At 38.3% G+C, this 47,861-nt stretch carries 44 protein-coding genes and 2 tRNA genes (1 of these 46 only partly in view); 29 read left to right on the top strand and 17 right to left on the bottom strand.

Annotated elements, in window-relative coordinates; translation table 11 throughout:
* From idi to E6C50_RS17845, 9 genes are all read left to right on the top strand, one after another.
* On the top strand, positions 1-157 hold the 3' portion of the coding sequence (gene idi, locus E6C50_RS10250) for an isopentenyl-diphosphate Delta-isomerase (RefSeq protein WP_136403139.1). The gene continues 371 nt to the left of window position 1, outside the view; 157 of the gene's 528 nt are visible here — the last part of the coding sequence; its start codon lies off the left edge, out of view; the stop codon is at positions 155-157.
* A gap of 9 nt (positions 158-166) precedes the next feature.
* A complete protein-coding gene (locus E6C50_RS10255; RefSeq protein ID WP_136403140.1) occupies positions 167-577 on the top strand; it encodes a 6-pyruvoyl trahydropterin synthase family protein in 411 nt (136 codons plus the stop codon).
* A gap of 1 nt (position 578) precedes the next feature.
* Entirely contained in the window at positions 579-1,034 is a 456-nt protein-coding gene (locus E6C50_RS10260) for a peroxiredoxin (protein WP_136403141.1), read from the top strand.
* A 92-nt stretch (positions 1,035-1,126) separates the two neighbouring features.
* Positions 1,127-2,095 carry a type I phosphomannose isomerase catalytic subunit gene (locus E6C50_RS10265; RefSeq protein ID WP_136403142.1) on the top strand — a complete coding sequence of 323 codons (969 nt, stop codon included), beginning with the start codon at positions 1,127-1,129 and terminating at the stop codon, positions 2,093-2,095.
* Between the two features lie 56 nt (positions 2,096-2,151).
* Positions 2,152-2,418, top strand: coding sequence for a hypothetical protein (locus tag E6C50_RS10270; RefSeq protein WP_136403143.1), 267 nt, complete (start codon positions 2,152-2,154; stop codon positions 2,416-2,418).
* An 80-nt stretch (positions 2,419-2,498) separates the two neighbouring features.
* Positions 2,499-2,572, top strand: a tRNA-Thr gene (locus E6C50_RS10275).
* An 86-nt stretch (positions 2,573-2,658) separates the two neighbouring features.
* Positions 2,659-2,732 (top strand) — tRNA-Thr (locus E6C50_RS10280).
* A gap of 652 nt (positions 2,733-3,384) precedes the next feature.
* Complete coding sequence (locus E6C50_RS10285) at positions 3,385-4,662, top strand: hypothetical protein (RefSeq protein WP_136403144.1); 1,278 nt, start codon at positions 3,385-3,387, stop codon at positions 4,660-4,662.
* Between the two features lie 4 nt (positions 4,663-4,666).
* On the top strand, positions 4,667-7,150 hold the full coding sequence (locus E6C50_RS17845; RefSeq protein WP_211089534.1) for a M43 family zinc metalloprotease: 2,484 nt from the start codon (positions 4,667-4,669) through the stop codon (positions 7,148-7,150).
* Between the two features lie 116 nt (positions 7,151-7,266).
* Here the strand turns inward: E6C50_RS17845 and E6C50_RS10295 are convergent, their stop codons facing one another.
* The 7 genes from E6C50_RS10295 to E6C50_RS10325 form a co-directional block, all read right to left on the bottom strand.
* Positions 7,267-8,001, bottom strand: a complete 735-nt coding sequence (locus tag E6C50_RS10295; protein ID WP_136403145.1) for a DUF4369 domain-containing protein — start codon at positions 7,999-8,001, stop codon at positions 7,267-7,269.
* Positions 8,002-8,157: 156 nt separating this feature from the next.
* Positions 8,158-10,002: a M61 family metallopeptidase gene (locus E6C50_RS10300; RefSeq protein WP_136403146.1), complete on the bottom strand. Its 1,845-nt coding sequence runs from the start codon at positions 10,000-10,002 to the stop codon at positions 8,158-8,160.
* Between the two features lie 45 nt (positions 10,003-10,047).
* Positions 10,048-10,995, bottom strand: coding sequence for an alpha/beta hydrolase (locus E6C50_RS10305; protein WP_136403147.1), 948 nt, complete (start codon positions 10,993-10,995; stop codon positions 10,048-10,050).
* 58 nt (positions 10,996-11,053) lie between these two features.
* A complete protein-coding gene (locus tag E6C50_RS10310; RefSeq protein ID WP_136403148.1) occupies positions 11,054-11,335 on the bottom strand; it encodes a TIGR03643 family protein in 282 nt (93 codons plus the stop codon).
* Positions 11,336-11,767: 432 nt separating this feature from the next.
* Entirely contained in the window at positions 11,768-12,448 is a 681-nt protein-coding gene (gene aqpZ / locus E6C50_RS10315) for an aquaporin Z (RefSeq protein ID WP_136403149.1), read from the bottom strand.
* A gap of 382 nt (positions 12,449-12,830) precedes the next feature.
* On the bottom strand, positions 12,831-13,727 hold the full coding sequence (locus tag E6C50_RS10320) for an EamA family transporter (protein WP_136403150.1): 897 nt from the start codon (positions 13,725-13,727) through the stop codon (positions 12,831-12,833).
* A gap of 173 nt (positions 13,728-13,900) precedes the next feature.
* On the bottom strand, positions 13,901-14,689 hold the full coding sequence (locus tag E6C50_RS10325; protein ID WP_136403151.1) for a hypothetical protein: 789 nt from the start codon (positions 14,687-14,689) through the stop codon (positions 13,901-13,903).
* Between the two features lie 301 nt (positions 14,690-14,990).
* On the opposite strand from E6C50_RS10325, the gene E6C50_RS17635 reads away from it, so the two are divergent.
* The gene (locus E6C50_RS17635) at positions 14,991-15,152 is read left to right on the top strand and encodes a hypothetical protein (protein WP_168732783.1); all 162 of its coding nucleotides are present in this window, start codon (positions 14,991-14,993) and stop codon (positions 15,150-15,152) included.
* Positions 15,153-15,156: 4 nt separating this feature from the next.
* The gene (locus E6C50_RS10330; RefSeq protein ID WP_136403152.1) at positions 15,157-15,942 is read left to right on the top strand and encodes a hypothetical protein; all 786 of its coding nucleotides are present in this window, start codon (positions 15,157-15,159) and stop codon (positions 15,940-15,942) included.
* Between the two features lie 68 nt (positions 15,943-16,010).
* On the opposite strand, the gene htpG is transcribed toward E6C50_RS10330, so the two are convergent.
* Positions 16,011-17,891 carry a molecular chaperone HtpG gene (gene htpG, locus E6C50_RS10335; RefSeq protein ID WP_136403153.1) on the bottom strand — a complete coding sequence of 627 codons (1,881 nt, stop codon included), beginning with the start codon at positions 17,889-17,891 and terminating at the stop codon, positions 16,011-16,013.
* Between the two features lie 177 nt (positions 17,892-18,068).
* Here htpG and E6C50_RS10340 point away from each other — a divergent pair, with 177 nt between their 5' ends.
* Together E6C50_RS10340 and E6C50_RS10345 are read left to right on the top strand one after the other, a co-directional pair.
* A complete protein-coding gene (locus tag E6C50_RS10340) occupies positions 18,069-18,545 on the top strand; it encodes a lipocalin family protein (protein ID WP_136403154.1) in 477 nt (158 codons plus the stop codon).
* Between the two features lie 21 nt (positions 18,546-18,566).
* On the top strand, positions 18,567-19,262 hold the full coding sequence (locus E6C50_RS10345; protein ID WP_136403155.1) for an OmpA family protein: 696 nt from the start codon (positions 18,567-18,569) through the stop codon (positions 19,260-19,262).
* 66 nt (positions 19,263-19,328) lie between these two features.
* On the opposite strand, the gene E6C50_RS10350 is transcribed toward E6C50_RS10345, so the two are convergent.
* On the bottom strand, positions 19,329-20,108 hold the full coding sequence (locus E6C50_RS10350) for an alpha/beta fold hydrolase (protein ID WP_136403156.1): 780 nt from the start codon (positions 20,106-20,108) through the stop codon (positions 19,329-19,331).
* Between the two features lie 26 nt (positions 20,109-20,134).
* Positions 20,135-20,494, bottom strand: coding sequence for a winged helix-turn-helix transcriptional regulator (locus E6C50_RS10355; protein WP_136403157.1), 360 nt, complete (start codon positions 20,492-20,494; stop codon positions 20,135-20,137).
* Positions 20,495-20,575: 81 nt separating this feature from the next.
* Here E6C50_RS10355 and E6C50_RS10360 point away from each other — a divergent pair, with 81 nt between their 5' ends.
* From E6C50_RS10360 to E6C50_RS10385, 6 genes are all read left to right on the top strand, one after another.
* Positions 20,576-21,454, top strand: a complete 879-nt coding sequence (locus tag E6C50_RS10360; protein ID WP_136403158.1) for an NmrA family NAD(P)-binding protein — start codon at positions 20,576-20,578, stop codon at positions 21,452-21,454.
* A 174-nt stretch (positions 21,455-21,628) separates the two neighbouring features.
* Positions 21,629-22,300 (top strand): TetR family transcriptional regulator C-terminal domain-containing protein, encoded by a 672-nt coding sequence (locus E6C50_RS10365; RefSeq protein WP_136403159.1) that lies wholly within the window; start codon positions 21,629-21,631, stop codon positions 22,298-22,300.
* 27 nt (positions 22,301-22,327) lie between these two features.
* Positions 22,328-23,650, top strand: a complete 1,323-nt coding sequence (locus E6C50_RS10370) for an ABC1 kinase family protein (protein ID WP_136403160.1) — start codon at positions 22,328-22,330, stop codon at positions 23,648-23,650.
* Between the two features lie 60 nt (positions 23,651-23,710).
* The gene (locus E6C50_RS10375) at positions 23,711-24,655 is read left to right on the top strand and encodes an ABC transporter ATP-binding protein (protein WP_136403161.1); all 945 of its coding nucleotides are present in this window, start codon (positions 23,711-23,713) and stop codon (positions 24,653-24,655) included.
* A gap of 5 nt (positions 24,656-24,660) precedes the next feature.
* Positions 24,661-25,062, top strand: coding sequence for a hypothetical protein (locus tag E6C50_RS10380; protein ID WP_136403162.1), 402 nt, complete (start codon positions 24,661-24,663; stop codon positions 25,060-25,062).
* A gap of 153 nt (positions 25,063-25,215) precedes the next feature.
* Positions 25,216-25,422: a hypothetical protein gene (locus E6C50_RS10385; protein ID WP_136403163.1), complete on the top strand. Its 207-nt coding sequence runs from the start codon at positions 25,216-25,218 to the stop codon at positions 25,420-25,422.
* Positions 25,423-25,959: 537 nt separating this feature from the next.
* Here E6C50_RS10385 and E6C50_RS10390 read toward each other — a convergent pair.
* A complete protein-coding gene (locus tag E6C50_RS10390; RefSeq protein WP_136403164.1) occupies positions 25,960-28,377 on the bottom strand; it encodes an alpha/beta hydrolase family protein in 2,418 nt (805 codons plus the stop codon).
* 222 nt (positions 28,378-28,599) lie between these two features.
* Between E6C50_RS10390 and E6C50_RS10395 the strand changes: the two genes are divergently transcribed.
* Entirely contained in the window at positions 28,600-29,607 is a 1,008-nt protein-coding gene (locus E6C50_RS10395; protein WP_136403165.1) for a 3-oxoacyl-ACP synthase III family protein, read from the top strand.
* Between the two features lie 220 nt (positions 29,608-29,827).
* Here E6C50_RS10395 and E6C50_RS10400 read toward each other — a convergent pair whose 3' ends face one another.
* Positions 29,828-30,034: a hypothetical protein gene (locus tag E6C50_RS10400; RefSeq protein WP_136403166.1), complete on the bottom strand. Its 207-nt coding sequence runs from the start codon at positions 30,032-30,034 to the stop codon at positions 29,828-29,830.
* 235 nt (positions 30,035-30,269) lie between these two features.
* On the opposite strand from E6C50_RS10400, the gene E6C50_RS10405 reads away from it, so the two are divergent.
* Positions 30,270-30,938, top strand: a complete 669-nt coding sequence (locus E6C50_RS10405) for a sterol desaturase family protein (RefSeq protein WP_136403167.1) — start codon at positions 30,270-30,272, stop codon at positions 30,936-30,938.
* Between the two features lie 72 nt (positions 30,939-31,010).
* Here E6C50_RS10405 and E6C50_RS10410 read toward each other — a convergent pair whose 3' ends face one another.
* Entirely contained in the window at positions 31,011-33,401 is a 2,391-nt protein-coding gene (locus E6C50_RS10410) for a TonB-dependent receptor domain-containing protein (RefSeq protein ID WP_136403168.1), read from the bottom strand.
* Between the two features lie 300 nt (positions 33,402-33,701).
* Here E6C50_RS10410 and argS point away from each other — a divergent pair, with 300 nt between their 5' ends.
* The 5 genes from argS to E6C50_RS10435 all read left to right on the top strand — a co-directional run bounded on the left by argS (position 33,702) and on the right by E6C50_RS10435 (position 40,411).
* Positions 33,702-35,477 carry an arginine--tRNA ligase gene (gene argS, locus E6C50_RS10415; protein ID WP_136403169.1) on the top strand — a complete coding sequence of 592 codons (1,776 nt, stop codon included), beginning with the start codon at positions 33,702-33,704 and terminating at the stop codon, positions 35,475-35,477.
* Between the two features lie 29 nt (positions 35,478-35,506).
* Positions 35,507-36,970 carry an SGNH/GDSL hydrolase family protein gene (locus E6C50_RS10420; RefSeq protein ID WP_136403170.1) on the top strand — a complete coding sequence of 488 codons (1,464 nt, stop codon included), beginning with the start codon at positions 35,507-35,509 and terminating at the stop codon, positions 36,968-36,970.
* Positions 36,960-38,381, top strand: coding sequence for a GDSL-type esterase/lipase family protein (locus E6C50_RS10425; RefSeq protein ID WP_136403171.1), 1,422 nt, complete (start codon positions 36,960-36,962; stop codon positions 38,379-38,381). Before E6C50_RS10420 ends, E6C50_RS10425 begins: the two co-directional genes overlap by 11 nt.
* A 14-nt stretch (positions 38,382-38,395) precedes the next feature.
* Positions 38,396-40,081, top strand: coding sequence for an MBOAT family O-acyltransferase (locus E6C50_RS10430; RefSeq protein ID WP_136403186.1), 1,686 nt, complete (start codon positions 38,396-38,398; stop codon positions 40,079-40,081).
* Positions 40,082-40,204: 123 nt separating this feature from the next.
* Positions 40,205-40,411 carry a hypothetical protein gene (locus tag E6C50_RS10435; protein ID WP_136403172.1) on the top strand — a complete coding sequence of 69 codons (207 nt, stop codon included), beginning with the start codon at positions 40,205-40,207 and terminating at the stop codon, positions 40,409-40,411.
* Between the two features lie 103 nt (positions 40,412-40,514).
* Here E6C50_RS10435 and E6C50_RS10440 read toward each other — a convergent pair whose 3' ends face one another.
* The 4 genes from E6C50_RS10440 to E6C50_RS10455 form a co-directional block, all read right to left on the bottom strand.
* Positions 40,515-41,387: a DUF7687 domain-containing protein gene (locus tag E6C50_RS10440; RefSeq protein WP_211089535.1), complete on the bottom strand. Its 873-nt coding sequence runs from the start codon at positions 41,385-41,387 to the stop codon at positions 40,515-40,517.
* A complete protein-coding gene (locus E6C50_RS10445) occupies positions 41,365-41,631 on the bottom strand; it encodes a helix-turn-helix domain-containing protein (protein ID WP_136403173.1) in 267 nt (88 codons plus the stop codon). Before E6C50_RS10445 ends, E6C50_RS10440 begins: the two co-directional genes overlap by 23 nt.
* Positions 41,632-42,096: 465 nt before the next feature.
* The gene (locus E6C50_RS17980) at positions 42,097-42,303 is read right to left on the bottom strand and encodes a GNAT family N-acetyltransferase (RefSeq protein ID WP_262712820.1); all 207 of its coding nucleotides are present in this window, start codon (positions 42,301-42,303) and stop codon (positions 42,097-42,099) included.
* 346 nt (positions 42,304-42,649) lie between these two features.
* Positions 42,650-43,921 carry an NAD(P)/FAD-dependent oxidoreductase gene (locus tag E6C50_RS10455; protein ID WP_136403174.1) on the bottom strand — a complete coding sequence of 424 codons (1,272 nt, stop codon included), beginning with the start codon at positions 43,919-43,921 and terminating at the stop codon, positions 42,650-42,652.
* Positions 43,922-44,317: 396 nt separating this feature from the next.
* Here E6C50_RS10455 and ffh point away from each other — a divergent pair, with 396 nt between their 5' ends.
* The 3 genes from ffh (at position 44,318) to E6C50_RS10470 (ending at position 47,101) form a co-directional block, all read left to right on the top strand.
* A complete protein-coding gene (gene ffh, locus E6C50_RS10460; protein ID WP_136403175.1) occupies positions 44,318-45,655 on the top strand; it encodes a signal recognition particle protein in 1,338 nt (445 codons plus the stop codon).
* A gap of 62 nt (positions 45,656-45,717) precedes the next feature.
* A complete protein-coding gene (locus tag E6C50_RS10465) occupies positions 45,718-46,605 on the top strand; it encodes a bifunctional 5,10-methylenetetrahydrofolate dehydrogenase/5,10-methenyltetrahydrofolate cyclohydrolase (protein WP_136403176.1) in 888 nt (295 codons plus the stop codon).
* A gap of 1 nt (position 46,606) precedes the next feature.
* A complete protein-coding gene (locus tag E6C50_RS10470) occupies positions 46,607-47,101 on the top strand; it encodes a GNAT family N-acetyltransferase (protein ID WP_136403177.1) in 495 nt (164 codons plus the stop codon).
* Positions 47,102-47,861 lie beyond the last annotated feature (760 nt).

The following is a 47,861-nucleotide window of genomic DNA, read 5'->3' on the forward strand; positions in this document are numbered from 1 at the left end:
AGTACCGCAAATTAACCCGGACGAAGTAGAAAACTGGAAATGGATGACCATTGAGGCGGTTAAAGAAGATATGGAACTACATCCGGAAATCTATACGGTTTGGTTTAAAATCATCTTCGATAAGTTTTACCATTATCTGGAAGCACATAAAGTTTAAAATAAAAACATGAGAGTAACTGTTAGCCGTAAAGCCCATTTTAATGCCGCCCACCGATTGTATCGTAAAGATTGGACCTTCGAAAAAAACCAGGCCGTTTTTGGAAAATGCAACAATCCCAATTACCACGGGCATAACTATGAACTTATTGTAAGTGTTACCGGTGAAATCGATCCGGAAACCGGTTATGTTATGGATCTTGGCGAATTGGCTGCTATTATTCATCGGGAAGTGGAAGAACGATTGGATCATAAAAACCTGAATCTTGATGTGCCGGAATTTGAAAACCTGAATCCCACTGCCGAGCATATCGCTGTTGTCATATGGGATAAGCTCCGAAAAGAAATAGCAACCGATAAGGATTTAGAAGTGGTGCTTTATGAAACACCAAGAAATTTTGTAACCTATAACGGAAAATAAGATGAGCATAAAAGTGGGCGACCGTATTCCGGAATTTCAAACGACAGATGCTAATGGCGCTGTTTTTTCGATAAATACTCTTTTGGGTAAAAAACCACTGGTGCTCTATTTTTATCCCAAAGACGATACACCTGGTTGTACCAAAGAAGCCTGTGCTTTCCGGGATAGTTATGAAGACTTTTCCGATTTGGGAGCTGAAATAATCGGAATAAGCGGCGATAGTAGTACTTCGCATCAGAAATTTGCCAGTCGCTATAAACTCCCTTTTATTTTGTTGGCTGATAAAGGAAATGTAATCCGAAAACAATTTGGGGTTCCGACAAATTTGCTAGGGCTATTACCGGGACGGGTAACCTACATTGTAGACCGTGCCGGAATTGTTCGTTTGGTGTTTAATAGTAGGAATGCAAGTCAACATATGCCTAAAGCACTTGAAGCAATCCGATCGATGAAATAAGTTTTTTTAACGTAGCTAATAAAAGTTTGTATTGGTTAATTACAAAACTTTTTTGCATTTTTGCTGATCTAATAATATGAATTAATAGCTTTATGGCAATAGATTGGTATCCGTTATTATTTTCCCCCATTTTAAAAGAAAGAATTTGGGGAGGTACCAAATTATCGTCCTTGCTTTATAAAGATATCGTATCGCAAACTACTGGCGAAAGCTGGGAGATTTCTACAGTTCCCGGTGATATCAGTATCGTTAGAAACGGTCAGCTTGCGGGAAAATCACTGGAAGAGTTGCTGTATATCGATCCGAAGGCTTTGTTAGGAAACAAGGTGTATCAAAAATTCGGAACTACCTTTCCTTTATTATTTAAGTTTTTGGATGCTAAAGAGGATTTGTCGATTCAGTTGCATCCCAATGATGAACTGGCGCGTATCCGTCACAATTCCTTCGGAAAAACCGAAATGTGGTATGTCATGCAGGCCGATCCTGATTCTCGGATTATCGTAGGATTTGATAAAGAAGCGTCTCCGGAAGAATACCTGTACCATCTGGAACATAAAACGCTTACTAAAATACTGAAAGAAATAAAAGTGGCTCCCGGGGATGTTTTTTTTCTCGAAACCGGAACCATTCATGCGATAGGTGCAGGAATCGTCATCGCAGAAATACAGCAAACATCTGATATTACTTATCGTGTATATGATTGGGATCGCGTTGATGCCGAAGGAAAATCACGGGAATTGCATATTGACCTGGCATTGGATGCGATCGATTATACGGTGTCAAATGCAAAATGTGAGTATGCTAAAATTGTAAATACCTCCAATCCGATAGTCGACTGTCCGTATTTTACAACGAGATTTATTCCGTTGGATGGGGAACTTGTTTTTCAAAAAACAACTGATTCCTTTACGGTTCTGGTTTGTACAGAAGGGACTTTTTCTATTCGGGCGAATGGAACGATGATGACTTTTCAAAAGGGTGATGCCGTGTTAATTCCGGCCATAATGACCGATTTTGAGCTTAACGGAACTGCTTCATTATTAGAAATATTCATTTCTTAATATGTAATCAAAAGAATAGTTGTAATTTTGCCATCGAAATTTTAAACATTAGAAAAATGGCAAGCGTTAGAAATTTAAAAAAAGACATCAATTACGTTTTAGGTGATATTATCGAAGCAGTTTACATTTGGGAGATGACGACCACTGGTAAACCAACTGAAACTTCAGATGCTTTGGTAACGGAAGCGATCGCAACATTCGATAATTTGGTAACAAAAGTGAACCAAAAAAATGTTGAAAATAAAAAAGCGCATTTTAAGCAAATTAATAAAGAATTAGAAGAGGCTGCAAATCAGTTGGTTGATAAAGTTAACGCGCTGTAGTCTGAAAAATCAATAAAAAGTGCTCAAAAAATATTTGGAAGTTTCAAAAACAGCCTTATATTTGCATCCGAATTGAGACCGCCGGTGTAGCTCAGCTGGCTAGAGCAGCTGATTTGTAATCAGCAGGTCGTGGGTTCGAGTCCCTCCATCGGCTCAATTTTTTTGCCACTTTTTGTGGTTGTACTGAAAAATAAAATACAGGATTTTTTTAATTTTCTGTATTTAAAACTGATTTGAGACGCCGGTGTAGCTCAGCTGGCTAGAGCAGCTGATTTGTAATCAGCAGGTCGTGGGTTCGAGTCCCTCCATCGGCTCAATCATCTACTTTAAGCCACTTGAAGAGAGTGGTTTTTTTATTTATAAAGGTTTAAGGGATTACCGTAAGGTAATCCCTTTTGTTTTTTATAGCTGTTTCAAAACGAAACAGCTATAAAATTGATGATAATCCGGGCTGAATTCTGTCTTTCAATCAAGTCCCGATTTTTTGCTTGTTCTAAGTAAAAGGTACTTCAGAAATTGTTTATTAATGGTCTGTCATTGTCCTTAGATTGCTTTTTTTTTCTTTTTTTCTTTTGCTAGATTTGACTTTATCATGTATTTAAAAAAGTAAAGTCGCGATAAAATTTTAAGAGGATACGTCTTAAAGTTCTTCATTTTTTATAAAATTTTTCCTCCCTTTTAAACGGTTTACAATTCCCAAAAAGTAAAATAACAGATGATGATAAAGACAGCTATCGTTTGATTAGCCTCTTTTGTCTTAATCCTGTTTGAATATATAAATACAGTTTATGCTGCTACTGGCTGATGCAATTCTTTTGGATTTCTTTTGAATTATTTCATTTGCGAAATGTACAGACAAAAATAAGTACTGAGAGTATTGTTGAACGGTATCCAGCTGAATTGTAGCCAAAAATATTAATCCCATTCTTTGATAGCAACATAGTAATAATATTTAAAATAAGAAAAATGAAAAAACAACAACTTTTAGGAGTGACTTTTATTTTGTTATTAGTTTCCAATGTTAATGCGCAAGATACCGCTGCATCAGGTAATTCTTACGATAGTTTTGTGAACAGTGCAGGTTGGTCATGGACCATAGATGATAAGAATAATATCCCGTACAATAGAGAAAAAGGTTTTAGGTGGTGGCATAATGGGGGAAATAATTTTTCAGATTTATTGATGCGATTGAGAGAGGTTAATGACAACAACAGGTATACCAAAATGCTTGAGTTGCCAACCTCGCATCAAAATGCGATGCTTTCCCTCTCGGCAAATGATCATGGTTCAGCCTTGTCAGATGAATCTGTTTTTCCATTTATTTTTTTAAGAGCAGGAGAAGCACGAACGGCTATATTTTATGGAAAAGACAATTTTTTGAATTTTACAATTAATCCTAAGTCGCCAATATGTACTGCCACTTTTTCCTATTCAAGTGGTTTTCGTTTTATGGATTCAGAAGGAGCCGATATCTGCGGGAACCCAAATTCATACGGAAAAGAATTGATGCGAATTTCAAGAGATGGAGATGTAGGAATAAACACCACAAAACCTGCGTGTAAATTGCATGTTAGAGGTGTTTTTATGGTAGAAGACCCAGGTGTAATGGATGGAGAAAGGAATAGTCTCGTATTTAATGCGGTCCCGCAAAGAGCTACTATACTTAGTACAGGTGATGATGAAGGGATGTTTATAGAATCACAAACAGGTAATAAAATAACTATTGGAGATTATAATGATGATGTTATGTTAAAATCAAGCAGGATTATCTGTGATAACGGTACAATGACCGATGATGTATTCATGTCGGTTAACACGATGAACCATGTTAAGAATGCAGCGTTAACAGTTGCTGGAACTACTTATATTGGTCCCAAAGCAGATTTAGCAGCTGAAGGGAAATTATCAAAATTCAATGAGAACTATTTATCCAAGTATTGCCTTTGGGTCGAAAAAGGTGTTGTTTCAGAAGACTTTGCATTCGCCGGTGTGGATAGATGGCAGGATTGTGTTTTTAATTCTGACTATGATTTGCTGCCTTTAGAAGAAGTTAAGTCTTTTATCGATCAGAATAAACATTTACCTGATGTGCCTTCCGAAAAGAGTATAAAAGAAAATGGGTATACGGCTCATCAAATGAATATGATTTTTATGCAGAAAATAGAAGAACTAACACTATATACTATTAGTTTACACGAAAAAATAAAAGAAATGGAACAAGAAAGAGCCAATTATAAACAATAATTATATGAAAAAATATTTATTTTCTATAGTACTACTTCTAAAAATAACGTTGCTTTTCTCGCAAGGAGGAACTCGGACGGCATGGCTTAGAAGTGGACCTCCTAATTATAAGACCAATAAAAATTTAAATTATCCTTATTCAAACAATGAATTTTCATTATTTGAGTCTCCGGTTCCGTTGCCACTTGATAGTAAATCCTATATTGATTTAATTGATTTTTATGGGGAAGGAAGAATAGTAGATATAAGTTTAGTTTCGGGCTTTAAAGAAGCTTATAATATCAATCATCAGTATCAATTGGTAAGTAACGGGCCTGATCAAGGACATAGAATCCCGAATAGAATCCCGGTTCCTGATTACAATGGGGATTTACAGCTTGCTAGATACATTACCAATGATAAGGTGAGCAATATTACTTTAATGGGAGCGCCTATCCAGCAAAATACAGTGCAGGAAATGATCCGAATGATCCGAAAAGATGGGGGTGGAAAAATTATTATCTATGGTTTTTCCGATATTGATTCGGGGATTATTATGCTGGAAAAAGAATTGAAAAAAATAGATTTTGAATATGCTGAGCATGCTTTTTTGGAGTCTCCTTTTGATGAAATCAAAGGCTTTACACATTCTCCAAGAGTTTATAAAAGTAAAAGAATTAGTGTTGTTGGTGAGAAAATTTTCTGGTCGTTAAATCCAAAACTTGACTACGGTGTTACTCAGGAACAAATGGAATTACTTGATTTTACGAGTCTATTAAGTTTGGACGCAGACTTGTCCGGAGGTATTAAAGGAGCAATAAATAAACCAGGAGGGCGAATTTCTATTGAAGTTTATCCGTATGACAAAGATGGTGACGATGGAATTCAAAAACTGATTGCAACGGAGTCTTCAGCAAGAAATAAGTTAATATATGGTGTTTATAGCGATGTTACGAGTCTTGATGAGTATGTGGATAAAACAATTAAAGTACCCTACGGATTTATTCTTGATAAAGCTGATAATACTTTTAAAGTATTGGGAGAAACCGATTCCAATGATATAAAGTTACTGGCAGCAAATTCCCGAAGTGGATGGGAAACGGGTGCGTGTAGTTATTTTTTTTTAAGAGGCTTGATGTGGTTCGGATGGATAACCGGAAGACTTTATAATGCGGGTAACCCAAATTTTCCCAGCCTTCCGTGTAAGAAGGTTTTAACACAGTTAAGATCAGGAAAACAACCTGTAGTAATAAAGGTTACCATTAAAGATGCTACTTTACATGATTTAAAAATACCAGGAGTAACCGGTAATAATATCGTTAATTTTATCGAGGATAAGGGGATCAAGGAATATAAAGTCATAAAAAGATTAAAAATTACGATTCTTGAGTCTCCTAGAGAATTCAGAGAGCGCGCTTTTTATAAGGCAAGAATTAAGGGTTATATAAGTGAGATGAACAAGTATTACACCGCAAAAACGGGAAATGTGAAGAATCCTGCGATTAGTGCGAAAATTGGTAATTCGAGAATTCTATTTAAAAATGTTGATTTAATTATAAAAAAAGGAACTACTAGCAAATATAATTATAATGTAGCAGAACAAGAGAGACTTTTTGAATCTGAGGCAGACATAAGTTATAATGATGATGAAACAATGCAGGTAGTTTATGTACATTCTCTGGCAAAATATTATCCCCGAGCGCCAAGTGAAAGAGTAATCCGGGGAATGTCGAAGAATGGAGGCGTAACAATTTTGAATTCAGATTACACTATTTTTTCGTATAGCAGAATGTTTAATGATGACCTCAATGTATACGGAAGTCCCGGAAGTACCTTGGCACATGAATTTGGACACTATTTTTATCTGGATCATCCGTTCCTAGGCGGATGTAACAATATCGCAGGAGGTGACCAGGTTTATGATACCCCTCCGGCTGAAGGAGCTCTTTGGTATTTAAATGATCCCGGTGGTCCAAATGAAAGAGGTATCGATAATCCTTGTGAAAATCCTCCAGTGTGTAACGGGCAAAGAAGGCAAATCGAAAACATTATGGATTATGGACCTTGTAGATGGTTTTTTACCGAAGGACAGGTAGCACGAATGAAACGTAGAATAGAGACAAAAGAGAGTTTATATGAAAGTATCTGGGTTCATGACATAAGTGTGGATCCAAATGAAGTTAACATTACGGTATATGATCAAAGAGATAAGGATCTTCGCAAAAAAAGAGAAGCAATTAACGATGAATTTTCTATCAGGATGTTATATCCAAATACTCAAAATGCCTACTATAATTTAGAAGTAGTTTCTGATCAACCCGAAAAAGCTACGATTCGAATATTCGATATTCATTCAAACCTTTTGTACAAAGCCTACTATTCAATAGATGAAGGCTTGAATCATTTTCCGATTAAACCTCGGTTTTTTAAAAAAAGAGGACTTTATTTAGTAACCTATATCAGTGATGACGGTAGATATGAAAAAATAAAATTCCTGGGATCTCAATAAGAAGTAAATAGCTTATATAAAAAATCCTTAAAAAAAACGATCCGACCGTTTTGTAATTGAGGTCTAAAGTGTTATACATAAAAAGCGGCTTATTTAACAAGCCGCTTTTTTCGTTTTTATTTCGCTGGTGCCGAAACTTCCTGTTGTTTGCGTTTTGCAATAAATTCCTGGAGTAATTTTCCGTAATAAGAATGTGATACTTCCGGAGTTAACGATTTCTGAATTGTATCCAGATATTTGATATTAGCGTCGTAAATATCGGTTAACGCAATATAAGGAGCTACGTCGTATTTCGCATTGTTTACAGCAAAATTAACCGCACTCAGATAACGTCGGATTATCAATTTTTCATTGCGATCTTTAAGACTGTCCAGCATTTTGGCGTCTCGCATCTTCTCAGCAAATAGCATCATACTCAAGGCCTGATTTTCTTCGTCTGTATAACGCGATTTTATTTTTTTGTAATCTTCATACAGCTCGTTGTTTTTTGAGCCCGTAACCTTAGTTTTTGCGTAAAATTCTTTTAAGGTTGTTGTGATCGTCATATTTCCGGGTTCTGCAAAAAACATCAGTCTGTTGTCAAGCGACTTTGAAGTACCACGATCTAAAAACAGGTAGTACATTTCCGGATGATCAATTTTTAAAGTGCTTTCGAAATTAGAATTCCCTTTAATCGTAAAACTGTCGATCGTAACAAAAGAAGTGTCAACTATTTTCTTTAGATATAGTTTCCCTTGTTTGAGTCCGTCTACCGTTCCTGTAAGATGAAGGCTGTTGCCCGTTTCGGTTTCTTTTTTACAGGCTGTGGCGAGTAAAGCGACAGTACATAAGGTTATCAGTGTTTTTTTCATTGTAAAAGCGATTTTTAAAGAGTGCAAAGTAAAGAAAAAAATGATGAGTTACTAGGGATGTGATACAAATAGTGTTTTTCACTTCGGAGTATAAAAAAACCTGTTGCTTAGAACAGGTTTTTTTTTGATTCAGACCGGATATGGCTCTGTTTTGGATTATCCTTTTAACCAGGCTTCTTTTAGCTTGGTTTTCGAAGTATCGGTAAAGTGTAATCCTTCTACATCTTCCATGCTTAAGGTTACTTTTCCTTTTAAGGTTTGCTCTTTGTCTTTGCGTTTGATCTGCATGGTGATCGGGTCGTTTTCTTTCCAATCCATGCTCGACATGATCATTTCGTAAATGTTGTCAAGGTTATACGCCGTTCCGTTAATAGAAAGGATGGTGTCACCATTTTTCAATCCAATTTTTTTCATAAAAGCATTGAGTTCGATCTCCGGAAGTACAACAATCTCTTTGGTCGACGGATTTACCGTTATATATGGCATTTCGCCTTTTAAGAACGGATTGGATGGCTTTTTAACGGCTCCTTCTTTTACACCAACTTTAGCAAAATAAACATCGTATGGAATTGGTGTGTCACCAGCTACATATTTAGTCAGGAATTCGCCTACTTCAGGGTAGGTTAAGGCTGTGATTTTAGCAAACAATTCGTCGTCGTTAAACGGTCGGCTATTTCCGTATTCTTTGGATAAAGCTTGCATCAGACTCAAAATACCACGCTGACCGTTACTGCTTTCACGCATCTGAATGTCAATACACATGGCGATCAAAGCTCCTTTTTGGTATACGTTATAATACGAATCTTTATATTGTTTATCCAAAATGTTTTTACTCATTTTTGTAAATGGCATTTTGTCGTCGAAACGTTTTGAAGTTGCTATTTTTTCAGACATTCTGCCGTAAAAATCATCTTCGGAAATTAAGCCCTGGTTTACCTGGAACAGGTTAGCAAAATATTCCGTTACACCTTCATACATCCATAAGTGCTCGGACATTTTAGGCGTATTGTAATCGAAATACTGAATTTCGTTTGAGTGGATACTCAATGGCGTTACAATATGGAAAAACTCATGGGAAACCACGTCTTTTAATTGTTCTACCAACTGCGCTTTTGGCATCATTTCCGGCATAACCACGGTTGTGGAAGTCGTGTGCTCCAAAGCTCCGAATCCTTTAGCGTCCGGTTTTTTCATATCCGAAAGATATAATAGCACACTGTATTTTTTAGTGGTGTTAAACGGACCTAAGAATTTTTTCTGAGCACGCATCATCGTTTCCATTTCCGGAGTGATGTCTTTTGCGGTATATGTTCCGTTTGGCGAGTATACGCTGATCAGGATTTCCATTCCGTCTACCGTAAAAGTGGTGTAATCGGGTTTGGAATACATAATCGGATTGTCTACCAGTTCGGCATAACGGGAAGTAGTAAAAGTGTCCGATTCGTTACTCGGATCGGTATCGGTTAACGAAGTAGCACCCCATAAAGTTGCCGGATGGGATACGGTTACCGTATATGGAATTTCACCTTTCCCCTGGAAATAACCCACAAATCCGTGCGTATTCAGCATAAAGTTTTCGTTTGCGGCAATATTGGTTCCGGCCGGCGAAAAAATATCGTGTGTACTTTCCACATCATAGGTGTCGTTTACCCAATAGGTTACTTTGCTTAAGGTTTTGGCATTGGAAATCTGCCAGGAATTCGCATCGGATTTATTTACCGGAAGGAGATTTCCTTTGGCATCATACGCTTTAAAGTCATCGATAAATTTACCGTAATCGTCTTCAGAATAGGTTCCCGGAATAATTTTCGGGATATGGAAGGTTGCAGTTTCAGTAGTAAACGATGGGGCCATAATGGTAACCATTACTTTATCATCTTTTACATTTTTCAGATCGATAGCAACTTTTACATCGTTTACGGCAACTGCCTGTGGTTGTTGTGCTGTTTTACAGCTCATTACCATCGCAGCTATTGCCAATGTATAGATAAGTCTTTTCATTATAATATTTTTAGTTGTATATAGGTATTCGAAATTGTTTTTTTGTTACAATTTATGCTTTTTTAAGAAAAGATTTATCGCCTGAGCCAGCTCCGGTGTATTGCGGGTTTCCGGTTTATTATAGGAAGTCCGGTTTTCAGCATCGTCTCCGGTTATTGTTTTCAAAACGTGATTCATATTCGGAATTATTACCAGCGAAGCGTCCGGTTTTGCCTTTTTTAATAATTCGGCTTCCGATTCAGATACCTGTAAGTCTTTGGTTCCGTTAAGGAGTAATACCGGAATTTTTAATTTCTGAATTTCCTGTTGCGGCTTGTATTGTATCCATGAGGTCATATAGGGTTGAACGCTTTCCCGAAACATAGAACTCAGCAACGGACTTTCTACGGTTACTGTTTCTCCTTTTTTTATTTTTTCTAAACTACTTATTAGCTCCTCTTTTACACCAGGAGCTTGTTTGGAGATCTGATCAATTAAAATTTCGTCTATTGGTCTTCCCGGTCCGGCAATCGATATAAATCCGTCGGCCTTGGTTTGTTGCGCTGCGATCATACCGATTTGAGAACCTTCACTATGACCGGCAAATACGATTTTACTATAGTTTCCGGTTTTTTTAAAATGATCAAAAACGGTTACGGCATCGGTAATCATATCCTCAAAACGCATATCTTTTTCGTTTACTGTTCCGGCAATGATTTGTGCAATCACCCGTTTGTCATAGGTAAAAACAGCCCGATGTTCCTTAGTCAGATCTTCAGCAAGGTATTTTAGCGAATTATTTTGCATACCAATCTGATTACCGTTCCGATTGGTTGGTCCGGAACCGGCAATTAGGATGATCAATGTTGGTTTTTTAATTTCAGGAACCGGTGTATACAGATCGCCTTTTAGTAAAGAATTGATCTGTATTTCGGTTATTTTAAACGGTGTTTCCTGTGCGATCGAAGGTATGGAAATACAAAGGAAAAGCGATAATACTATTTTTTTGATCATGGTTGTTAAGAGTGTCTGAGTATATAAAAAAGGCCCGTTTTAACAGGCCTCAGTAGATTTAATCGAATTTATTTTTAAAGTAGTATTTACTGTCCAGATCATCATCTTCCAGATCGTTATAGCGTTGTGGTTTTGGTTTTGGTTTATTGGCAGTAACCTTTTTTTTCCAAAGTTCAAAATTGTCTTTTGATAACTTTTTGCGAATCATTTCGGTAACTTCACTTTCTGAAATTCCAAATTCTTCTTTTATTACTTCAAAAGGTCTTTTTTCCTCCTGAGCCATAGTGACAATTCTATCAATTGTTTCCTTGTCAAATTCTAAAACTTTGCTTTTTTTCATCAGATGAAAAATTAATCAAATAAATGTTTTTAATGGTTTATTTACACACTCAATATTACTAAAAAAATGAATTGAGCAATAAGGATGGTGTTATTTTTTTTGATTTTTCAAAAATCAGACCAAAATGTTTTTTGCTTTTGAAAAATGAGCAAAAAAATAGTGTTTCAGCGGTATTTATCTGGCGGATACCTCATTTTTTTTACAGTTTTGAATCAATGCAAAGCGAACTTTTTAATTGTTGTCCGGCTTAAAAAGTGGATGATTCCGATAATAATATGAAAATAATAGACTTATTGAGATTGTTTTGAGAAGGTTGTGATAGATGTGGGACGAAATGTAGTCTTTTATAAAGTCAAAAGGAATATAAAAAAGGGGGATAAAAAAACGACCTTATCGATAAGGTCGTTTTTCTAAAATGTATTGTTGGGTTCACTATTCTTTACTAAATATAGATTTATAGACAATACCGGCAATCAGTGCGCCAATAATCGGAGCCACGATAAACAACCATAACTGACTTAACGCTTCGCCACCTACAAAAACCGCCTGACTTATACTTCGGGCTGGATTGACAGAGGTGTTTGTAACCGGAATACTGATCAAATGAATCAGGGTTAAAGCCAATCCGATGGCCAATCCGGCAAAACCTTTTGGCGCTCTGTCGTCTGTAGCGCCGAGAATCACAATCAGGAAAATAAAGGTCATTACGACTTCGGTGAGAAACGCGGCATTCATACTGTATTTGCCAGGCGAAAGTTCGCCATAACCATTCGAAGCAAATCCGCCGATATCACTACCGTTACCTGTTGCGATTACATACAATATACCCGCAGCGGCTATACCGCCCAAAACCTGAGCCACAATATAGGGGATGAGCTCTTTGGTATCGAAACGACCGCCAACCCACAATCCGATAGAAACCGCCGGGTTAAGATGTGCGCCGGAAATATGTCCAAGCGAATAAGCAATTGTCAGTACGGTAAGTCCGAAAGCCAAAGCAACTCCAACAAAACCAATTCCTGCGTCGGGAAAGTTACAGGCCAGCACGGCGCTACCACAACCTCCTAAAACCAACCAAAATGTTCCAATGAATTCTGCGATAAGTTTTTTCATAAAATAAAGGGATTAGTTAAACAATTGTAATACATGTATTTTCAGGGAAAATGAGAGGCTTGATCAAAATATTTGGAGCATAGAAATGTAGTGCGGTCGAACAGTAAAGTATACTGTTGCCACAGACAAACCGGTAAAAAGGCGGAAAAGGAAATTAGGGATTGTAGAACCGGAATCGAAATAAAAACTTTATTCGTGTGGAAATCCGGGATCGTAAAAGAGGGGCTTTGCGTATAAAATGTACTACTTCTGTAGAAAACGGCAACCGATGTGCTGCAAAGCGAAAGGAAAAATAAGGATTGCCAGGTTAAACTCATTTTCAGGTAGTTAAATGATTATATCCGCATTACGAATATAATCATTTTTACCAGAAAATTCTATATTAATTCTTTTTTTTGAACGAAATGTTCATAATGATAATCGCGAGAATAATGAGTAAAATTCCTATCCATTGTGTTAGGACTACCGTTTCGTTAAGAATCACAAAAGCCATCATAACCGAAACGGGTAATTCCAATGAGGATACGATACTGCCTAATCCGATTCCGGTATGTGGAAATCCGGCATTCATCAACATCGGTGGAATGATGGTTCCGAATAGGGATAGTACAATTCCCCATTTCAGGAAAATTCCAAAGTTATACGGGGTCGTTTGTGTAAAAATCCCAAATCCGAATACAATCACGGCACCACCTAATAGCATGTATAAGCTTCTTTGTGCCGGCGATATTCCGGTGGCAATACTGTTGGCAGTAAACATGGTTGTCGTGAAGGAAGCGGCTGCAAGCATTCCCCACATTAATCCGCGCCAGTCCAGCTGAATTTCATTTTTAAAGATGTTGGTGGCCAGTGCGGTACCGCCTAAAACAATGATCACCGATATTACTTTTTGTAATGACGGTAGCTTTTTGTCGATAAACATTTCCAGTAAAACGCCCATCCATACGGTTTGCATCAATAAAACGATACCAATGGATACGGGGATGTATTTTACCGCTAGATAATAGAAAACACTGGTCATTCCCAAGGAAGTTCCGGCTAGCATTAACTGAGCGATATTCTTTTTGGTGGCTTTTACGACAGTACCTTTATTTTTGGATTTCTGAAAAGCATTGATGATTAAGATTCCGATGATGCCCAAAATAAATTGAGACGACGTAACCTCGGCAGTGGTATAGTTTTCCTGATAGGCTAGTTTTACAAATGTTGCCAGCATTCCATAGCTGGTAGCACCTAATCCTACTAAAAAAACTCCCTTTAAAACTTTGTTTCCTGACATTATTATTTGATTTTAAAACAGCCTGCAAAGATAAGCTATCCCGTTTAGTTAGAATAATCAATCGAAAAAAAAATGATATTTCGATAAAATAGGTGCTGATTTTGAATGAAATAGATAAAAAAAAGGATTGACACTGTGATCAATCCTTTTGATATATCGTTGTTGATCAGTGTTTATTCCGACCAGTATACTAAAGTTACTTCAATAACACCATTAGCATTTACAAGGCTATCTGATAAGGTTACAGTAGTTGCAGAAGCACCGCTAAAATAACCGTTATAAGCACGGAATGTGTATGTGCCCGGAGCTAAGTTGCTATAACAGTCACCGTAATTTTCAGGGTAGAAATATACATTTGCATCGTTATAGGCATAATAACCGTGTAAATCGTTGTAGGTAACAGGATTTCCAAGGTGATCTACCAGTTTCATACAAACGTTGTAGGTTTTGATAGCAGTAGCAACCGAATTGATTTCGTTGATAAGGCTTGTCGTTGTAGTGTACTGTTGATCCAATACGCTTTTTACATTTGGAATCAGGTTTAAAGCAGTAGTGTTATCATTAGCAGCTAACGCATCGTTGATTTGGAATGTTAATCCGATAAGGATGTCGTTTAGGTTTACCAATTCGGCAGTGATTGCGTTAATGCTGGCTGTCGAAAAAGCATTTTGAGATGCTGTACGCGCTAGGCTGGCAAAATAATCTACATCGTCAGAATTGTTTTGGATGGAGTTTACCTGAACAAACATGGCATCGTAAAATTGTTGTGCATTTGGGGCATTTAATAATACGATTTGTTTTGCCAATTGTACCGCTGCCGTTTTAGCAGCGGGTGTATCCTGTTGGATGTTTTCGGCCGACTGAACCGCGTAGTCTAAATTTTGTTGCGCAGTTTGTGCGAATACAGAACTGCCTACCAATGCTACAAACAAGGTCATAGCATAAAAAGTAATTTTCTTCATAGAAATAGATTTAAGGTTTTGTATGCCAAATGTATTAAAATGTATTAAAATTATTACGTATTGAGTGTTATTATTGTATTAATAAAATATTATTTAGGCGATTTGTGTGCTTTTTTGGTTTTGTAGGTGTTTGTTTTGTGATCTTAATAGTGTCAGATTGAGTATCGAGATTACTGGTGCGAAAAATCACTTTTTTACTGTAATAATGGCAGAAATGAACTTATATTTTTGATTGTTATCCATTTACCGGTTTTTTCAGGTAGAAATTATTTGTATATTTGTAAGAGCTAATACTTTTACAATGTTAAAGTTTATACATAAGAGCGGAAAAGCTTCAGTTACTTCTAATCCCGAAATTGGAAGTGGACTGGTTCGTATTGCGCATAAAATAAGTGCCGTTAGCGGAGAGAGCCAGCTGGTAAAAATCGGAGGACGCTATTTTAGAGTAAGGGAATTGGGATAACGGGATGAATATTGCCTTTACAACAGTATTACTGTTTATCATCCTTGCTCCGGGTTTTTTGGCCCGAATTGCGTATAATTCTTCTAAATTAAGTGTTGCAGATTCCAATAGAAATCTGGTTAACGAATTGACTTGGTCAATCATTCCGGCACTCACATTACACATCATTTTTGTCGCGATCATACAGAATGCTACCCGGTATTCCGTCGATTTTGTACAATTGGGTAATCTGGTTTTGGGAACTTCCCAAAATGCAGATGCGCGTTTCGCTCAATTAAACGATTATAAATACGCCATATTTTTTTATAATCTCATTCTTTTTAAAACCTCTTTTGTCGCGGGTTATCTGCTGCGAAAAATGGTGCGCTTTTTTAAACTAGATCGCAAGTTCCGTTATTTTCGTTTTTCAAATAAATGGCATTATATCTTTTCCGGGGAATGCCTGGATTTTCCCGATGTTCCAGATGAATACGAAGAAATTACCAATAAAATTATCAATGTACTTTGTAAGGTAAATGGTCGTACGGTATTGTACACCGGCGAATATTTTAATTATTATGTAGATGGTAAAGGCGATTTGGAAGCGGTACATTTAAAGTATCCGATTCGGAGGTATCTGGAAAATGATAAGGCCGGGGATGAAGATTATTATGTGATTTCCAGTCGTTATCTAATGATTCCAAATTCAGATATCATTAATATCAACTTTAAGTATATTAATTTCGAGGAAGTTGATGAGGCGGAATTATCGGAGGAAGAAAAGGACAATGCGATACAATTGTCGGAATAATTCAGATATAAAAAAAGCAACAGGTGTTCCTGCTGCTTTTCTTAAATAATCGAATATAATAATTGGAGTTATTTGATTAACTCGAAATTACGTTTTACAAAGGCGGTTAGCTCTTCTCCTTTTAAAAGATTCTGAGATAACTTAGCCAAATCCAAAGCCTGTTTTACAAGACTTTCCTGTACCGTTTTGTCGGCTGTGTTTAGAATGGTAGCCGCCAGATCGGAATTAGTATTGATGATCAGGTTGTACATTTCCGGGAAATTACCCATACCAAACATACCACCGCCACCGGACTGACTCATTTCTTTCATTCGGCGCATAAACTCCGGTTGTGTGATCATAAATGGAGCCGCTTTGCTGTCCATTGCTTCCAACTGAACCGTATAGGATGTTTTTGGTACGATTTCTTCCAACACCGTTTTCAGGTTGTTTTGCTCGTCTTCGGATAGTTTTGAAATCGGGTTATCTTCTTTTTTAATCAGATTGTCAATATGATCCGAATCCACTCGGGTGAACGTCAGTTTTTCATTGTCGGCTTCCAGTTTCTGAATCAGGTGCGAAACAATCGGGCTGTCCAGTAATAATACTTCGTAGCCTTTTTCTTTTGCCGATTCGATATAGCTGTGCTGTACATCTTTATTGGAAGCGTATAAAACAACCAGTTTGTCGTCTTTGTCCGTTTGTTTGTCTTTCAGGGCTTCTTTTAATTCGTCCAGCGTATAGTATTTTCCATCTACAGAAGGATATAATACGAAAGCACCTGCTTTTTCATAGAATTTCGGTTCGGATAACATTCCGTATTCCAGAACGATTTTGATATCGTTCCATTTCTGTTCGAAATCCTCGCGGTTTTCAGTAAACAACGATTTTAATTTGTCGGCTACCTTACGGGTAATATAGTTTGAAATTTTCTTTACGTTTCCATCCGCCTGTAAATACGAACGCGATACGTTTAACGGAATATCCGGAGAGTCGATAACACCTTTCAACATTGTTAAAAATTCCGGAACGATTCCTTCTACGTTATCTGTAACAAAAACCTGGTTTTGATACAACTGGATTTTGTCTTTTTGAATTTGTAAATCGGCCGACATTTTCGGGAAATACAAAATACCGGTCAGGTTAAACGGATAATCAACATTTAAATGGATGTTGAAAAGCGGTTCTTCGAATTGCATCGGATACAATTCGCGGTAGAAGTTTTTATAATCGGCATCGTTAAGATCGCTCGGCTGTTTGGTCCAGGCCGGATTTGGGTTATTGATGATGTTGTCTACGGTGATGGTTTCTTCCGTCGCATCGTCACCTTCGCCGGTGGTTACTTTTTCAGTACGTGTTCCGAATTTAATCGGAACCGGCATAAATTTATTGTACTTGATCAGTAACTCGCGGATTTTTCCTTCCTCCAGAAATTCCAGCGAATCCTCAGCAATGTGGAGGATAATTTCCGTTCCTCTGTCGGTTTTATCAGATGCTACTAATGTGAATTCCGGGCTTCCGTCGCAAGTCCAGTGTGCAGCCGGTTCGTCTTTGTGGGATTTGGTGATGATTTCCACTTTTTCGGCAACCATAAAGGCCGAGTAAAAACCAAGTCCGAAATGCCCGATGATTCCGGAGTCTTTAGCCGAATCTTTGTATTTTTCCAAAAATTCTTCCGCTCCTGAAAAGGCAACCTGATTGATGTATTTTTCAACCTCTTCGGCTGTCATACCCAATCCCTGGTCGATAATGTGTATTTTTTTAGCGTCTTTGTCGATCTTTACCTCTATAATCGGATTTCCATATTCTACTTTGGCCTCGCCAATACTGGTAAGGTGTTTTAATTTTAGTGTGGCATCCGTCGCGTTCGATACAAGTTCACGAAGGAAAATTTCGTGGTCACTGTATAAAAACTTCTTGATTAAAGGAAAGATGTTTTCTACCGATACATTAATTTTTCCTGTAGTCATATAGTAGCTGTATTTTTTTTGTTAAACTTTTTCTGATTTATACAAATTAAGTACCAAACCCAAAAAATGTGACAAAATGACGGAAATAGACCTTTTAGTGGAAAAATTCTTACTCAAAATTTAACAAATTTAGGCTGTAGGTAGTATATTTGTGTTAGTTATTTTAAAGCGCTCTATATGAAAAAATTAATTTTCTTAAGTGTACTTACCATGATGCTGTTTTCATGTAAGTCAACGTCGGTAACCAACACGAAGTTAGACCGAACTTCTCAGGTTGCAATTAAAGGTAACTGGGTTTTAAGCTCTGTTAGTTACCCGGGTTCAGAATACATTAAGGTGAATTCGTTTCAGATCGCCGATTCAAAGTGCTTTGAGGGAAGCAGCTGGAAATTTATTTCTAACAACAACAAAGGAAATATGGCTCTGGAAAAAGCCAATTGCCCGGCTTTCGCTTCTGCTTTTACCTGGTTTGTAAATAAAGAAGGTGAGTTTGTTCTAAAACTTCTGGATGCGGGCGAAAAAGCCAAAAAAGTAAAAGAAGGGTATGTGTTGAAATTAGCAAACCAGTCGGAAACATCGTTCCAGTTGATCGATAAAATCAACGTAGGAGGTAAACTGACAGACGTTGTATACCAGTTTGAAAAATTGAACTAATAAAAAAGTAAAATTAAGAATATGAAAAAGATAACAATTTATACAATAGCAGCAGTATTCATGATCGGATCCGTTTTTACAAGCTGTGACTCGGTTAAAAACGCAAATAATACTCAAAAAGGTGCCGGTATCGGTGCTGTAGCGGGTGCGGTTTTAGGAGGTGTACTTGGAAATAATATCGGTAAAGGTGGTAATGGTGCCTTAGGTGCGGTTCTTGGTGGTGTTGTTGGTGGTGTTGCCGGTGGCGTTATCGGAAACAAAATGGACAAGCAAGCCCGTGAAATCGAGCAGGCTGTGCCCGGTGCTGAAGTAGAGAGAGTTGGAGAAGGTATTAAATTGGTATTGGGCGAAAATGCTGTTCGTTTTGATACTAACAAATCGACACTGACAGCTTCTGCCAAAGCAAACCTTGATAAATTGGTTCCGGTTTTTCAAAGCTATGCCGATACGGATATTGTAATTTACGGTTATACCGATAATACCGGTAAAGTGGAATACAACCAGTCGTTGTCTGAACAAAGAGCGGCTTCCGTAAAAAGTTATTTGGCCGGAAAAGGCTTGTCTTCTAATCGTTTTAAAGTATCCGGAATGGGTATTGCCGATCCGATTGCAACCAACGATACACCGGAAGGACGTAGTAAAAACCGTCGTGTAGAGTTTGCGATTACTGCAAATGAGAAAATGGTTCAGGATGCTAAAAAACAAGGTGGAAACTAATTCCCCTGGTGATATAAAAGATAAAAAGACTGTCGTTTCGACAGTCTTTTTTATTTTGTGATCAAATCAAAGTGCGACTATAAAATGCTTTGCTGCATCTAATGTCAGTTCCGGAGCTTCTTTATGTGGAGTGTGACCAATTTCCGGAATAAGATAGTGTTCCGCCCGTCCGGAAACGGAATCGATGGTTTTGTAAACCTGTTTCAGTGTGCCGTATTCATCGGCTTCTCCCTGTATAAATAAAAGCGGACAGTTTATTCCGGGTAATAATTTTTCGATATTCCAACTTCTAAAATCGGCGCGGGTCCAGGTTAACGTCCAGGCTTTAAAAAGCATATCTACTTTATCGCCGTGGTATTTTTGCAAACGAACGGCTAAGTCAGTAGTGGTATAGGCTTCCATCGCCTCGCGGATTCCTTTTAGGGTGACTTCTTCTACAAAAATATGAGCTGCTTCACAAATCACGGCTTTGACGCGTTTTGGATAGTTACTGGCGGTAATCAGTGCAATCGAACCGCCATCGCTATGTCCGAATAAAATAGCTTGATCAATTTCCAGATGAGCGAGTAATTCGTTTAAAACAGTGGCTTCTTCTTCCAGATAAGCAACCGGTCGTTCGTAGGTGGGCATTGGATCCGATTTTCCATATCCCAGTCGGTCGTAAATTAAAAGGTTACATTGTGTGGCTTCGGCCAGTTTTTCCGGAAAATCCCGCCAAAGTTGTACGCATCCTAATGAATCGTGTAAAAAGACCAATGTTGGTTTGTCTGGATACTTGTTTTGAAAATAAATATAAAGTGTTTTTCCGTTTATGGAAAGTTGTGTTTCGATCGTATTCTGATGCATAAAAAGTAAGCTGAAAATTGAATAATCTAGAATTTCCCTTCCATATCCTGAAAAGCCCATTGCGCCATCGCTTCAATCACCGGTAATAAACCAATTCCGGCATTGCTAAGTCGGTAGGTGACAAAAGGAGGAACAACCGGTTTGGCCTCGCGGATTACCAGATTGTCGGCTTCCAGTTGTTTTAAATGCTGGATGAGCATTTTTTCGGTAATGGCTGGAATAGCCCTTTTCAATTCACTATAGCGTTTGTCACCTTTGGAAAGATGATACAATATAATTGGTTTCCAGTAACCGCCAATGCGTTCCATCACATAACTCACCGGGCATTGTTCCAAGGCATAACGTTTGTTTTCCTGTATCGTGGATGTTTCTTTAATCGCGGTCATAATACATACTTTGGGGTAAGTACTTGTATAAAAGTAAGTACAAATATACCTTTGTTTTATCAAATTAAAAAAACAATTCGTATGAAAATAACAATCTCTGGTTCTTTAGGGAACATCGGAAAACCTTTAACCACAAAATTAGTAGCCGCCGGACACGAGGTAACGGTTATCAGTAGCGCGGCCGACAGACAGCAGGCGATTGCCGATTTAGGTGCTGTCGCAGCGATAGGATCGGTAAGTGATGCCGAATTTTTAAAAGAAGCATTTGCCGGTGCGGATGCTGTTTTTGTGATGACGCCACCTAATATGGGGGGTGTGAATATCATTGCGAATACCACCGAAGCTGGTAAAGCTTTTGCAGCTGCGATTACAGCATCGGGCGTAAAACGCGTGGTTATGTTGAGCAGTATCGGTGGGGATTTGCCAACTGGAAACGGTCCAATCGCGGGATTACATAACATCGAGAAAATATATAGCGAATTAGAATCGGTTTCCGTAACCTTTTTGCGTGCCGGTTTATTCTTTACCAATTTTTATAACGATGTGCCATTGATCAAAGGAATGGGAATTATGGGCGCGAATTATCCGGGTGCTATTCGTGTGCCGTTTGTATATCCGGACGATATCGCAACCGCTGCTGTCGAGGAATTACAAAAAAACAGAACCGGTAAAAATGTCCGCTATATTGTGAGTGATGTACGTACGCCAAATGAAGCAGTTCGAATATTAGGAACGGCGATTGGAAATCCGGAATTGCCTTGGGTTGAATTTACTGACGAACAGGCTTTACAGGGAATGCAACAAGCCGGACTTCCGGAAGAGGTGGCGCAATTGTATACCGAAATGGGGACAGGTTTCCGAAATGGAACGATTCCGGCCGATTTCGAACGTAATGGTTCGCCGGTAGACGGGCAAACGAAGCTGGAAGATTTTGCGAAGATTTTTGCTGCCGGTTTCTAAGAGTAACGAAATCGGAATGAACAGACCTGACCCGTTTTAAAACGGGTCAGGTCTTGTTTTTACAATTCTGTTGTTCAATTTTTATGAAAGATATTTAACAAATATTTTGTTTATTTTTTGGATTATCGCATCAATCGCTTTGTAACTTTACAAAACCTTAAATATAATTTGATTATGGCGGTGACAAAAAGAACCAACGGAAAAAAAGAATCCGTTACAGAAGATACGATTATTACCAATTATATGAATCAGGTTCTGGAAAAACATCAGGAACCGGTGAGTGTGTTTCTCTTTTGTAAAGAAAATAAAATTGAAGAAACCACATTTTACAGTTTTTTTACTTCCTTGGATGGAATCCGGGAAACGATCTGGATCAAGCTGTTCGAAAATGCAGTGACAAGTCTTAAAAACGATGAGGCTTTTGCAACTTATTCCAATCGGAATAAATTACTGGCGTTGTACTTTACTTTTTTTGAAATCCTGACTTTAAACAGAAGTTATGTCTACTTCGTACTTAAGGAAAACGAAAAGGGTTTACATAATCTGAAACAACTGCGTAAACTCCGCAATCGATTTAAAAAGTTCCTTAAGGAAGAAATACAGGCTCAGTTTGCCGATAAACATGAAAAAATCGATAAGGTGGCCAAACCGGTATTGACGGAAGCCGCCTGGGTACAATTTCTATTTATCCTGAAGTTTTGGATAGACGATACATCGGTTGGTTTCGAAAAAACGGATATCATGATCGAAAAAGCGGTAAAAGCTGCATTCGATGTGTTGGATACCACACCGTTGGAAAGCCTTTTTGATCTCGGCAAGTTTGTCTGGAAAGAAAGATTTAACTAGATCCTCTGATAAAAATCGTTTGACCCTATGAAAACACTCAATAAAATCCCGACAAACAAAATGGAACGGGCAGGAGCGCTCGTGAAAACGGGTTTGAAAGTAGGTGGAAATTACCTGGCCTATTATGGTGAGAAAATGGTGAATCCTACACTGTCTAAAGACAAACTCAACGAAAACAATGCAGAGGATATCTACGATGGATTAAAAAATCTGAAGGGAAGCGCGTTAAAGGTGGCGCAGATGCTCAGCATGGAAAAAAACATCATGCCCAAAGCCTATGTGGAAAAGTTTTCACTGGCACAATTTTCCGTTCCGCCTTTATCCGCACCATTGGTTCGTAAAACCTTTAAAAAATACCAGGGTGAATATCCGGAAACCTTATACGATACTTTTACGCCCGATTCGGTCAATGCGGCAAGCATCGGTCAGGTGCATAAGGCGACAAAAAACGGAAAAAAACTGGCTGTAAAGATTCAGTATCCCGGAGTTGCCGACAGTATTAGTTCGGATTTGGCTATTGTCAAACCATTTGCCATTAAAATGTTTAACCTGCAAGGAAAGGATTCGGATAAATATTTTAAGGAAGTAGAACAAAAATTGCTCGAAGAAACAGATTATAAATTGGAATTAAAACAGGGAATGGCCATTGCCCAAGCCTGTGCTGCTATAGAAAACCTGAAATTTCCAGGTTATTATCCGGAATGGTCGTCCGAAAAAATCATCACGATGGATTGGATGGATGGGCAACATTTATCGGAGTTTGCTGCGAGTAATACCGATCCGCAAAAAGGTGATCGTATCGGACAGGCTTTATGGGATTTTTATATGTTTCAGATACATACGTTAAAACAGGTACATGCCGATCCGCATCCCGGGAATTTTCTGGTGGATGCCGAAGCAAATCTGATTGCTATCGATTTCGGTTGTATCAAACAGGTGCCGGAAGATTTTTATATTCCGTATTTTGAATTGGCCCGACCGGAGGTGATTAACCACCCGGTATTGTTCCGTGAAAAATTATTCGAGCTTGAAATCCTCCGACCAGACGATACGCCAGACGAAATTGCGTATTTTTCGGAATTGTTTCACCAGTTGTTAAGTCTGTTTACACAGCCTTTCCACGGAGATTATTTCGATTTTTCAAACGCAGAATTTTTTGAGAATATCGCCAAAATGGGGGAAGCTTTTTCGAAAGATACCCAATTACGGAAAATGAACGGTAACCGCGGATCGAAACACTTCCTGTATATCAACCGTACTTTTTTTGGACTGTACAACCTGTTGCACGACCTTAAAGCACGGATTGATACCCGAAATTTTGAAAAATATCAAATCTCCCAAAAGGATTAGCGCTGTCTTCCTGTTGTTAAACATGGAAACTTTGTAATTTTGTGCCTCTAAAAATTAAGAATGCTACACGTAAAAAATATTTCGTTTGGTTATAACGAAAAAACGATAATTAATAATATCGATTTTACCATAGAAAGGGGACAGCATATTGCGGTTATTGGTGAAAGCGGATGTGGAAAAAGTACCCTTTTAAAACTGATTTACGGTTTATACGATCTGAGCGAAGGTCAGATTTTCTGGGGTGAAACCCAGGTACTCGGCCCCAAATACAATCTGGTTCCCGGTATGCCGTTTATCAAATATCTGGCGCAGGATTTTGATTTGATGCCATATGTGACAGTGGCTGAAAATGTCGGGAAATTTTTATCGAATTTCTACCCGGAGGAAAAGAAACAACGCATTCAGGAGTTGTTGGAAATTGTAGAAATGACAGCATATGCCAATGTAAAGGCTAAATACCTGAGTGGCGGTCAGCAGCAACGCGTGGCACTGGCACGCGTATTGGCATTGGAACCGGAAGTGATGCTGTTGGATGAACCGTTTAGTCATATTGATAATTTTAGAAAAAATGCACTACGGCGCAATCTGTTTGCCTATCTGAAAGCCAAAAAAATCACCTGTATTGTGGCAACGCACGACAGTACGGATGCTTTGTCTTTTGCTGATGAAACTTTTGTGTTATACGATGGTAAAGTTGTAGATCGCGGGCCTTCGACGATCATTTATAATAATCCGGTGAATAAATATACCGCGTCGCTTTTTGGTGAAGTTAACGAACTGAAATTGTCGGATATTGTGGAAGTTGATGGTGAAGATGAGGTGGTATTGTTGTATCCGCATCAATTGCGGGTTGTGGAAAGCGGAAAAATGAAAGTACTGGCAAAACAGTCGTATTATAAAGGAAGTCATTACCTGATTAAAGGTGTTTTTGATCGGAAGGTGATCTTTTTTGAACATGATACGGCACTGGAAAACAACGAAGAAGTAACTTTAATGATTAGCTAAATACGATGCCAAGAGAAGATAGCTTAATGCGGCAAATTAGTGAACTCGGATTCGCTTTAAAACGATTGATGGAACGAATGAAAGGCGGAGGATCCGGAGGCGGACTAACACTGGATTCGGATACTGTTAATAGTGCGTTGATAGAAGAAATGGGTTTTGGATTGGATACGTTGCTAAACGTGGAACCGGAAAATATCATTTCGTTCTTATTGGAAAATCCGGGATTTTCGGCGGACAATCTGGAACTGTTCGCAGATTATCTAACGCAGATTGAGCCGGAGAAAGACTACCAGGAAAATCTCTATAGGAAAGCTGTTGCCATCTATGACTATGTTAATAAAGCTACCGCTACCTTTTCGATGGAACGACAAAATAAAATACAAGCGATTCGATCGAAGTTGAAATAAAAGCTCCATTTGTTGGAGTTTTTTTTATGGCATAAAGTAACGGGGCATTGTTTTCATGAGTTGTTGTAAAACTGCGTTTTTTTTAAATCATTGTTATAAAAATATTTTTTTTTCTTAACTTTGGTAAAGACAGGATTTTAAAATGAAGGAGTTATGCAAGAGTTGAAATTTAAAATATCGCCGGGAACAATTCGGAAAGTCAATCGTATGCTTATTGCTAATAATGATGTTCGTTCGGAAAATGTTGGAAATTATAAAGGTGTGATTACAGTCAAGACTATTATAGATGGGATTGTAAGGATTAGAGAGATCAGCAGAGAGGAAATTAATGAAGCGTATGGGAAATCTCTAAACGAATAAGCAGCGAAATTATAATTACATTTATTCCAAACTGGTATAGGAAGATACCGATCTTATTGGACATATCGCTTATTCATTCTATAAGAAGAGTAAAGTCGAATATATTGAAAAACAGGGACAAAAAGGAAATTGCCTTACGGATACGAATTTAATAGCGTTTAATACCTTTTCGTCTTCCGATTGTGCTATCCAAAGCTATAAGGCCAAAGCAGAATGTACACTTCAGGGATTTATAGATAGTCTTCTTCAGGAAGAACTAAAAAATTATGATGGTCAGGTTGCAAGTCGGCAAACAGAAATACTAAAAGACATTATAAAGCCGCTTGTGCCTTCCTTTTGGAATAATATCGCAATCGGAGTAATCAGTTCTTTTGCATTTGCCCTTTTAATCGTCATTTTTGTGGTAATTGCAGAATATGGAAATAGTGTCGTCACTATTAATGTTGCAAAGGAACAAACCAAAATCCATCGCGAAAAATAAAAATACTTCGGTACAATAAAAAAATCCCTCTTTATTACAGGAGGGATTTTTTAGGATTAATTTTTAAGATATTTTTCAAGGAATTGATCCTGTTCCCATAACAAATGGAAAATATTTTCTTTGGCTACATAACCATGCGATTCTTTCGGTAGGATTACCATTCTTGCCGGTGCTCCCAAACCTTTTAATGCCTGGAAATAACGCTCCGTTTGTAACGTAAACGTTCCCGGGTTGTTATCGGCTTCTCCGTGAACCAGTAAAAGCGGTGTTTTCATTTTTTCGGCATTCATAAACGGAGACATCTCGTTATAAATGTTAGGCACTTCCCAATAGTTACGTTGCTCGCTTTGGAAACCAAAAGGAGTTAGTGTCCGGTTGTACGCACCACTACGCGCGATACCACAAGCAAATAAGTTGGAATGCGTTAATAAGTTCGCTGTCATAAAAGCACCGTAGGAATGTCCGCCAACGGCAACTTTTTTACGGTTGATATACCCTAATTTATCCACGGCATCAATCGCTGCTTCAGCATTGGCTACCAATTGCGGAATAAAAGTATCGTTTGGTTCGGTTTTTCCTTCACCAACAATTGGGAAAGCAGCATCATCCAAAATGGCATACCCTCTAGTTACCCAATAGATAAACGATCCGTAGTATGGGAAGGTAAACTCATTTGGGTTGGACGAACTTTGTCCGGCGCTGTTTTTGTCTTTGTATTCGGTTGGGTAGGCCCAGATTAGTAACGGTAGTTTGTCTTTTTTAGCCGTACGATCGTAACCCGCAGGTAAGTATAGCGTACCCGATAGTTCCACACCGTCTTTACGTTTGTATTTGATCACTTCTTTATAGACGTTTTTAATACTCTCAAACGGGTTGGCAAAATCGGTAACCTGTGTTAACTGATTTTTCTTTTTGATGTTGCGGAAGTAATAGTTCGGGAACTCACTTTTGGACTGAATTTGCACCAAAACATCACCTTTTTTGAAATCCTCTATAGAGAAAATGCTCTCCATTTTATCGGTATAAGCCGATTGATACAGACGTTTTGTCTTTAAGGTTTTGATGTTGAATTCGTCGATAAAAGGAAACTGTCCATTTTTGGTATAACCCGCCCCGATTAAAAAGGCGTTGTCATTTTCCAATGCCAGAACACGTTTTCCGTAAGCATTTTTAACGGTTTCAAAATTCCCCGGATCGGAATAAATATCCTGTTCGTTTCGATCCCAGATTACTTTTGGTGTTTCCGACGAATTCGACGGGTTGATCAGATAGGTTTTGGTATTACGTGTGTCATACCAACTGTCGGATACAATCGCGATTTTATCATTACCCCAAATGATATCGCTAAAACGTTGTTGCGTTTTTACCAAGGGCGTTGGATTGGAAGTAAAAGGCGCCGACCATAAATACAACTGGTCGCGGAATTCCACTTTGTTTTCCGGATTTCCTTCATCCAATGCTTCGGCAAAGAAAAGTGTCGCCGGAGCATCGTTTCTCCAGTTCATACTTCTTTTTCCTTTTCGTACGGCCATAAAACCTTTTGGCATGATCTCCGTTAACGGAACTTCGTTTACCACTTTGACTTCTTTTCCATTTACATCATAAACGGTAGTTTTTTGCGGAAAACGGTTTAAAGGTACGATATACGAAAACGGCTTTTGAAGGACAGTTACCAATAGGTAATTTCCGTCCGGTGAAAATGTTTCTCCGGCGTACATATCGGCGGTTTTAAAAAGACTGCTTTTACCATCCAATCCGATACGGTATAATTCCGAAGTGGTTATGTTTTCGAAGTTGGCTTCATCGGTTCTGTTTTTTAACAAATCCTGATACGTTCTGTTTTGGGAAACTTTTCCTTCACTGGTCGATACAATCGGACCGTTGGGTAAGTCTTTTTTAGCATCGATTAAAGCCGGTCTGTTTTTCGGTAACATTTTTACCAAAAGACTTTGCCCGTCGCGGAACCAATTTACCGGATTTCCAAGATTGGCATTCAAATTGGCATCAGTTAGTTTTGTGGCTTTAGCCGTCGCAATATCCAAAATCCATAATTCCACTCCGGTGGCAGTGGTATGGGTAAACGTCATTTTTTTCTCATCCGGCGACCACGAAAGGTTGCTGATCTTCGGATTTTGCGGTAAACCTTGTACCTGTATTATATTTTTATCTTTAATACGGCGCACTTTAATGTTGTTCATATAAGTTACCGTACTCGAAATATTGGTTACCGGGTTGATACGTAAACCGCCCAGGCGTAGTTCCTCTTGGTTGAGGTCGTCCAGACTTTTGTAGGTGTTGCGATAGGTGAGTAGCATCCATTCTTTTTTGGTATCCATGATAACGGATGGCGCTCTTTCAAAATCGGCCAACTGTAAGATACTGGCCGGCGGTTTCTGGTAGGTGATGTTTTCCTGTGCGAATAGCGGAGTAATTCCCAATAGCACAAATAAAACCGATTTGTACATTAATTTCATATTCGTGTTACGATTAATAGTGATTTATAGCTTACGAAGATTTCGTATAAAGGATAGGTCTACGATAGCCGACTCTTGTTACAAAAGTGAGGTAAGTTTTATGAAAAAAGAAGGTTGTTTGTGCTAACGGTCTGAGATTGTGTAAAAAATAAAAGGATAAGGTGACATGTTTTTTTATAATTTGTAAATTTGCATCCCTGTTTTTAATAAAAAAATAAAAAAATGTATCAGTCAAGAATTTCAGGATTAGGCTATTACGTTCCCGATAATGTGGTAACGAATGACGATTTGTCAAAAATTATGGATACCAACGATGAGTGGATCCAGGAGCGAACCGGTATTCAGGAGCGACGCCATGTAATTAGAGGAGAAGATACCACCACAACGATGGGCGTTAAAGCTGCTAAAATTGCAATCGAACGTTCCGGTGTGGCGAAAGAAGATATTGATTTTGTAGTTTTTGCAACCTTAAGTCCGGATTATTATTTTCCGGGACCGGGTGTTGCTGTGCAAAGAGATCTGGGATTGCGTACGGTGGGTGCTTTGGATGTACGGAATCAGTGTTCCGGATTTGTATATGCACTTTCGGTAGCCGATCAGTTTATCAAAACCGGTATGTATAAAAATATATTGATTATTGGTTCTGAAGTACATTCTACCGGATTGGACATGACCACCAGAGGTCGCGGTGTTTCGGTGATTTTTGGTGATGGTGCCGGAGCGGCGGTTTTAAGCCGAAGCGAAACGCCGGGTAAAGGTGTATTGTCTACGCATTTGCATTCCGAAGGGGAACATGCCGACGAATTGGTGTTAAAAGCGCCGGGAATGGGACAACGTTGGGTAACGGATATTTTGGCGGATAATGATCCGAATGACGAAAGTTACTATCCGTATATGAATGGACAATTTGTGTTTAAAAATGCAGTGGTTCGTTTTAGCGAAGTGATCATGGAAGGATTACAGGCCAACAACCTACAGGTAGCCGATATCGATATGTTGATTCCGCATCAGGCGAATCTGAGAATTTCACAGTTTATTCAACAAAAATTCAAACTGACCGATGATCAGGTTCATAACAATATCCAGAAATATGGAAATACTACCGCTGCATCGATTCCGATCGCTTTAACCGAAGCCTGGGAACAAGGGAAAATCAAAGACGGTGATACGGTAGTATTGGCAGCTTTCGGTAGTGGATTTACCTGGGCAAGTGCGATTATTAAGTGGTAATTACCAATAATTACATTTTCCGGTTTTAGTATTATAATATGCCAGAAGCACGGCTATAATGATAATCACTGGCATAATATATTGTTTTGTAAACAACATATATCCAACGCAAACTAAAACCATAATCAGGGTTAGAATTGCTTTAAGTAGTTTCATAATCGGATAAAATTAAAATTGACTAGAGCGGTTAAATAGTAACCGCTCTATTTTTTTAACAGTATTATAGTTGCCCGTGACATGCCCCTAAATTATTGCCTACTTCCCAGATAAAACCTGCAAAACCAAATGCTAAAGTTATAGGTCCGCCAGCTGCAGAAAGCAAGAGACCACCTGATGCGATTCCTGCACCAATTAACGCATTTTTACAATCGTGGTTTAAGTGTCCTCCACTTATCATTTTCATTTCAGATAGTGTTAATTCTTTCATGGTACGTGTTTTAAGATTTTCGTTTGTATAGAAGTTACAAAATAAAGTGATTACCTACTGCTATTACGATTGTTTTGACCTTTCATGTTTGATGAATGTCCAGGTAAAAGAGCACTAAAGGAATAAGAGAAGCGCTAATCCTGGAATATAATAAATGTATATTTTGTATTTCTGTGAAAAATAGTGTAAATTATACAACGGTTTCGAACAATGTTTCACTTAACACGATTGTACAATGAAGCACAAGACCATTTATAACAAAGGCCAGGCGCAGCTTTTTAAAAATAAATATCTGGAGATGCTCACCAAAACGCATCCGGCCGTAATTTGGGGTATGTATATCCCGATAGTAGCAGGATTATTGTTTATCGCAAATCATCGGTATCATATAGAAGTTCGGAATGTCATTTTCCTTTTTTTCGGGGGAATGCTGTTCTGGACTTTTTTTGAATATATCGCACACCGGTTCGTGTTTCATTTTATTTCCGATAATCCGCGGTTGAAACGGATTTCCTATGTGTTACACGGCAATCATCACGAATATCCGCGCGATCGGGAACGGCTGTTTATGCCTCCGGTGCCTAGTCTGATTCTGGCTACGGCGCTGTTCCTTTTGCATTATCTTTTTTTATGGGATTATACCTGGGCTTTTTTTCCGGGGTTTATGTTTGGCTATTTGCTATATGCATCGATGCATTATGCGATTCACGCTTATGCACCGCCTTTTAAGTTTATGAAACCGCTATGGCGCAATCACCATTTGCATCATTATAAAGAGGAGCATTTGGGTTTTGGTGTGAGTAATACGTTTTGGGATCGCCTTTTCGGAACCATGTTTGATCTGACAAAAAATGCCGAGGATCCGGAAAAAACAAAAGCGCTGCAATTTGAGAAGAAAAAATAGAATGAAAAAACCCCGGATATACTCCGGGGTTCCTCAAACAAATTATAATAAAAATCTAAAACTCTTGGAGTATTAGAACATACCACCACTACTTTGTTTGGTGTTGTCCTCACGTTGTTTACGCTGTAAAGCTCTGTTTTTTCCGCCACCGAACATATAATTAAATCCTACGAACAATGACTGACTTTCCCAACGGAATTCTCCTTCACCCGGATAAGGGTTCTGACTTTCGAATCCGTATTTCATGGTTTTAAAGATATCGTTGAAACGGATGCTCAAAGAGGCTTTGTTTGCCCAGAAGCTATAACGGGTTCCCGCGTCAATTTTATACATGGCTTTGCTGTTTGCCTGAACACCATCTACCGGTCCTCTATAGAATCCGAATAAAGAAAAACGCAGACTTTTTGAAGCTTTAAAGTTGTTGTTTAAACGGGCATTAAAAGCTGCCGCATCAATCTGTTTTAAAGTATAATCGAAATCTCCGGTTACGTCATTTTTAATGGCGACAACACCTTTCTGGCGAATGTTTGAGAAGTCAACACTTGGCTGAACATCCCACCATGAATTGAATTTATAGTTGGCTGAAACCTCAAAACCATACGCTAAGTTTTTATCAAAGTTGGTATAACTCATGATGATTTTTTTGGTACTTGGGTCAGCATTTGGATCCGGATAGAATGTACGGGTAATCTCATCGTGAATATCACGGTAATATACTCCGGCTGTTACCGAACCGTTTTTCAGCATTCGGGTATAGTTTACTTCTACCGAGTTGGTAAATTGAGGAACCAATTCCGGGTTACCAACGGACGTTACTCTTGGTGTACTGAATTCACGGATTGGCTTGGTTTGTTCTACACTCGGACGATCCACTCTACGGCTCATACTAATCTGGAATTGGTTTTTCTCAGTTGGTGTATACGTAAGGTAAGCCGATGGATAAACGGTAATATAGTCGTTTTTAAACGGTGCATTTTGTCCGTTTTGGAAATAATCCGCCTGAACTTTATAACTCTCTAAACGCGCACCTAACTGGTAGCTGAATTTTTTAAACTTCTGACCGAAAGTAGTGTAGAAGGAATAAATATCCACATCATAATTAAAGTTCGCATTTGGTGTGTTTAAACGGGACGTTAGGTAATTATTGTCCGTACGCATTAAACGCGCTTCAGCTCCCATTTCCAAAGTCGATTTCTCGTTTAACGGGTTTACATAATCCACGTTGATAATCGTACTGTTACGGTTGTCTTTTACATAATCGGCATAGGGATTTAAACCACCACCCATTGGGTTAAAAGAGGCATCTTGATTACTTTTGGTATGATTGTAGTTCGCTTCCACATCCAAAGTATGGCCTTCTTTTCCAAACAGGTGTTTGTAAGCCAGGTTGTAGGTGCTGTTTACGTTATCAGTGTCGTAAATGTCCTTTTGTGTGATGTTATTGGCTGCGTTCGGGAAAAACAGATCCGTACGAACATTTCCTAAACCGCTTGTAAAGCTTTGATTGGTATAGGCTGAAATGGTATTTTTATCGTTGATGTAAAAATCCATTCCCGCTTTAAACATATGTGTTTTGTTGTCGTTACTGATGTCAAAAAGTTGTAGGGAATTGTCATCAAATTGTTTGATTTCACCTTCGTTTAAGCGTTCTCCCAAAGTGTTACCGTAGGTTCCGAAAAAGTTCACTTTCCCGCTGCGGTAGTTCATGTCCAACGTATTGTTGTACTTCGGTACGTCACCAAATGTGATACCGGTATTAAAGTTTCCGTTAAAACCATTGTTGGAATTTTTGTGCAATACGATATTAATAATACCGGACATTCCTTCCGGATTGTATTTTGCCGATGGATTAGTGATCAACTCAATTTTTTTAATTGAAGTCGACGGAATTTGCTTTAATAACTGAGAAGCATCCATATTGGTTGGTTTTCCATCAACCAATATACGTACGTTTTCGTTTCCGCGTAGGGAAATTTTTCCGTCCTGATCTACGTTTACCGATGGGATATTGTTCATAATATCGGACGCTGTTGCACCGGCAGTGGTAAGGTCACGACCTACGTTTACGACTTTTCGGTCGATTTTTTGTTCGATGGTAGAGCGTTCGGCTACTACGGTAACGCCTTCCAGTTGTTTGGCTTCCGGTTCAAAGGCAATAGTACCCAATGCAACGGCTTTGTTTTCCGGTGTAATGATTATTGATCGTGTCAGGGTTTTATAACCCATATACTGAATTTCCAAAACATATGATTTTGGTGCCAGTCCGCCAATAGTGAACGAACCGTTGTCTTCTGTAATACCTCCGGTAACCACTTTATTGTTTTCTTTAATGGCAATGGTGGCATATGATATCGGTTCTTTAGAAGCCTTATCAACCACCTTACCCGTGACAGATCCCTGAGTTTGGGCGTAAAGATTACCGATAGCGGCAAGCATACAGATTAAGAATAGTTTTAGTTTCATGTTTGATTGTTTTTCTAATTGATGATTATTTCCCGGATGCAAATGTATAGTAATATTCCAGTTGTTTGTATAACAAAGTACTATTTATAACAGGTTTAAATAGGAATTCCTACAAAACCCGGAAATGGATACAATGAATAGACAGAAAAAAGGGGGTTTTGTTACAAAAAAAACGTAAAAAATATGCAAATTAGTGAAGGGAAATGTAAAGACTTGAAAATCAATAGTTATTTTTGTTATTTTCAAATTTACAAATTACTGAATTAAACGTATCTTTGCACGCTTAAAAATAAAATCACCATGACATTATCACAAATTCTTACGCCTCCTATACAAAAAGCGATACAGGTATTATTTGATGTTACACTCGAAAAAGTTGAATTTCAGGTAACACGCAGGGAGTTTGAAGGCGATATTACAATGGTAATTTTTCCGCTTTTAAAACTGATAAAAAGTAATCCGGTTGAACTGGGAACAAAAATAGGACAATATCTGGTAGATAATACCGAAGAGGTCGTGCGATTCAATGTGGTTTCAGGATTCCTGAATATCGTGATTGACGATGTTTACTATCTGAATTTTTTCAACACTATAAAAAATGAGGCGCAGTATGGTTTCTGCTCGCCAAAAGAAGGCGATAAGGCCATAATGGTAGAATATTCATCGCCCAATACAAACAAACCGTTGCATTTAGGGCACGTTCGTAATAACCTGTTAGGCTATTCGGTTGCCGAAATCCTAAAAGCAGCCGGTAAAAAAGTGTACAAAACACAAATCATCAACGATAGAGGAATTCATATCTGTAAGTCGATGTTGGCCTGGCAAAAATTTGGACAGGATCAGACGCCGGAAAGTACCGGATTAAAAGGCGACAAACTGGTAGGAAATTTTTATGTGACGTTTGATAAAGAGTACAAACAACAGATTGCAGCGTTAATGAGCGAAGGCAAAACGGAAGAAGAAGCCAAAAAACAGGCTCCGATCATTCTGGAAGCTCAGGATATGCTACGCAAATGGGAAGCTGGCGATGCGGAAGTTGTAGCACTTTGGGAAAAAATGAACCAATGGGTATATGACGGATTTGCTGTGACCTACAAAAATCTGGGCGTTAATTTTGATAAAGAATATTTTGAAAGCAATACGTACCTGCTAGGAAAAGATGTGGTACAAATGGGACTGGAAAAAGGCGTTTTCTATAAAAAAGAAGACGGATCGGTTTGGATCGATCTTACCGCCGACGGACTGGATGAAAAACTGGTGTTGCGTTCGGATGGTACGGCTGTTTATATGACACAGGATATCGGAACCGCGATTCAGCGTGTAAAAGATTTCCCGGATGTAGGTGGAATGGTATACACGGTAGGAAACGAACAGGATTACCACTTTAAAGTATTATTCCTGATCCTGAAAAAATTAGGCTTTGATTGGGCTGAAAGTCTGTATCATTTGTCCTATGGAATGGTTGAATTGCCTTCCGGAAAAATGAAATCCCGTGAAGGAACGGTTGTGGATGCCGATGATTTAATGGAGGAAATGACCGCAACGGCACAATCCATTTCGGAAGAATTAGGAAAACTGGACGGTTATTCCGATGCCGAAAAAGCAGCACTTTATAAAATAATTGGAATGGGTGCGTTAAAATACTTTATGCTAAAAGTGGATCCGAAAAAGAGCATGTTGTTTAATCCGAAAGAATCCGTAGATTTTGCCGGAAATACAGGACCTTTTATTCAGTATACCTATGCCCGTATTCAATCCATTTTAAGAAAAGCAACTTTTAGTCTGGACGAAATTGTAAGTGTTGAATTACACGAAAAAGAAAAAGAACTTATAAAACAGATCGCGTTATATCCGGAAGTAATTCAAAATGCGGCTTCGCATCATAGTCCGGCGTTAATCGCAAATTATATCTATGATCTGGTAAGAGAGTACAATTCGTTTTACCAATCGGTTTTAATTCTTGGAGAAGAAGACAACCAGAAAAAAGTATTCCGGGTACAGTTATCTGAAAAAGTAGGACAAATCATCGAATCGGCATTCAAACTTCTGGGTATTCAGGTGCCGGAACGAATGTAATTCAGGATCAACGATTAAATAATAAGACGGTGAATCAGCCAAAATCATATTTTTTTCAATCACTTGCCATTATTGCCATTTCGATTGTAGCTTTTATTGTTTTTAAATCATTCCTTCCTAAAAAACTGTTTACGGAAACAGGAGGTAATTCTAAAAATGTAGTAATCGACAGTTTGCTTCTGGAGGCTATTGAAAAAGATAGTATCGATAGAGGAGAAGCGGATACTATTTCCAAACAGCCAATTCAATTTAAGGCTGTGGATGGTATTGTTTTCCCAACGGAAACCTTTCAGGATTATAAAGGATTTCAGCATTTGGTTGGATTTTTTGAAAAATTGTTCCAACTGGAAACCAATAAGGAAGGAAAAGTACGTATCGCTTATTTTGGCGATTCGATGACGGATGGCGATATGATTGTACAGGATTTTCGTTCGAATTTCCAAAATCGCTTCGGCGGAAATGGTGTCGGTTTTGTAAACATTACTTCAGAATCAGCAGCATCCCGCGGATCGATAAAACACGAATTTTCGACCAATTGGAAAACACAATCGTATCTGAATGTGAAACGTCCCAAAAAACCGTTCGGAATTAACGGACATGTGTTTTTTGCAAATGATACTGCTCATGTGGAATGGGTAAAATACAAAGCTTCGAACCTGCAGCATCTTAGTGAATTGTACAATCCAACCCTATTCTACGGAAAGTCGGGAAATAAAGAAGCTAAAGTCGCCTATAAAGTAGGTAACGATACCATTTATAAAAAACTAAATCCATCCCGACTGGTAAATAGTTTGACGTTGGGTAGCACGGTTAAAAACCTGAAAGTGGATTTTATCAAAGCGGATTCTATCCCGGTTTACGGATTTAATTTTGATGATGGTAAAGGTGTGCATGTGGATAATTTTTCGAACAGAGGAAATTCCGGTTTGCCAATCACAACATTCAATACCGAGGTAATGCGCCAATTTCAGGAAAAATTGGGATACGATCTAATTGTTTTGCACTATGGAACCAATGTGTTAAACTACGGTTCGTATAATTATGGATGGTATGAACGCAAAATGACCAATGTGGTAAATCACCTGAGAGAGTGCTTCCCTGGTGTTGCGATTTTAATCGTGTCTACAGCAGATAAATCGACAAAATACGACCTGGAAATGAAAACCGATTCGGCTGTTGTACCACTAACCAATGCACAGAAAAAATATGCCATCCAGTCGCAATCCGGATATATTAACCTGTATACGCTTATGGGAGGGGACGGATCCATGGTGAAATGGGTGGAAGAAACACCGGCATCAGCAAATAAAGACTATACACACTTTAATCACAGAGGTGCTAAAAAAATATCCGACCTGATCTATAACCAGATCAGTCAGGGATATGAGCAGTACAAAAAACTACGTGCGGCCAGAAAAGCACCGGCAGTACCAAAAGCTGTAGTTAAAAAAGACAGTGTGACCGTTAAAAAAGACACTACTCATGTGCAATAAATTCCTTTTTATACTGCTGTATGCCTTTTATGGTGGACCTGCTTTTTCTCAGGTTGATTCCCTTGAAACGGTAGTCGATACACTGGCTATAGAAGAGCAACCCGTCGTTTACGGCGATAACAAAATTACGAATACGGCTGCGTTGCAAAAGTTCTTCGAAAAACTATATACGTTGGAAGTCACTGGTAAAGGAAAAATCAACATTCTACATGTGGGCGATTCGCATATTCAGGCGGATTTGTTCACCGGTGTGGTTCGGAAAAACCTGCAATATAAGTTTGGAAATGCAGGACTTGGTTTTTCCTTTCCGTATAATCTGGCGAAAACCAATGGAAGTTACTACATCCGTTATTCATCAAACGAATCCTGGAGCAGTTATCGGAATATAAATCCGGTAAATGGAAATCCGGTAGGATTAAGCGGAATTGCGTTAACTACCAATGCTAAGGATTTTGCCGTGGAAATCAACGTAAAAGATCCGGCATACGAATTTAATACGCTAAAAATCCTGACACCACAAGATCAGAATCTTTTTGATGTGGCAATCAGTTCCAAAACAATTGTATTGGAATCGAATGTTCCGAAAAAAATCAATCATAAAATTAAAAAGGGGGAGGTTATCTCGATCATTGCCGAAAAATACAATATTTCGGTAGCTGAACTGAAACGAGCCAATGGCTTAAAAAATAATAACATTCGTGCCGGAAAAACATTGCGTATTCCAACGAATGAAATGCAAAAGAAAAGTATTAAACGTTCGGAGTTTATCCCATTATCGCTAGAACAGCAGGATGGGGTTTATACTTATTATAATGCCGAAACGATTAAAAAAATATACCTGTTGCCTAACAAAAATGCATCCAAGTTTGCATTAAACGGATTGGTGTTCGAAAAAGACAACCCGGGAATTGTTTACAACAGCATCGGTGTTAACGGAGCTAAGTTTTCGGATTATAATAAATACCCGTTATTTTTTGATCAGGTTCCGGCATTACATCCGGATTTGGTGATTGTTTCACTGGGCACGAATGAAACCTTTGATAAAATGGACGTTACGGCCTATATGGCACAGTTAAACCAGTTTGTAGAGACGATCAAACAAAAAAATCCGGATGCCGAAATAATAGTAATGACACCACCACCGTCGTTGTTATACCGCCGCTCTCTGAATACTTTTGCAGCCGACTATACCCGTGAGATTAACACACAATCCGAAAGCAAGCAACATGCGGTTTGGGATATGTTCTCCATTTTTGGAGGATTATACGGTGTGAACAGAAATTACCGTCAGGGGTTAATGGCTGGCGATAAAGTACATTATTCCAAGGCGGGTTATGAAAAACAAGGAACATTGTTTACGGAAGCCCTTTTACAAGCCTACGAGAATTATAAAACAAATTTGAAAAATTGATTACGTTTTTGAATATGCAAGATTGGTTTGCCCATAATATAACGTCGCTTTTTACCGGAATTACTGGAGAAACAGTAAAAAATTGGTTTTTATACAATCCGAAAGAGCCGTTGTTGTTTAATACCGGATTATTCCTGGGGTTATTTCTCGTTTTTTATTCGGTCTATATTCTAACCCGAAAAACGTTTCATCTGAGATTGATCTATGTGATCTGTTTCTCGTTATTTTTCTATTATAAATCCAGTGGAATCTATTTCCTGTTACTACTGGCGTCGTCAGTGGTCGATTATAATCTGGGGAATATTCTGCACCGAGAAAGCAGAGCAGCCATAAAAAAGATCTATCTCGCTTTTAGTGTGGTGTTAAACCTGAGCTTTTTGGGTTATTTTAAATATACCAATTTTATAATTGAAAACTATAATGCCCTTTCCGGAGAACATTTCGATTTCCAGAAGATCATCCTTCCGGTTGGAATCTCTTTTTATACCTTTCAGTCGATCAGCTATATTATAGAAGTATACCGAAAAGAGATTGAGCCAACTAAAAGTTATGTCGATTATCTGTTTTTCGTGTCGTTTTTCCCGCAATTGGTGGCCGGACCTATCGTACGAGCTAAAGATTTTCTGCCTCAGATATATCAAAAACTGAACATCACTAAAGACGATGTAAACCGGGCATTATTACTGATTATCGGTGGATTGGTCAAAAAAACAGTAATTTCCGATTATATTTCAATCAACTTTGTCGATCGGGTATTTGATGCACCATCGAGTTATACGGCATTCGAAAACCTGATGGCGTCCTATGGATATGCCATCCAGATCTATTGCGATTTCTCAGGATATTCCGATATGGCGATCGGGGTTGCCTTATTACTGGGATTCAAATTGCCAACCAATTTCCGTACACCCTACCAGTCGGCCTCGATTACAGAGTTCTGGAGAAGATGGCATATTTCATTATCAACCTGGTTAAAAGACTTTTTATATATATCTGTCGGAGGAAATCGAAACGGTTCCTTTGCCGGATTTTTATTCCCGGCGTTGTTTTTCTTTGGATTGATCGTTTGGGGAATCAACTATGCGCCTACGAGTAATATTCCATTAATTCTGGCGGTGAGTTCATTGGTTGTGTTTTCGCTGACATTCCTTTTGTCACGTGATAAAGAACGTACGATGTTTACCAATGTGAACCTGTTAACGACTATGTTACTGGGCGGTTTGTGGCATGGTGCGAGTCTTCGTTTTATTATTTGGGGGGCATTACATGGAGTGGCTTTGGCTGTTCATAAAATCGTTATCGAATATTTTCCTTCCCAAAAAGAAGAAAAGAAAGGTTTTGGCGGAAAAATAGGACATGTATTTGCTATAATTCTGACGTTCCATTTTGTAACTTTTTGCTGGATCTTTTTCCGGGCTAAAGATTTTACGACAGCTTTGGAACTGATTCATAATATCGGTAATCTGACATTTGATCCGGAACAATGGAAAGTGATTGCGATGGGCTATAAAAATGTGTTTATACTCATGGCATTTGGTTTTATCTGGCATTTCCTGCCTGAAAAAATTGTAAATACCATGCAGGGAGGTTTCCGGGCGTTGCCAATTGTAGGAAAAGCAATTATTCTCGGATTGGCATATTGGTTGGTTTATGCCACGGCATCGGCAGGACCACAACCGTTTATCTATTTCCAATTTTAAAATATAAGGAAATATTAAGAAGGTATTATGAGCATCATTCTGTTTTTTTGCTAATTTTGAAACAATTCTGCTAAAGCAGATGCCTTGAAAACAATCTAATAATTAATCAAAAATAAGTAAACAATGAAAAAATTAATGGCAATTGCAGCGGTAGCGCTTTTCACAGTATCGATGAATGTTAATGCACAGGAGCAAAAACCAAAAGATAAAAAAGAGTGTTGCTCTGCTAAAGGAAAAGGTGAAGCTAAAAAAGCATGTTGTTCTGCAGATAAAGCTACAGCAAACACTGAAAAAAAAGCATGTTGTTCTAAAGATGCTAAAAAAGCATAAGGATATTACAACTTTAAAAGCCGCTTATTTAAAGCGGCTTTTTTATGTCAGAACTTGTTAGGGTAAAAAGTGTAAGATAAGTTTTATGGTTAGTTCGCGATACCTATTTGGAGTTGCGATTGGATTCTATGTCTTTTTTCCATTCTTCCACTAATTCTGGGATTCGGGTTACAACTTCACGTCCAAAAATTACTTCGTCGACCAATCCTATATGCATCAGATCAATCAGTCGGCACAAATAGGATTTTCCTTTCATCCACCAGGTATAATAGTCGTCTATTATTAGATAATTTTTTATTGATTTCCCGGTTTGAGATTGGGCTTCGGATAATTCCCAGCCATCCAGTTGAGCCGCATAAACACTATCGGACACACGACTGCCGAAAGTAGTGGTGTAATAGTATTCCTTGATTTCCCATATCGCTCTCGGGTTTGTTACCGATGGAAAAACACCGTTCGCTCTTCGGGGTAGTACTCGTACCGGAAAATTATCTTCCGTAATGACTGTTAATTCCTTTGGTGCAAAATCACAACTGTATTCTCCTTTATACTTGCAAATAAGCATATTGACAATCCCTTTTAAATAAGCATAGTCTTTTTTCTCCTTTTTTTGTTTGTTTAGTGGCAACGGACAATCGGAATTTAATTCCTTTTTCAAGGAATAAAATAGTTCCTCTGCCTCATTCCGATTCATTAATAGCGGAAAAATGACGTTGGTTAATAATTCTCTTCGGTATTTCATATAAGCAATAATATGCCGGCCAAATTCTGTTAGGCCATCATTATTAATCAATTTGCTATAGTTGTAATGATCGTTCTTGAAGGCCTCAATGATTTGTTGAATTGTCGGAACTACCAGATTGGTTTGTGGATTCGCGGCACTCGGTTTTTTGGTAAAACCAAGCCTTTGATTTAATATTTTAATGTTGGCCCAAAATTCTAACGGCTGGTTTTTAAATCTTTCGTTTGGTTTCATCGGATTTTAATTTCTGTTCAAATGTTGTTATAAACTCGCTTAATGTCATATTCATTGCTTCAACAAAGGATTTCAATTCGATAAGATCAATCCTTCTTTCGCCATTCTCAATTTTACTGATTAATGACTGTGGAACGCGCAATTGGATCGCCAGATCGTTCTGTCGCATATTGTTGTCGGTTCTTAAATTATATAAGATTTCCCGCAGTATTCGGTATTCTTTACTATAAAGGCTTTTATTCATGAGAACTAAAATATTGATTGTTAACGCATATCCCAAATCAGGATGTTGTGGCTACATGAAGGGAATAGTTGTAATATTTGCCATTATAATTTTGAAAAGACCTGAATTATATGCCGTTCAGGATAATAACAGTATAATAAAAAGGGATTAAATGAGAAGGTTATAGTAAAATTGAGAAATCAATATTATATTTTTTTGAATTCTTTTTTAAAAGAATCGGGTAATAATGACTGCAAGATGTCTGAAAAAGGGAACGAAGTACAGTGATCAATCCTGTAGTTTTATGTAGCATTGTTTGAAACGGATTACAAATATTGATTGATCAATCAATTAAAAGCATCCGGATATGTAAATCTTTTAATCGGAATAATAGCGTTGTAATTATCCGTTTAATAAAAAGGGTGAATTTTATTCATTCTTGATGTTTAATCGTGATTAGTCTTATACATGACTTACTAATGATACTTACACTTCTATTTGGTAGATCCTTGAAGTTTCTTCCCACGGATGGTGACCATCTCCGATATACTGGAAGCCGTATTTTTCGTAATAACCGATATGATCCGTGCTAAGATTCAGGTGTTTAAAACCGGCTGTACGGGTATCTTTTTTTGCCAGATCCAATAGTAAAGAACCATAGGCATGACCACGGTGGGCTTCGGCAATATATATGGCGCAAACCCAAGGTTAAAGATCCATTCGGCTTATAAAATCATTTGCGATCAAACCGGCACAGCCAATGATTTCGGAATTTTTTTCCAGTAAATACCATTGGGGTAACGGTTGTGCTGCATCGATACAATGACGGATGCAATTTTCATAGATGATAGCCGGTACTTCCGGCTAGCTTTGTTATAAATACGCGATCGCTGTGTCTGTATATTCCGGCTTTTCCCGGACGGATAGAATTCTCATTGTGATTAAATTTATAAATAAGTTATAATTAATCTTATAAATTAAAGAATGTAATACTATAACGAAAGGAGCGTAGCATTGAAATTGCTATTATGATATTGATTTAAGATGACGTATCATCATTTTTACCTGGCCGAATGATCATTCGCAACGGCTGGTCTTTCGAAAAATAAGCAACTGTCCAGTTGTATAAAGTTTGCAATCGGTTGCGATAAGTGACGAGTGACATCAGGTGAATAAACAACCAAACCAACCAGGCAAAAAATCCGTTAAAATGGACTTTCGGTTTTTCAAGGTCAACGACGGCCTTGTTTTTTCCGATAATGGCCATCGATCCTTTGTCATTATAGCTAAAAGGAGTTAGTGGTTTTTGGGCCACCATAGCCTTAAAGTTTTTCGCCAGATGGCGCGCTTGTTGAATGGCAACCTGTGCCAACTGCGGATGTCCGTTTGGAAATTTCGGATCGGTTACCTGTATACAGGTATCGCCTACGGCATAGATATTTGGAAACTCTTTAAGTTTGTTGTGTTCGTCCACCTGCATTCGTTTGCCACGACCATAAACGGTTTCCGGAATACCGTCAAATAGTTTGGCACTTACACCAGCCGCCCAAATCAGGGTTTCGGTTTTAATGGTTTTTCCATCGGCAAAATAAACCGTACCATCTACATAATCTTTAACCTGTGAATTTAATCGCACTTTAACACCAAGTTTCGTTAGTGCTTTATAGGTATTTTGTTGCGAATTGACACTCATCGGAGCCAAAACAGCCTTTCCGCCATCAACCAGATAAATGTCGCTTAAGGTATTGGCCAGTTCCGGATATTCTTTTCTCATAATCCCGTTGCGCATTTCGGCAAACATTCCGGATAATTCCACTCCGGTTGGTCCGCCGCCGGCAACTACGATTGTTAATAGCTGTCGTCTTCTGCGCGGATCTTCACAAATAGCCGCTTTTTCCATTTGTTGTAATAAACGGTTTCGCATTTCGACAGCATCGTTTAAGGTTTTCATCGGAATGGCATTTTTACGAACATTTTCCATGCCGAAATAATTACTCTCGGCACCGGTAGCAAATACCAGTTGGTCGTATTCTAATTCGCCATTCGAAAGGATTACTTTGTTGTTTTTGGTGTCAACCCGAAGGAGTTCCGCCAATCGGAATGTAATGTTTTTTTTGCCCGAAAATAATTTCCGGAACGGATAACTAATACTGGAAGGTTCCAGAAATGCGGTCGCTACCTGATAAATGAGCGGTGGAAAAAAATTATAATTGTTCTTGTCTACCAGTATCACCTGAAAATTGGGATTATTGGCCAACGCTTTTGCCAGATTGATACCGGCAAAACCACCTCCTATGATGACTATTTTCATACGCGTAGTATTTTAAAAAACGGAATGTTTTTACAGTAGTATTCGTGTTAAATCAACACTATAAATTTACCCATTTACAAACGGATAACCAATTGGAAAACACGATTTCATATAAAATATAACAAAGCATTAACTTTTAAACACTATTTTCATCGATACACTAAAAAAAGCGATAAAATAAAATTGAGTCACCAAAATCAGATCCTGTGTTTTTTGAAAAAATGAAACATAATTGAGTCGGAAGTGTCGATTTTTGAGTCGGAATCGCATATAATGCTGTGTAATTCGCAAAAGGATTGACTTGTAGTTGCAATTCCTGTTTTTTTGTGGAACGATTCTGTGGAACTTCAAAATCAAATTCTTAAATTTGCACCTCATTAAACGAAACACAGAATCATGTTTGATAATTTAAGTGATAAACTCGATAAAGCCTTTCATATATTAAAAGGTCATGGAAAAATTACGGAAGTAAACGTTGCCGATACCTTAAAGGAAGTGCGTAGAGCGTTACTGGATGCCGACGTTAATTTTAAAATTGCCAAAGATTTTACCACACGTGTAAAAGAAAAAGCCATCGGTGAGGATGTATTAACAACTTTACAACCAGGGCAATTAATGGTGAAAATCGTTAAAGATGAATTAACCGAGTTGATGGGTGGGGATGTAGCCGGAGTGAATTTGTCTGGAAATCCATCTGTGATTTTGATGTCCGGTTTACAGGGATCCGGTAAAACCACTTTCTCCGGAAAGCTGGCAAATTTCCTGAAAACAAAGAAAAACAAAAAACCTTTATTGGTAGCCTGTGATATCTACCGACCGGCAGCGATCAATCAGTTGCACGTAGTTGGGGATCAAATCGGTGTGGAGGTGTATTCCGAACCGGAAAATAAAAACCCGGTTGAAATTGCACAAAATGCAATTAAACACGCAAAAGCCAACGGTTATAATGTGGTGATTGTCGATACGGCCGGACGTTTGGCAGTTGACGAAGAGATGATGACCGAAATTGCCAATGTTCACAAAGCAATCGAACCACAGGAAACCCTTTTTGTAGTGGATTCCATGACGGGTCAGGATGCGGTAAATACGGCAAAAGCGTTTAACGATCGTTTGAATTTTGATGGAGTTGTTCTGACAAAATTAGACGGGGATACTCGTGGTGGAGCGGCTATTTCGATTAAATCGGTGGTAAACAAACCGATTAAGTTTATCGGAACCGGAGAAAAAATGGAAGCGATTGACGTTTTCTATCCGTCACGTATGGCCGACCGTATTTTAGGTATGGGAGACGTAGTGTCCTTAGTGGAAAGAGCTCAGGAACAATATGACGAGGAAGAAGCACGAAAATTGCAAAAGAAAATCGCGAAGAATGAATTCGGATTTGATGACTTCCTGACACAAATTCAGCAGGTTAAGAAAATGGGTAACATGAAAGACCTTGTCGGAATGATTCCCGGAGCTGGAAAAGCCTTGAAGGACGTGGAAATTGAAGACGATGCCTTCAAACATATTGAAGCCATTATTTATTCGATGACACCAGACGAACGAAAAAAACCGGCGCTATTGGATGCGAAACGTAAAGCAAGAGTCGCGAAAGGATCCGGAACCAATATTCAGCAGGTAAATCAATTGCTGAAACAATTCGACCAGATGAGCAAAATGATGAAGATGATGCAGGGAGCAGGTGGGAAAAACCTGATGCGAATGATGGGAGGAATGAAAGGAATGAGATAAAATAAAGACGCGATTAGTCGCGTCTTCTTTTTTAGATAAAAACAACACACAAATACACACGAATGCAACTACTAGACGGAAAAAAGATTTCGGAGGAAATCAAAAATGAAATTGCTGCCGAAGTGCAGAAAATGAAAGAAAACGGAGAAAAGGTGCCGCACCTGGCGGCTGTAATCGTTGGTAACGACGGAGCGAGTCTTACTTATGTAGGTAGTAAAGTAAAAGCTTGCGAAAGAGTAGGCTTCGAATCGACTTTGGTAAAATTGCCAAGTACGACTTCAGAAACGGAATTACTGAAAAAAATCAAAGAATTAAACGAAGATGATGCTATCGATGGATTTATCGTGCAATTGCCGTTACCGGATCAGATTGACACGCAAAAAGTATTAATGGCGATCGATCCGAGTAAAGATGTGGATGGTTTCCATCCGGAGAATTTCGGAAAAATGGCATTGGATATGTCAACGTTTATTCCGGCAACACCATTTGGAATCCTGGAATTGTTAGAGCGCTACAATGTGGAAACAAAAGGAAAGCACACGGTGGTAATCGGAAGGAGTCATATTGTAGGGCGCCCGATGAGTATTTTGATGGGAAGAAAAGGGTTTCCGGGAAATTCTACAGTTACCTTAACGCATAGTCATACTAAAAATATTACCCAGATCACCAGTCAGGCGGATATTATTATCACGGCATTGGGAGTTCCTAATTATCTGAAAGCAGAAATGGTTAAGGATGATGTAGTGATCATCGATGTGGGAATTACCCGGGTGGCAGATGAAAAATCGGATAAAGGATATGTGATCACCGGAGATGTGGATTTTGATAATGTAAGCAAAAAAGCATCCTTTATTACACCGGTACCGGGAGGTGTTGGTCCGATGACAATCGCCATGCTGATGAAAAACACATTATTGGCAAGAGAACAAAAAAGATTAAAAGCAGAATAAAATGATCATTACCGAGGTAACTTCACAAAATCAATTGGAAATTGTAAAGTCTTTGGCCTATATCATCTGGCCGGATGCTTATGGTGCTATTTTATCGGAAACGCAATTGGAGTATATGCTTGATAAAATATATGCGATTCCGGCATTGGAGCAGCAACAGCAAAATGGACAACAATTTGTTTTGGCGGAAGAAGATGGGGTGTATTATGGATTTGCTTCTTTTCAGGTTAATTATAAGGAAGGGAAAACCAAATTGCATAAAATATATGTACTACCGCAAACACAGGGTAAGGGTGTTGGAAGGTTCCTTTTGAATTATGTGGAAGCTGCAGTTGATCAAAATAACAATTCCACCTTGTTGTTAAATGTGAACCGTTTTAATAAAGCGATCGATTTTTACAAAAAACAGGGTTTCGAGGTGATTGGTGAAGAGGATATTGATATTGGAGAAGGTTATCTGATGGAAGATTATATAATGGAGAAGAAAATAAAATAATAGAAGCCGCAGGATTTCCTGCGGTTTTTTTGTTTTACTACACCTTTTACACCTGACAGGTTTTTGAAACCTGTCAGGTGTTTTATTATATAAAGTATGTAGATCAAAATAATTTTTGGTTCGGATTTAGTGCTACCTATATATAATAGTAGTTTTTTTATTTATGGATAATCGATTTTTTACAACGGATCAGATATTATTTTTCAGAAAGCGCACCTATATATAGGTATGATTCTACTAATTTCGGATGAGCTGACAGTTTTTTGGAACCTGTCAGGTCTGGTATTTCAGGAATAAAAAAAAGGCAAAAACGCCAGTAAAACCGGATAATGAGAGCAAGGATGCCCTGACCATCAAAAAAAACGGGTATTGTTATGTATTTGTAATGAGGTTGTTAAGAAAAAGATTTAAAAAAAGGTATAATAAAGTTTGCGAAACCGGAAAAAGGTTCTAGTTTTGCAGCCGCAATAAGGGAGTTCATTGAATGTAGAGTACGGCAGATTGGAAATGACTAAGGTTAGAAAAAAAGTCAAAAAAGATTTGCGAGAAATAAAAAAGTGATTTACCTTTGCCACCCGCAAAACAGGGAAGTTCTTAAGGGTATTGAGTGAGAAAAGTGAAGAAAATTTTTTCAAAAAAAACTTCAAAAAAATCTTGCGAGAAACAAAAAGAATTTTTAGTTTTGCAGCCGCTAACAAGGAGACTTGTTAGGGAAAAATAAAGAGAATTAAGTTCATAGACATATTGGATTGACAGCATA

Origin of the sequence: Flavobacterium supellecticarium (assembly GCF_004801375.1) — a bacterium.
Classification (GTDB): Bacteria; Bacteroidota; Bacteroidia; order Flavobacteriales; family Flavobacteriaceae; genus Flavobacterium; species Flavobacterium supellecticarium.

Excerpts from the sequence above, each read along its gene's own strand:
- E6C50_RS10255 (WP_136403140.1), top strand. The coding sequence starts at position 167 with ATGAGAGTAACTGTTAGCCGTAAAGCCCATTTTAATGCCGCCCACCGA.
- E6C50_RS10260 (WP_136403141.1), top strand. The coding sequence starts at position 579 with ATGAGCATAAAAGTGGGCGACCGTATTCCGGAATTTCAAACGACAGAT.
- E6C50_RS10265 (WP_136403142.1), top strand. The coding sequence starts at position 1,127 with ATGGCAATAGATTGGTATCCGTTATTATTTTCCCCCATTTTAAAAGAA.
- E6C50_RS10270 (WP_136403143.1), top strand. The coding sequence starts at position 2,152 with ATGGCAAGCGTTAGAAATTTAAAAAAAGACATCAATTACGTTTTAGGT.
- E6C50_RS10285 (WP_136403144.1), top strand. The coding sequence starts at position 3,385 with ATGAAAAAACAACAACTTTTAGGAGTGACTTTTATTTTGTTATTAGTT.
- E6C50_RS17845 (WP_211089534.1), top strand. The coding sequence starts at position 4,667 with ATGAAAAAATATTTATTTTCTATAGTACTACTTCTAAAAATAACGTTG.
- E6C50_RS10295 (WP_136403145.1), bottom strand. The coding sequence starts at position 8,001 with ATGAAAAAAACACTGATAACCTTATGTACTGTCGCTTTACTCGCCACA.
- E6C50_RS10300 (WP_136403146.1), bottom strand. The coding sequence starts at position 10,002 with ATGAAAAGACTTATCTATACATTGGCAATAGCTGCGATGGTAATGAGC.
- E6C50_RS10305 (WP_136403147.1), bottom strand. The coding sequence starts at position 10,995 with ATGATCAAAAAAATAGTATTATCGCTTTTCCTTTGTATTTCCATACCT.
- E6C50_RS10310 (WP_136403148.1), bottom strand. The coding sequence starts at position 11,335 with ATGAAAAAAAGCAAAGTTTTAGAATTTGACAAGGAAACAATTGATAGA.
- aqpZ (WP_136403149.1), bottom strand. The coding sequence starts at position 12,448 with ATGAAAAAACTTATCGCAGAATTCATTGGAACATTTTGGTTGGTTTTA.
- E6C50_RS10320 (WP_136403150.1), bottom strand. The coding sequence starts at position 13,727 with ATGTCAGGAAACAAAGTTTTAAAGGGAGTTTTTTTAGTAGGATTAGGT.
- E6C50_RS10325 (WP_136403151.1), bottom strand. The coding sequence starts at position 14,689 with ATGAAGAAAATTACTTTTTATGCTATGACCTTGTTTGTAGCATTGGTA.
- E6C50_RS17635 (WP_168732783.1), top strand. The coding sequence starts at position 14,991 with ATGTTAAAGTTTATACATAAGAGCGGAAAAGCTTCAGTTACTTCTAAT.
- E6C50_RS10330 (WP_136403152.1), top strand. The coding sequence starts at position 15,157 with ATGAATATTGCCTTTACAACAGTATTACTGTTTATCATCCTTGCTCCG.
- htpG (WP_136403153.1), bottom strand. The coding sequence starts at position 17,891 with ATGACTACAGGAAAAATTAATGTATCGGTAGAAAACATCTTTCCTTTA.
- E6C50_RS10340 (WP_136403154.1), top strand. The coding sequence starts at position 18,069 with ATGAAAAAATTAATTTTCTTAAGTGTACTTACCATGATGCTGTTTTCA.
- E6C50_RS10345 (WP_136403155.1), top strand. The coding sequence starts at position 18,567 with ATGAAAAAGATAACAATTTATACAATAGCAGCAGTATTCATGATCGGA.
- E6C50_RS10350 (WP_136403156.1), bottom strand. The coding sequence starts at position 20,108 with ATGCATCAGAATACGATCGAAACACAACTTTCCATAAACGGAAAAACA.
- E6C50_RS10355 (WP_136403157.1), bottom strand. The coding sequence starts at position 20,494 with ATGACCGCGATTAAAGAAACATCCACGATACAGGAAAACAAACGTTAT.
- E6C50_RS10360 (WP_136403158.1), top strand. The coding sequence starts at position 20,576 with ATGAAAATAACAATCTCTGGTTCTTTAGGGAACATCGGAAAACCTTTA.
- E6C50_RS10365 (WP_136403159.1), top strand. The coding sequence starts at position 21,629 with ATGGCGGTGACAAAAAGAACCAACGGAAAAAAAGAATCCGTTACAGAA.
- E6C50_RS10370 (WP_136403160.1), top strand. The coding sequence starts at position 22,328 with ATGAAAACACTCAATAAAATCCCGACAAACAAAATGGAACGGGCAGGA.
- E6C50_RS10375 (WP_136403161.1), top strand. The coding sequence starts at position 23,711 with ATGCTACACGTAAAAAATATTTCGTTTGGTTATAACGAAAAAACGATA.
- E6C50_RS10380 (WP_136403162.1), top strand. The coding sequence starts at position 24,661 with ATGCCAAGAGAAGATAGCTTAATGCGGCAAATTAGTGAACTCGGATTC.
- E6C50_RS10385 (WP_136403163.1), top strand. The coding sequence starts at position 25,216 with ATGCAAGAGTTGAAATTTAAAATATCGCCGGGAACAATTCGGAAAGTC.
- E6C50_RS10390 (WP_136403164.1), bottom strand. The coding sequence starts at position 28,377 with ATGAAATTAATGTACAAATCGGTTTTATTTGTGCTATTGGGAATTACT.
- E6C50_RS10395 (WP_136403165.1), top strand. The coding sequence starts at position 28,600 with ATGTATCAGTCAAGAATTTCAGGATTAGGCTATTACGTTCCCGATAAT.
- E6C50_RS10400 (WP_136403166.1), bottom strand. The coding sequence starts at position 30,034 with ATGAAAGAATTAACACTATCTGAAATGAAAATGATAAGTGGAGGACAC.
- E6C50_RS10405 (WP_136403167.1), top strand. The coding sequence starts at position 30,270 with ATGAAGCACAAGACCATTTATAACAAAGGCCAGGCGCAGCTTTTTAAA.
- E6C50_RS10410 (WP_136403168.1), bottom strand. The coding sequence starts at position 33,401 with ATGAAACTAAAACTATTCTTAATCTGTATGCTTGCCGCTATCGGTAAT.
- argS (WP_136403169.1), top strand. The coding sequence starts at position 33,702 with ATGACATTATCACAAATTCTTACGCCTCCTATACAAAAAGCGATACAG.
- E6C50_RS10425 (WP_136403171.1), top strand. The coding sequence starts at position 36,960 with ATGTGCAATAAATTCCTTTTTATACTGCTGTATGCCTTTTATGGTGGA.
- E6C50_RS10430 (WP_136403186.1), top strand. The coding sequence starts at position 38,396 with ATGCAAGATTGGTTTGCCCATAATATAACGTCGCTTTTTACCGGAATT.
- E6C50_RS10435 (WP_136403172.1), top strand. The coding sequence starts at position 40,205 with ATGAAAAAATTAATGGCAATTGCAGCGGTAGCGCTTTTCACAGTATCG.
- E6C50_RS10440 (WP_211089535.1), bottom strand. The coding sequence starts at position 41,387 with ATGAAACCAAACGAAAGATTTAAAAACCAGCCGTTAGAATTTTGGGCC.
- E6C50_RS10445 (WP_136403173.1), bottom strand. The coding sequence starts at position 41,631 with ATGAATAAAAGCCTTTATAGTAAAGAATACCGAATACTGCGGGAAATC.
- E6C50_RS10455 (WP_136403174.1), bottom strand. The coding sequence starts at position 43,921 with ATGAAAATAGTCATCATAGGAGGTGGTTTTGCCGGTATCAATCTGGCA.
- ffh (WP_136403175.1), top strand. The coding sequence starts at position 44,318 with ATGTTTGATAATTTAAGTGATAAACTCGATAAAGCCTTTCATATATTA.
- E6C50_RS10465 (WP_136403176.1), top strand. The coding sequence starts at position 45,718 with ATGCAACTACTAGACGGAAAAAAGATTTCGGAGGAAATCAAAAATGAA.
- E6C50_RS10470 (WP_136403177.1), top strand. The coding sequence starts at position 46,607 with ATGATCATTACCGAGGTAACTTCACAAAATCAATTGGAAATTGTAAAG.